Source organism: Pseudomonas fluorescens, assembly GCF_902498195.1.
Taxonomy (GTDB): Bacteria; Pseudomonadota; Gammaproteobacteria; order Pseudomonadales; family Pseudomonadaceae; genus Aquipseudomonas; species Aquipseudomonas fluorescens_BU.
The window spans coordinates 570,694-627,743 of the sequence record NZ_CABVIY010000002.1; the positions used below are offsets into that span (position 1 = coordinate 570,694).

A 57,050-nucleotide genomic window follows, 5' to 3' on the forward strand; every position below is an offset into this window, starting at 1 on the left:
GAGCAGGACATCGCTGCCGGGTTGAAGCCGTGGCAGGCGATCATCGAGGCCACGGTGCGCCGGTTCAGGCCGATTGTGTTGACGGCACTGGCGGCGGTGCTGGCGATGATTCCGTTGTCGCGCAGCGTGTTCTTCGGGCCGATGGCGGTGGCGATCATGGGCGGGTTGATCGTGGCCACGGCGTTGACGCTGTTGTTCTTGCCGGCGTTGTATGCGGCCTGGTTCAGGGTCAAGAAAGAACCCGCATGACCTTGGCGGCTTGCCCGCGATGACGATGGCACATTCAGCATTAACGTTGACTGCCCCGACGCTTTCGCGAGCAAGCCCGCTCCCACAAGAGTCCGGTGGCGAAGCTGAAGTTTGAGACAACCCCCAGCTCCCACAGGTTTCTTGTTGATGCTTAGAGTGTGCCGAAGACCTTCTTCGCCAAACTGGTCGCTGCCGCCGCCGGGTTCTGGCGGATGGTTTCTTCCTGTTTGCCGATCATCTCGAACAAGCCGTTCAGCGCCTGTTCGGTGACGTAGCTTTCGATGTTGGCGTTCTTGGTATCGATCACGCCCATGGTCGCCGCTTGGCCGGCGAACGAGTTGTACTGCTGGGCCAGGCCCACCTGGTCGGTGGCTTGCTTGACGATGGGCAGGAACTTGGCGCGGATCTGTTCGCGGCTGGTTTTGTTCAGGTATTGGGTGGCAGAGTCGTTGCCGCCGCTGAGGATGCCCTTGGCATCATCTACCGTCATTTTTTTCACGGCATCCACGAGGATTGGCTGGGCCTGGACGACAGCGGTTTCCGCCGCCTTGTTCATGCTGGTTTCCAGTTGATCGACCTGATCGCCCATGCCGAACTGTTTCATTTTGCTGGCGACCTTGCCCAGTTTGCCTGGCAGTTCGATTTTCACGTCCGGGTTGTTGCTGAAGCCGCCCGGGGTGCCGAGTTGTTTCACGGCCAGTTGCGCACCTTGTGTGAGGGCGTCCTTGAGGCCGCCGGTGGCGTCTTTTTGTGACAGGTCGGAGAGGGACAGCGCCATGGCGCTGGCGCAGATCATCAGGCCGGCGCACAGGCCGGTCAATCGGAGGGTAGGGCGGAGCATGGCTGCTTCCTTGTTCAGAAGAGGATTAACGGACGGCGTCGACGCGGATTTTCAGCGGCTGCGGATCCCTGCCATCAAGCTTCACGGCATGGTGTTCGGTGGTGATGAACAGCAGTTTACCGTTGACTTCGATGCGTGCGCTGACGGAGTAACGATGGCCGGGCATCACCTGTGCAGGGTCGTAGCTCAGGTGAAACGGCAAAGGCACCTGGCCTTTGACCGGACCTTTCTGTTCACCAAGGATGACGGCCGGCGCATCGGCCAGCGAAACGTCCTGCAAGCTGACGGTCAAGGTTGCGGAGGGTGGCAGGGCGATTCGTTGCAGATAAAAGACTTCGCCGTCGAGGCTGGCCTTGGGCTCCGGCTGCACTGTCTGGCAGGCACCCAGTAGAAGCGTAAGCCCAAGGATGGAGAGTTTTTTCATGTGGCGGATCCTTGTCATTGGCGCCCGAAGAAGACTGGCGTCAATGACAATTTAGCGGATTGCGCCGGCAATATCGCCCGGAAATTTGCGGCGAGGACACGACTTGAGCTGCACGCCGGGCAGCTCAGGCGATAGTTGAATGAGCGTTGTGATCAGTGATTGACAGGGCTGACCAGCACTTCCTGGCCTTTAACGTAGTCGACGCCCAGTTCCACCGCGTGATGTTGAGTCGTGGTGAAAATCAGTTTGTCGTTGGTTTTGATGCTTGCCCAGATTGCATAGGTGTGGCCGGGCAGGACATCTGCCAGGTTATACGTGAGGTTGAAGTTCAATCCTGTGGTTTCTGCGTGTGGGGTAACTTGACAGGCAAGCTCTTTGGCCGGCGCATCTGCCAGCGAGACATCCCGCAGGCTGACATAAAGGGTCGAGTTTGGCGGCAATGCACTCTTTTGGAGATAACGCACGATACCGCCGATGGTTTTTACCGATTCGTTGCTCATATTGATTTCCTTATCAATGGGATCGTCGTAAATGACGAACGCTGAGCCTATCGTCAATGCAACTGAAACTGATGTAGGAGCACACGTCGGTGCCGGTGCGAATGCGTGACCGTCGACATCAGAAGCATCCTTGCCCCTGACGATGTCTGGCGCGTTCAGGTGCGCTCGACAAGATCCGCAGCATCCTCACTGCGATGCAACGCCACCTGCCGGATCGACAGGCGTATCTCTGCCGGCAACACCCGCTTGGCCGCGCCCTCGGCCAGTTCGCCGAGCAGTTCGTGATAGCCCAGCTTGCCGGCTTCGTCGCGCTTGAGCACGTCGAGATCCAGCAGGGTCTGGATGAAGTGGCGAAACAGGCTCTTGTCGAAGAATTCCGGTGCGTTCAGGCCGTGCAGGATCGACAGGCGCTGGGCCATGACGGTACACAGGTCTTCCAGTTCTTCGGCGCTGATGCTGTTCTGGCCGCTGTTGAGCAGCAGGGACACGGTCATGTAGAAGCGCTGCAAGGTCTGGGCGATGCTTTTCGACAGCAGTGTCAGCAGCACGAAATGCCGCGAACTCGGCGCCGGGCGCAGGTAGACGTCGTTTTCGAAGCGCAACAGGCCCTGCTCGACGAACGCCTCCAGCCATTGATCGATCACCCCATCCAGTTCGTCCAGCGACCAGCGAATGAACAGCTCGGCTTGCAGGTACGGGTACAGCGCGCGGGTGTAGCGCAGGATCTGTTCGCGGCTCATGCGCGACGCGCTCTGGAAGAAACTCGCCAGCAACGCCGGCAGCGCGAAGATGTGCAGCACGTTGTTGCGGTAGTAGGTCATCAGGACGGCGTTCTGCTCGTCCAGATAGAGAATCTTGCCCAGCGCATCGCTCTGCTCGGACAACAGGTCCATGTCCTTCACATGCTCGATCAGCGCGCGGCCGTCGCCCTCTGGCAGCGTGGTGTGCTTTGAGTACGGCACTTTGCGCAACAGCGCCAGGTACAGGTCGAGCACCCGCGCCATGGCACGATCGTCCAGCGCCAGGCGGCTGGTGGACAGTAGCGCCAATGCCACCAGGTTGACCGGATTGATGGCCGCCGCTTCGTTCAGATGCTGTGCGACTTTCTCGCCCAGGCGGTTGGTGGTCTCGTTGAGCCAGGCCGGCTTGAATTGCGGGCCGAGTTCCTGTTTGCGCCAGTCCGGCTGTTCGCTGTCGAGAAACTCGGCGAGTTTGATCGGCTCACCGAAGTTAACCGCCACCTGGCCGAAACGCTGCTTGAGCGCGCCGATGACTTTGAAAATGTCGAAGATCGACTCTTTCTTCTTGCTCGCCCCGCGCAATTCTCCAAGGTAAGTGCGGCCCTCCAGCACGCGCTCGTAACCGATGTACACCGGTATGAACACGATCGGCGTGCGCGAGGAGCGCAGATAGCTGCGCAGGGTGATCGCCAGCATCCCGGTTTTCGGTTGCAGCATGCGCCCGGTGCGTGAACGGCCGCCCTCGACGAAGTACTCCACCGGGAAACCCTTGGTGAACAGGGTGTGCAGGTACTCGTTGAACACCGAGGTGTACAGCGGGTTGCCCTTGAAAGTTCGGCGCATGAAGAACGCACCGCCGCGACGCAGCAGGCCGCCGATCCCTGGCATGTTGAGGTTGATCCCGGCGGCGATGTGCGGCGGGGTCAGGCCGTTGCGAAACAGCAGATAGGACAGCAGCAGATAGTCGATGTGGCTGCGGTGGCAAGGTACGTAGATCACTTCGTAACCCGGTGCGACCTTCTGCACGCCCTCGATGTTGTTGACCTTGATGCCGTCGTAGATTTTGTTCCAGAACCAGCTCAGCACCACTTCCATGAAGCGGATCGCGGTGTAGGTGTAGTCCGAGGCGATTTCGTTGCCGTAGCGCAGGGCCTGGGCCTTGGCTTTTTCCGGGGCGATGTTTTCGCGTTCGGCTTCGTCGAGGATCGCCTGCTTGACCAGCGGCTGGTTGACCAGGCCCTTGACCAGATTGCGTCGGTGGGAAATGTCCGGGCCGATGACCGCCGCCTTGAGGTTGCGGAAGTGCACCCGCAGGATGCGTTGAGCCATGCGCACGGTGCGTTCATGACCCTTGTTGTGTTCGATCAGCTCGCGCAGGTGGATCGGCGCGGAGAACTGCACGCGGGTCTTGCGCCCCAGCACGATGATGCTGAGCAAGCGGCGCAGGCGCCCGGTGACCGCCCAGCTGTCGGCAAACAGCAGCTTCCACGGGCTCGATTCGCTGTCCGGCGACTGGCCCCAGAACACGCTGACCGGAATGATCTGCGCGTCTTCGGCGGCGTTCTGGCTGAGAGCGCTGACCAGGCGGGTCAGGGTCGGCGGTGCGCCGCGCTTGTCCTGGCGGCCGAGCCAGTCCGGGTCTGGCGTCAGGTAGAAGAACGCGGCCGGTTCCAGCAGGTTGCCCACCGACACCGGCAGCACCGGGCGCGGCAGGCCGGCCTTGCTGCATTCGGTGTCGACCACGGCAAGGTCGGTCAGCGAAGGGTTTTGCAGGACGTAGAACACCGGGCGACTGCGGTCGAGGTTGAGGGTGAACGACGACTGGTTGATCGTCTCCGAGCGAACCCAGAGGTACAGCAGTCGGCGCAGGGTGCCAAACACAAGACGGCGGAACGGGGAACGGGTCATACGGCATCTGCATGAGTGGATAAAACCGAGCAATTGCTCGGGCGGGCGTTAGTGTGCCGGATTCGCTGAAAATCGGCAAAAAAGCAGCCAGGTAAACTCCTGTTGAGAGTTTTGGTGCCTGTCATATACTCGGCGCTCTGTCGCCGCTGCCCTTCATGGGACGGCATGTGCAGGCTGACGTTCCCGAGGCTTTCCTGCGAAAAGCCCGATCAATAATAAAAAAGGAGTATGAACAGATGGCAACACGTGAAACCGGCAACGTGAAGTGGTTCAACGACGCCAAGGGCTACGGCTTCATTCAGCGCGAGGACGGGGTGGATGTGTTCGTGCACTACCGCGCGATTCGCGGCGAGGGGCACCGCTCGCTGACCGAAGGCCAGCAGGTCGAGTACGCGGTGGTGGAAGGGCAGAAGGGGTTGCAGGCTGAGGATGTGGTGGGGCTGTAAACCGAGTCTTCGCAACACCCAAAACCAATGTGGGAGCGGGCTTGCTCGCGAATGCGGTGTGTCAGTGAACGTCAATGTCTACTGGCATACCGCATTCGCGAGCAAGCCCGCTCCCACATTCGATCGGTGTATGGCTGTCAGGCGGTTTTCCAGGTGATTTCTTCTTCACCATCGGCGCTGATGCGCATCCAGCGATCTGCCGTCTCTTCGCCTTCTTCCTCGACCCAGGTGCCCGGTGCGCAACGCACTTCGACGTTCAGCGCGGCAAACGCGGCGCGGGCGCAGGCGATGTCGTCGTCCCACGGGGTCTGGTCGCTTTCCAGGTACAGGCTGTTCCATTTTCCGACGGCTTTGGGCAACCAGGTCACTGGCACATTGCCGGCCTTGCACTTGTAGGTCTGGCCTTTCTGCACCCAGTCGGTGCACGGCCCCAAGGCCGAGCCGAGCCAGGCGGAAATGGCCTTGTGGTCGACGTCGGCGTCTTTCAGGTAAATCTCGATATCGGGCTGGCGCATGGATGTCCTCACTGCGTGTCTGAAAAATCCATTCGCGGATTTAGCCGGTCTTGAGCCATTGCCCAAGACCCAAAAGAATCATGATTGAAGTACGAAATAATCGTAGCGCATCGAGACGGTGACCTCGAACGGCTCTACTTGCTCGATCACCGCTGCCCGGCGCTCGGCGCTGGCACGCCAGCCGTGAGGCGTCATGGCCAGCAGGTTCGCCCGGTCCTGGCCGCTGACCAGCGTCAGTTTGAACTCCAGGGTCTCGCTGTGTTGCAACGCCATGCCTTCGGGCACCAGGGCCAGATGCTTGTCGTCGGTGTATTCCCGCACTTCGTCGTACAGCCGCTCGCGCAATTCCATCAGGTGGCCGCTGGTCGGCCCGACTTTCATCAGGCCGCCACCAGGGCTGAGCAGGCGTTTGGCTTCCTCCCAGTCCAGCGGGCTGAAAACGCTGGCCAGGAACTGGCAACTGGCCGACGCCAGCGGCACCCGGGCCATGCTGGCGATCAACCAGGTCAGCTTGGGGTTGCGTTTGCAGGCGCGCTTGACCGCTTCCCGGGAAATGTCCAGGGCGTAGCCGTCAGCGTCCGGCAGGGCCTCGGCGATTTGCGCGGTGTAATAACCCTCGCCGCAACCAATGTCGACCCAGCGCTGCGGCGCGTAACCCGCCGCCAGTTCCGCCAGGCGTCTGGCCACCGGCGCATAGTGCCCGGCGTTGAGGAAGTCGCGACGGGCTTCGACCATCGCCTGGTTATCCCCAGGGTCACGGCTGTTCTTGTGCTGCACCGGCAACAGATTCAGGTAACCCTGGCGCGCACGGTCGAAGCGATGCCCGGCGGGGCAGGCCACGCCGTTGTCCACCGCGTTGAGCGGTTCGCTGCAGATCGGGCAAGCGAGCATCAGGCGAGCAACTTGACGAGAGTCTGGTAGTAGATTTCGGTCAGCACATCGAGGTCGGCCGCCAGCACGCGCTCGTTGACCTGGTGGATCGTCGCGTTGACCGGCCCCAGCTCGACCACTTGCGTGCCCATGGTCGCGATGAAACGCCCGTCGGACGTGCCGCCACTGGTGGAAGCCTTGGTTTCGCGGCCGGTGATGTCCTGGATGCTCGACGACACCGCGTCGAGCAGCGCGCCCGGTTCGGTGAGGAACGGCAGGCCGGACAGCGCCCAGTCGATGTGCCAGTCCAGGCCGTGCTTGTCGAGGATGTCGGCGACGCGCTTTTGCAGGCCTTCGACGGTGGATTCGGTGGAGAAACGGAAGTTGAACACCGCCACCAGGTCACCGGGGATCACGTTGGTCGCGCCGGTGCCGGAATTGACGTTGGAGATCTGGAAGCTGGTGGGCGGGAAGAAATCGTTGCCTTGATCCCAATGCTCGGCGGCCAGTTCTGCCAAAGCGGGGGCGGCGAGGTGGATCGGGTTCTTGGCCAGGTGCGGGTAGGCTACGTGCCCCTGCACACCGCGCACGGTCAGCTTGGCGCCGAGGGAACCGCGACGGCCGTTCTTGACCACGTCACCCACCAGGGTGGTGCTCGACGGTTCGCCGACGATGCACCAGTCCAGACGCTCCTTGCGGGCGACCAGGCGTTCGATCACCGCCTTGGTGCCGTGGTGCGCCGGGCCTTCTTCGTCACTGGTGATCAGGAAGGCGACCTTGCCCTTGTGGTCCGGGTAGTCGGCGACGAAACGCTCGGCCGCCACGGTCATGGACGCCAGGCTGCCTTTCATGTCCGCCGCGCCACGGCCGCAGAGCATGCCGTGTTCGTCGATCACCGCGTTGAACGGGTCGATCTGCCACGCGGTCACGGGACCGGTCGGCACCACGTCGGTGTGACCGGCGAAGCACAGCACCGGGCCGTCATGTTTGCCGTGGGTGGCCCAAAAGTTATCCACATCTTCGATGCGCATCGGTTCCAGCATGAAACCGGCATCGCCCAGGCGCTGCATCATCTGCTTCTGGCAATCGGCGTCGACCGGCGTCACGGACGGACGGCGGATCAGGTCGATGGCGAGTTGAAGGGTCGGCGAAAGGTCGGCGTGGGCCGTCATGGAAAACTCCGAAAACATGAAATGGGGCACCGGGCTTTAATGTGGGAGCGGGCTTGCTCGCGAATGCGGTGGGTCAGTCAACATAAACGTTGATTGTTACACCGCATTCGCGAGCAAGCCCGCTCCCACAGGAGATTGACCGTCAACAAGACCGTACATCACGCCAAGCCCCGCAAAATGGCGGTTATCTTAAAGCAAAACGGCGACCATTGGCCGCCGTTTAGTGCATCGGAGAAGATTTAGACCGCTGGCGCCGTCTCGGCTTCGGCCGCCGGTTTTGGCAGCGAAGACAGGAACGCCATGATCAGCGCCGCCAGGTACGGCAGCGACTGCACAAGCAACATGGTCACCCAGAAGCGCATGTCGTTGCTCGGCATGCCGTTCACCAGGTAAATCCCCAGCGCCGCGCCCCACAGCAACAACATGATGAACACCTCTTCCCGGGCTTCCGAAATCGCTACCCAGAAACCATGGTTATCGGCGTTCTTCGGCGTGCGGAAGAACGGAATGCTGCTGGTGAAGAAGCCGTACAGCACCGCTTTGGCAATGGTGTGCGACAACGCCAGCCCGGCCAGTGCCGCGCAGAACGCATCTTTCAGGTTCACGCCCACGGCGCGACGGTAAAGGAAGATGATCTTGCCGACCTTGAACACGAACAGCGCCAGTGGCGGGATCGCGAAAATCAACAGCGGCGGATCGACCCGTTGCGGCACGATGATCATTGCCGCCGACCACAACAGCGCGCCGACGGTGAAGAAAATGTTCATGCCGTCCGCCACCCACGGCAGCCAGCCCGCGAGGAAGTGGTAGCGCTGGCCACGGGTCAGCTCGGTGTCCTTGCCGCGCAACAGGCTGCGGGTGTGACGCTTGATGATCTGAATCGCGCCATAGGCCCAGCGGAAACGCTGTTTCTTGAAGTCGATAAAGGTATCGGGCATCAGGCCCTTGCCGTAGCTGTCGTGGTAATACGCCGCCGACAGGCCTTTTTCGAAGACCCGCAGGCCCAGTTCGGCGTCCTCGCAGATGCACCAGTCGGCCCAGCCCAGTTCTTCGAGCACCGAGCGACGGGTCATGGTCATGGTGCCGTGCTGGATGATCGCGTCTCGGTCGTTGCGGGTGACCATGCCGATGTGGAAGAAGCCTTTGTATTCGGCATAGCAAAGCTTCTTGAAGGTGCTTTCGTTCTGGTCGCGGTAGTCCTGCGGCGACTGCACCACGGCGATTTTCGGATCGGCGAAGTGCGGCACCATGTGCTTGAGCCAGTTGGGGTGTACGCAGTAATCGGAGTCGATCACGGCAATCACTTCGGCATCCTTGGCGGTGTGCGGAATCAGGTAATTCAGCGCGCCACCCTTGAAGCCGGCCAACGGCGCGACATGGAAGAACTTGAAGCGCGGGCCGAGGGTTTCGCAGTAATCGCGCACCGGCTCCCAGACCGCCGGGTCCTTGGTGTTGTTGTCGATGATCAGGACTTCGAAATCCGGATAGTCGAGGTTGGCCAGGGCGTTGAGGGTCTGTTTGACCATCTCCGGCGGCTCGTTGTAGCACGGGACGTGGATCGAGACTTTCGGTCGGTAGTTCGAATCACCGACCACCGGCAGGAATTCCCGGCGCCGCTTGTGAATCCACACCGCTTCGGCCAGTTCGTGAGCCTCGGTCAGCAACACGATGAACACCCCTAGGGCGCCGAGCGCCAGCAGGATACCCACCGTCAGGCTGAACCAGGTGCTGTATTGCAGGCTGTAGTCATAGCCGATCCACACCAGCACCGAACCGCAAAGGAATGCGATGAAGGTCAGGAAGGTGCGACCACGCTGGCGCAGGGCCGAACCGTCGATCATCAGCAGGGTCAGCGACAACAGCGCCAGCACCACTGAGCCGACCGCCAGCACCTTCCATTGCGGGATGGCGACGACCGGGCCTTCGAAGTTGAATTTCTGCTGGCGCGCGGCGTTGAACACACCCCAATAGGCGCCTACCGAGCCTTCATCACTGGCTTTCCACGGCTGGTCGAACGCTTCGATCACGAAGTAGTTGAAACCCTGGCGGTTGAGCTTGTTGACCAGGGTGCGCAAGTAGATCGCCTGGTCCGCCGGCGACGCATCGGCGCCACCACGCATGCGGCCGTTGCTCGGCCAGCCCACTTCGGACAGCAGCAGCGGTTTTTTCGGGAACAGTTTTTTCAGGTCGCGGGCGCGGTCGAGGACGAACTGACCGGCCTTGTCCATCGGGATGAATTCCCAATAAGGCAAGACGTGCGCGGCGATCAGGTCGACGTGCTTGGCCAGTTCCGGGTGTTCTTCCCAGACGTGCCACTGCTCGGACGTGGTCACCGGCACCTTCACGGCGGCGCGGACACGGTCCAGCAACACGCTGAGTTCCTGGGCGGTGATTTCCTTGCGAAAGATCGCTTCGTTCCCCACCACCACGCGAACCACACTGCGCGAGGAGTTGGCGATTTCGATGGCGCGGGTGATTTCCCGTTCGTTGCGTTCCTGGTCCGGGCTGATCCAGATCCCCAGCGTCACCCGCAAGCCGAACTCTTCCGCCAGCTTGGGGATGTTCTCCAGCGAACCGTCGACCGAGTAAGTCCGGATGTTGTCCGTCAACTTGCTCATGATCTCCAGGTCACGGCGCATCTGGTCGTCAGTCGGATACTGCTCTTTCTGTGGGAATTGGCCTTGCTGGAACGGCGAATACGAGAATCCGGAAATCTGTTCGGGCCAGTTGGGGGCGGTGACCGGGCGATTGATCAACGCCCAGAAGCCGGTAAACAAGGCAGCGATGGCAAGCACCACCACCAGGTTGAGTCCAAATTTACGCGATGACATGGTTATTTCGGGTTCCAAAGGCTGTGGAACGAGGGAACGGTCGGCGGCCGTAAAAGGGCGCGCATCCTACACCGGCAATTCGCTGAACGCACATCGGACAGGGAAATACCGGACATTGGGCAATCGGCTTTCACATAAGTTCTTACACTTGTAGTTCGAAACTTAATTCTCTTTGCCGGGAAGCCCTATAATGCGCGCCGGTTTTTGAGGTGTTGGTCATGAGTACAGAAGATCCACGGTTTGCCGGCATCGCCCGTTTGTATGGCATCGAAGGGCTCGAACGCTTGCGCGCGGCCCATGTGGCGATCGTCGGCGTCGGCGGCGTCGGTTCCTGGGCGGCGGAAGCCATGGCCCGCTGCGGCGTGGGCGAGATTTCGCTGTTCGACCTGGATGACGTCTGCGTCAGCAACGCCAACCGTCAGTTGCACGCCCTGGACAGCACCGTCGGCAAACCCAAGGTCGAGGTGATGGCTGAGCGCCTGCGCGGGATCAACCCTGACTGCACGGTGCACGCGGTGCCGGATTTCGTCACCCGCGAGACCATGGCCGAGTACATCACGCCCAATATTGACTGCGTGATCGATTGCATCGACAGCGTCAACGCCAAAGCGGCGCTGATCGCCTGGTGCAAGCGGCGCAAGATCCAGATCATCACCACCGGCGGCGCGGGCGGGCAAATCGACCCGACGCTGATCCAGGTCTGCGACCTCAACCGTACCTTCAATGACCCGTTGGCCTCGAAAGTACGCTCCACCCTGCGCCGCGACTACGGTTTTTCGCGCACCGTGACCCGTCATTACAGCGTGCCGTGCGTGTTCTCCACCGAACAACTGCGCTACCCGAAACCGGACGGCAGCATTTGTTTGCAGAAGAGTTTTGTCGGCGATGGCGTGAAGCTGGACTGTGCGGGGGGCTTTGGCGCGGTGATGATGGTGACGGCGACGTTTGGCATGGTCGCGGCGACCAAGGCGGTGGACAAGATTGTGTCGGGGGTGCGGCGGCCGGCGGAGCGGGTGAAGCCTCAGGTTTAATGGTCGTTGCCGAGGGCCTCTTCGCGAGCAAGCCCGCTCCCACAGGGACACGCATTCCAGTGTGGGAGCGGGCTTGCTCGCGAAGGCGATTATCCAGCCAACTCATTCATCCGCTGAAGTACCGCATTCAAACCATTGCTGCGCGACTGTGACAACTGGCGACCCAGCCCCAACTGATTGAACCAGTCCGCCAGATCCACCTGCTGCAACTCTGCCGCCGACAACCCATTGACCCGCGCCAGCAGCAGCGCCACCAACCCGCGAATCAAACGGGCATCACTGTACGCACGAAACTGCCAATGTCCGTCATGTAAATCACCCACCAGCCACACCTGGCTTTCACAGCCGTGCACGCGGTTTGCGTCGCACATTTGCACATCGCTCAATGCCGGCAGGCGTTCGCCCCACTGCATTAACAGACGGGCGCGTTGTTCCCAGCCAGCGGCATTTTGAAAGGTGTCCAGCGCCGTTACGGCCTCGGCAGGCAGGCTCATCGCAGCAACTCCAGCGCTTGATCCAGCGCTTCAAAAAACCGTTCCAGGTCCTCGGAATCGTTGTACAGCGCCAACGACACCCGTATCGCCCCGGCCAGTTCATAGCTTTTGAGCAACGGCATGGCGCAATGATGGCCGGCCCGCACCGCGATCCCTTGTTCGGTCAGCAGATGCGCCAGGTCCGAGTTATGCACACCCTCGACGGTGAAACTGGCCAGTGCCACCTGCGGTTTGCCCAGCAGGCGGATGCCGTTGCGTGATTCAAGGCCTTTGAGCAGGTAGTCGTGCAAGGCCGCTTCATGGGCGGACACGGCGTCCTGATCGAGCCCGGCGAGGTAGTCCAGGGTCGCGCCCAGGCCGATGACGCTGGAAATCGGTGGCGTGCCCGCCTCGAAACCCAGCGGTGCCGGGCGGAAACGTGCCTGGTGGTAGTTGGCGTCCAGCACCATCTCACCGCCGAACTGCCAGGGACGCAATTGGCCAAGTGCTTCATGACGTCCGTACAGCACACCCAGGCCATCGGGGCCGTAGAGTTTGTGACTGGAGAACACGTAGAAGTCGCAACCGAGCGCCTGCACGTCATGCCGGCCATGGACCACGCCCTGGGCGCCGTCGATCACCGTCAGTGCGTTGTGTGCCCGGGCCATCGCCAGCAGCGCGGGCAGGGGTTGCCAGGCGCCGATCACGTTGGACAGCTGGCTGACCGCCAGCAGGCGCGTGCGTGGACCGATCCGTTGTGCGGCGGCTTCGAGGTCGATCACGCCGTCGGCATCCAGTGGCAGGATCACCAGCTTCAGCTCGCGGCGGTGCGCCAGTTGCTGCCACGGCAGCAGGTTGGCGTGATGCTCCAGGGCGCTGATGACGATCTCGTCGCCTGGATTGAATAAGTGTTCCAGGCCATAGGCCAGGAGGTTCAGCGCAGACGTCGCGCCGTGGGTGAAGATGATCTGCCCGCGATCACCGGCATTGAGCCATTGCGCGGCTTTGTGGCGGCTGTCCTCGAATGCCTGGGTGGCGTGGGCGCCGGGCAAGTGTTGCGCCCGATGCACGTTGGCCGCGCCGTTGGCGTAGTAGTGCGCCAGGGCATCGAGCAGGGCTTGGGGTTTTTGCGTGGTGGCGGCGTTGTCCAGATAGGTCTGGCCTTGCCGTTGCAGCGCGGCGATGGCCGGGAAGTCGGCGCGCCAGGGGGAGGGAGTCATCATGATGTTGGGCCTTTACGCCTGACCTGCAGGAGCGAGCATGCTCGCTCCTGCAGGAATCGACTGACGCTTAGTTGTGAGCGTGCAGCGCTTCGTTCAGTTCGATGGCCGATTTGTGGGTTTTGCACTCCACGGCACCGGTTTCCGAATTGCGGCGGAACAGCAGGTCGGTCTGGCCGGCCAGTTCACGGGCCTTCACGACTTTGACCAGTTGGTTTTTCTCGTCCAGCAGCGCCACTTTGGTGCCGGCGGTGACATACAGGCCCGACTCTACAGTGTTGCGGTCGCCCAACGGGATACCGATACCGGCGTTGGCGCCGATCAGGCAGCCTTCGCCGACCTTGATCACGATGTTGCCGCCGCCCGACAGGGTGCCCATGGTCGAGCAACCGCCGCCCAGGTCCGAACCCTTGCCGACGAATACGCCCGCCGATACGCGGCCTTCGATCATGCCCGGGCCTTCGGTGCCGGCGTTGAAGTTGATGAAACCTTCGTGCATCACGGTGGTGCCTTCGCCGACGTAGGCGCCCAGGCGCAGACGGGCGGCGTCAGCGATACGCACGCCGGCCGGTACCACGTAGTCGGTCATTTTCGGGAACTTGTCCACCGAGAACACTTCCAGCAGCTCGCCGCGCAGGCGGGCTTCGAGTTGATGCTCGGCCAGTTCGGACAGGTCGATGGCGCCCTGGCTGGTCCAGGCCACGTTCGGCAGCAACGGGAAGATGCCGGCCAGGTTCAGGCCGTGTGGCTTGACCAGACGGTGGGACAGCAGATGCAGCTTGAGGTAAGCCTCAGGGGTCGACGACAGCTGGGCATCTTCAGCGAGCAGGGTGGCGACCAGCGGCTTGTGGCTCTCGGCCAGGCGGGTCAGCAGGGCAGCCTGGATTGCGTCGACGCCTTTGACGGCTTCCGCCAGTTGCGCAGCCTGGGCGGTGGTGAAGGCGATGGCCTGGTTGCCTTCGCTGTAGCCCAGGATTGGCGCGATGGCAGCGAGCAGTTCTGCCGACGGGTTGAGCAATGGCTGTGCGTAGAACACTTCCAGCCAGGCGCCTTGACGGTTTTGAGTGCCGACACCGAAGGCCAGGCTGAACAGGGTAGTGGACATGTTGATACCTCTAACAAATTGAAACGGGCTGCTTACTTGAGCGCGGCCGCGTAGATATCTGGCTTGAAGCCAATCAGGGTTCGGTCTCCGAGATCGAGCACCGGGCGCTTGATCATCGAAGGTTGTGCGAGCATCAGGTCGATGGCTTTCGACTGGTCGAGATCGGCTTTGCGTTCGTCGTCGAGCTTGCGAAAGGTCGTGCCGGCACGGTTCAACACCACTTCCCAGCCGTGCTCGTTGCACCATTGGGTCAGGTGTTCACGGTCGATGCCGACCGCTTTGTAATCATGAAAGTCATAGCTGACAGCGTGTTCATCGAGCCAGGTGCGCGCCTTTTTCATGGTGTCGCAGGCTTTGATGCCGAAAAGGTGCAACGTTTTGCTTGAAACGGTCAAGGAATCGCCCCCTTTACAGGTGCTGGAGAAAAAGGTGTCGGATTATGCCATGACCGGACGGTTTCGCGGCGGCTGTGGTCGGGTTTGTCATTGTGTCATGGCAATTCACAGGCCCGTGCGACGATGGTGCAACGGTCAGCGGGCAGTCTAAGCGGCTAATATGGCACTTCAATGCTGTCGATTGTCCGGGAACCACGCTTTATGCAAACCGCTTATACCGTCCTGATCCTGCTCATGCTGGTCGGCGTTTCGCGTCTGATCGGACGGGTGATTCCTCTGCCGTTACCGTTGGTGCAGATTGCCGCTGGCGCCTTGCTTGCCTGGCCGACGCTCGGCCTGCATGTGGCGCTTGACCCCGAGTTGTTTCTGTTTCTGTTCCTGCCGCCGCTGTTGTTTTCCGATGGCTGGCGCATGCCCAAGCGCGAATTCTGGCGCTTGCGCGGGCCGATACTGACGCTGGCGGTGGGGTTGGTGCTGTTCACGGTGGTGGGGGCCGGGTATTTCATTCACTGGTTATTGCCGAGTATCCCGCTGCCGGTCGCCTTTGCCCTGGCGGCGGTGCTGTCGCCCACGGACGCCGTGGCGGTGTCGGCGATCTCGCAGAACCGTTTGCCGACCCCCTTGATGCACATGCTGCAAGGCGAGGCGTTGATGAACGATGCCTCGGGCCTGGTGACGTTCAAGTTTGCCCTGGTAGCGGCGGTGACCGGTGTGTTTTCGCTGGCCAATGCCAGCGTGACATTTGTGCTGGTGGCGGTCGGCGGGCTGGCCATTGGCGTGGCCTTGAGCTGGCTGGTCGGGCGCATGCGGTCATGGATGATTGCCCGTGGCTGGGATGACCCGGCCACTCACGTGGTGTTCATGTTATTGCTGCCGTTTGCCGCCTACGTACTGGCCGAGCGCGTGGGCGCGTCAGGCATTCTGTCGGCGGTGGCAGCGGGAATGATGCAGAGCTGGCTCGATCTGCTGCCGCGCCAGACTAATACTCGCCTGCTCAATCGCAGCGTCTGGTCGCTGCTGGAATTCGCCTTCAACGGCTTGATCTTCCTGCTGTTGGGCTTGCAATTGCCGGACATCATCAAAGCCGTGGCCAGCCATGAAGACTCGTTGTGGCCGACGCTGCTTTACCGCTGTTTCGACGTGGCACTGATTTTCCTGGTGTTGCTGGTGCTGCGGTTTGTCTGGGTGCAAAGCATCTGGCGCCTGTCCATTTATGTACGGCGCTGGCGCGGCAAGGACGAAATAACCCGGGTGCCGAGCGCGCGCTCCTGCTGGCTGTTGACCGTCGGTGGCGTGCGAGGCGCGGTCACCCTGGCGGGTGTGATGTCGGTGCCGATGCTCATGGGCGCCAGCGCGTTTCCCGAGCGCGACCTGCTGATTTTCATCGCCGCCGGGGTGATCCTGCTGTCGTTGATTGCCGCGTGCATCGCCTTGCCCTTACTGCTGCGGGGCATCGAGAAAAGCCCCGACGACAAGCGCCGCAACGAAGTGCGCGACGCCTGGCGCAAGACCGCCGAGGCGGCCATTCATGCGCTGGAAACCGAGGAGGTCAGTCCGCAGGACGCCGCCGAGGCCGCGCTGGCAGCCGAACTCAAGGCGCGGATCATGTCCGAGTATCGGCATCAGCTGGAGGTGTTCAACGACTCCGCCGAAGCCCAGGCCCTGGCGTTCCAGATGGATTTGCTGGAGCGACGCTTGCGACTGAAGGCGCTGCGGGCGCAACGTCTGGAGCTGTACAGCCTCAGCCGTCAGCACCAGATTGGTGATGACGTGTTGCGCGAGGTGTTGGGGGAGCTGGATTTGAGCGAGGCCAAGCTAGGTCAGGTGAAATAACCCTGGTCCTTGTAGGAGCTGCCGCAGGCTGCGATCTTTTGCTCTTGCCCTTGAAAATCAAAAGATCGCAGCCTGCGGCAGCTCCTACGCAGAGCGGTTATTGGCGGCGCTGGATGAAATCGCGAATCCGCTCGGCGGCTTCAACGCACTCGGCCAGCGGTGCAACCAATGCCATGCGCACGCGCCCGGCGCCCGGGTTGACGCCATCGACATCACGCGACAGGTAGGAGCCCGGCACCACGGTCACGTGCTCCTGCTCGAACAGGTCGCGGCAGAAGGCCGCGTCATCACCGGCCACGTTCGGCCACAGGTAGAAGCTGCCATCCGGGCGCTGCACGTCCAGCACCGGGCTGAGAATTTCCAGAACCGCGTCGAATTTCTCGCGATACAGCGCCCGGTTGGCGCGCACGTGTACTTCGTCGTTCCACGCGGCCACGCTGGCCAGTTGCGTCTGAACCGGCATCGCACAGCCGTGATAAGTGCGGTACAGCAGGAAACCCTTGAGGATATCCGCATCACCGGCGACAAAGCCGGAGCGCAGGCCCGGCAGGTTGGAACGCTTGGACAGGCTGTGGAACACCACGCAACGCTTGAAGTCCTTGCGCCCCAGTTCCGCGCAGGCGCTAAGCAGGCCGGGCGGCGGGGTTTGTTCGTCGAAATACAGTTCGCTGTAGCACTCGTCCGCGGCAATCACGAAGTCATGTTCGTCAGCCAGGGCGATCAGCTTTTTCAGGGTCTCGGCCGGGATCAGCGCACCGGTCGGGTTGCCTGGCGAGCACAGGAACAGGATCTGGCAGCGTTTCCAGATGTCCGGCGACACCGCATCGAAATCCGGGTTGAAGCCGTTTTCATCCAGGCAGGGCAGGTAATGCGGCTTGGCGCCGGCGAGGAACGCCGCGCCTTCGTAGATCTGATAGAACGGATTCGGGCTGACCACCAAGGCGTCATCGCCCCGGTTGACCACGGTCTGGGTGAAGGCGAACAGCGCTTCGCGGGTGCCGTTGACCGGCAGCACGTTGCGCGCCGGGTCGATCCAGCCATTGGGCACACCGAAACGACGCTCACACCAGGCGGCAATGGCTTCACGCAGCGCCGGGATACCCAGGGTGGTCGGATAAACGGCCATCTGATCCAGATTGCTGGCCAGGGCTTCGGCGACGAAGCTCGGCGAACGGTGTTTCGGCTCGCCGATGGACAACGCGATAGGGCGCTTGTCCGGGTTCGGCGTGACGCTGCCGAGCAGGGCACGGAGTTTCTCGAACGGGTAGGGCTGGAGCTGGGACAGAGCGTTGTTCATGAGGGGTCTCGTTCAATGTAGGAGCGGCGGTGCGACGTTTCGACTTGCTCGCGAAAGCGGTGCGTCAGTTACGAATGTGTTGACTGACACACCGCTTTCGCGAGCAAGCCCGCTCCCACAGGGGGAATATGTTGATTCAGATACTGATGCGCGACAACTTGATATCGGGTTCCTGGTTAACGCTCAATTGCTGGACGATCGCATCCTGCAGGCGACTGCACAGCAGCGGGTCGGACAGCGGCTGGTTGTGGGCGTCGGTGATGAAGAACACGTCTTCCACGCGCTCGCCGAGGGTGGCGATCTTGGCGTTCTGCAGCGACAGGTCGAATTCCAGGAAAATCGTTCCGATCCGCGCCAGCAGGCCAGGGCGGTCGGGTGCCGTGAGCTCCAGCACGGTGACCGGACGCTGCGCGTCGTTGTGGATCGTCACCTGCGGTGCAAAGGCGAAATGCTTGAGCTGGCGCGGCACCCGGCGCTGGATGATCGTCGGGTAGTCGTCCGGATTGCGCAGGGCTTCGGTCAGGCCGTCGCGGATCTGCTTGACCCGTGCCGGGTTATCGCCGATCGAGTCGCCGTCGGTGTCGAGCACAATGTAGGTGTCGAGGGTGAACTGGCTGCTGGAGGTGATGACCCGGGCGTCATGGATGTTCAGGTTGAGCTGGTCCATCGCGGCCACGGTCACGGCGAAGAAGTCGTGCTGGTCCGGCGCATAGATGAAGATCTGCGTGCCACCCTCGAATTCCCGTTGCGTGGTTTCCTTGATCAGCACCAGCGGCCCGCCGTCGGCCGGTTGCTGGAGGATCGCGTCAGTGTGCCAGGCGACATCGCCGGCGGTGTGGCGCAGGAAATAATCATCGCCGAGCTGCGCCCACAATTGCTCGACATCGTCCGGATCGGTGCCACCGCGCACCAGGATGTCCAGGGCCGCGCTCTGGGTCTGGCGGATTTGCTCTTCGCGGTCCACCGGGTTTTCCAGGCCACGGCGCAGCGCGCGCTTGGTCTCGGTGTAGAGCTGGCGCAACAGGCTGGCGCGCCAGGAGTTCCACAGCGTCGGGTTGGTGGCGTTGATATCGGCGACCGTCAGTACGTACAGGTAGTCGAGGTGGGTTTCGTCACCGACGATCTGCGCGAAATCATGGATCACCTGCGGGTCGGACAGGTCCTTGCGCTGGGCGGTGGTCGACATCAACAGATGGTTCTGCACCAGCCAGACGATCAGGCGGCTGTCCCACGCGGGAAGCTGGTGGCGCTGGCAGAAAGCCTCGGCATCCACGGCACCGATTTCCGAATGATCGCCATGCCGGCCCTTGCCGATGTCGTGGTACAGGCCGGCCAGGTAGATCAACTCGGGTTTAGGCAGCTTGCCCATGAGCTTGCTGGCCAGCGGGAATTTTTCCGAGACCTGGGTGTACTGCAATTTGCGCAGGTGTTTGATCAGGTTCAGGGTGTGTGCATCGACCGTATAGATGTGGAACAGGTCGTGCTGCATCTGCCCGACAATAAACCCAAACTCCGGCAGGTAACGCCCGAGGATGCCGTAGCGGTTCATCCGGCGCAGGTTGCGGTGGATGCCGATCTTGCACTTGAACAGCTCGATAAACAGGCTGGTATTGCGGATGTCGTTGCGGAAATCATCGTCGATCAGGTGACGGTTTTCCCGCAGCAGGCGAATGGTGTCGGCGCGCACGCCTTTGATTTCCGGCTGCTGGGCCATCAGCACGAAGATTTCCAGCATGGCGAACGGGGTGCGGCGGAACACGTTGTCGTTGCGCGCCTCGATGTAACCGTCGTGCAGCTGGAATCGCGAGTTGATCGGCTGCGGCGCCGCCTCGTCTTCCGGGGCGAGGATGACTTCTTCGAAGTGCTGGATGATCAGGTCGCTGAGCTGGGCGATGCTCATGACGACCCGGTAATACTGCTGCATGAAATTTTCGACGGCTTGCTTGGCATCGTCGCCCTCGAACCCCAGCAGCTTGGCGATGGTGCGCTGGTGATCGAACAGCAGGCGGTCTTCGGAGCGTCCGGCGAGCATGTGCAGGGCGTAACGCACTTTCCACAGGAACTCCTGGGAAGACGCCAGCAGGGCGTTTTCGCTCTCCACCAGGAAGCCTTCGCCCGCCAATGCCCGCAGGTTCAGGGTGCCGTACTCGCGACGGGCCACCCAGAGAATCGTCTGGATGTCGCGCAGGCCTCCCGGCGAGCCCTTGACGTTGGGTTCCAGGTTGTATTCGGTGTCATTGTATTTGTGGTGCCGGGCCTTCTGCTCGGCGCGCTTGGCCAGGAAGAAGTCCTTGCTCGGCCACATGTGCGCCGTGCTGGTGACATCCAGCATGCGCTGGCGCAGGTGTTCCGGACCGGTAATGGTCCGGCTTTCCATCAGGTTGGTCACCACCGTCAGGTCGGCGCGGGCCTCGACGGCGCATTCGTCGACCGACCGTACGCTCTGGCCGACCTCCAGGCCGATGTCCCACAACAGCGTCAGGAAGCGCTCGATGGAATCGCGGAAGACTTCATGGTCGGCGCTGTCCAGGAGGATCAGCAGGTCGATGTCGGAATAAGGATGCAGCTCGCCGCGCCCGTAGCCACCGACCGCCACCAGCGCGATATCGGCGTCTTCACTCCAGTTGAACTGGTCCCAGGCCTTTTGCAGGATGTTATCGACGAACCAGGCACGATCCTCGATCAGCCGGCGAATGTCCCGGCCGTTGCGAAAGCGCGTATCAAGCACTTCGCGGGCCTGGCGGATCGCCTTCTTGAAGGCCGCGATAGGGCTTGCCTTCAGGGCCAGTTCAGCCTGGAACTGGCCGCGGTCGAAGAGTTCGGGATCCACCTGCGGCATCGATTGGCTTTCCTATCTATAAGGCTGTGAGCGGTGCGGTCGTCAGGCCGATACGCGCGCGATGGTGTCGTCGCTGCGCAAGGTGAAGATCTCGTATCCGGTCTCGGTGACCAGCAGGGTATGTTCCCACTGCGCCGACAGCTTGCGGTCCTTGGTGATCGCGGTCCAGCCGTCGCCCAGCACCTTGGTGTCGGCACGGCCCTGGTTGATCATCGGTTCGATGGTGAAGGTCATGCCGGCCTTCAGTTCCATGCCGGTGCCAGCGCGGCCGTAGTGCAGGATCTGCGGCTCTTCGTGGAAGACTTTGCCGATGCCGTGGCCGCAGAATTCGCGAACCACCGAGAAACCGTTCTTCTCGGCATGCTTCTGGATGATTTCACCGATGTCGCCGAGGCGGCAGCCAGGCTTGACGATTTCGATCGCCTTGTACATGCATTCCTGGGTCACTTGCGACAGGCGCTCGGCCCAGACCGGCACGGTACCGACGTGGAACATGCGGCTGGTATCGCCGTGGTAACCGTCCTTGATGACGGTGACGTCGATGTTCAGGGTGTCGCCATCCTTCAGCGGCTTATCGTTCGGGATGCCGTGGCAGACCACGTGGTTGATCGAGGTGCAGATCGACTTCGGGTAGCCCTTGTAGTTGAGCGGGGCAGGGATGGCTTTCTGCTCGTTGACGATATAGTCGTGGCAGATCTGGTTCAGTTGATCAGTGGTGACGCCCGGTTTGACATGTTCGGCAATCATTTCCAGCACATCGGCGGCCAGTTTGCCGGCGATGCGCATTTTTGCGATGTCCTCGGGGGTTTTGAGGGTGACGGTCATACAGGCTCTCTCTGCGCTCGACGGCGCTTCACAAAACGGAATGGGCATTGCGCACACGAACTGCGCAGCCCTTAAAATCGCGATTCTAACAGACGATCAGCGCAAATCCGCGCCTCTGTGCATCGCTTCTCTCTATAGGATGGTGCATTCTGGGCGGATTCCAAGGGCTGGCAGGCCACACATGTCAGGATTTCAGATTCCGGGTTCCGTTTTGCCCGACCCTGTGGTATAAAATGCGCCGCTTTCCGGGGATGCCCCGTAAAGCCTAAATCCACACACGTGTCGACACGATGACCTGGGTGCCTTCAGCTGATGCTGCTGGTTGGTCATTGGGATACGTGGAGGCCAAACCCGACTTATTAAGGAACTATCATGTCCCAAGTCAACATGCGCGATATGCTGAAGGCCGGTGTGCACTTCGGTCACCAGACCCGTTACTGGAACCCGAAAATGGGTAAATACATTTTCGGCGCGCGTAACAAGATCCACATCATCAACCTTGAAAAAACCCTGCCAATGTTCAACGAAGCTCTGACTTTCGTAGAGCGTCTGGCCCAGGGCAAAAACAAGATTCTGTTCGTCGGCACCAAGCGTTCCGCTGGCAAGATCGTTGCTGAAGAAGCAGCACGTTGCGGTTCGCCGTACGTCGATCACCGCTGGTTGGGCGGCATGCTGACCAACTTCAAGACCATCCGTGCTTCCATCAAGCGTCTGCGTGACCTTGAAGTACAAGCCGAAGACGGTACTTTCGCCAAGCTGACCAAGAAAGAAGCGCTGATGCGCTCCCGTGACCTGGAAAAGCTGGATCGTTCGCTGGGTGGTATCAAGGACATGGGCGGTCTGCCAGACGCTCTGTTCGTTATCGACGTTGATCACGAGCGCATCGCGATCACCGAAGCCAACAAGCTGGGCATCCCGGTTATCGGCGTAGTCGATACCAATAGCAGCCCGGAAGGCGTTGACTACATCATCCCAGGCAACGATGACGCAATCCGCGCTATCCAGCTGTACATGGGTTCGATGGCTGACGCTGTTATCCGTGGTCGCAACAACGTTTCCGGCGGCACCGAAGTTTTCGTTGAAGAAGCTCCGGCAGCTGCAGCTGAGTAATTAACGCCCTGGCGTTGACTCAGTAAGCAAAAAGGGGGCTTGGCCCCCTTTTTGCCACCTCGAAAACCATTTGTCGGCGCCCACTGCCTTATCTGTAACGTGCGGCAGCTAACAAAGGTGGTTCGGGAAGAATTGAACGCCCGTTCGATCGGGTGGAATGGTTGATAACCTATCCAAGAGGAATTTTGAAATGGCAGAGATTACTGCAGCGTTGGTCAAAGAACTGCGCGAGCGTACCGGCGAAGGCATGATGGACTGCAAAAAGGCCTTGACCAAGGCTGGCGGCGACATCGAGAAAGCCATTGATGACATGCGCGCTTCGGGCGCCATCAAGGCTGCCAAGAAAGCCGGCAACGTTGCCGCTGAAGGCGCAATCGCCATCAAGGCCGACGACAAGTCCGCCGTCCTGCTGGAAGTGAACTCGCAGACCGACTTCCTGGCTCTGCAAGACGACTTCAAGAACTTCGTTGCTGAAAGCGTTGAGCAAGCCTTCGCCGAGAAGCTGACTGACGCAGCTCCGCTGATCGCTTCTCGCGAATCGGCTCGTGAAGCCCTGGTGGCCAAAGTTGGCGAAAACGTCAACATCCGTCGCCTGGTTCGCGTTGAAGGCGACGTGGTTGGCACTTACCTGCACGGTAACAAGATCGGTGTTGCTGTTGTCCTGAAGGGCGGCGACGTCCAACTGGCCAAGGAAATCGCCATGCACGTGGCGGCAAGCAACCCTGAGTTCCTGCTGCCATCGCAGGTTTCGCCAGAAGCCATCGAGCGCGAGAAGGGCGTCTTCCTGACGCTTAACGAAGACAAGATGAAAGGCAAGCCAGCAGAAATCGTCGAGAAGATGATTGCTGGTCGTATCACCAAGTTCCTGGCCGAAGCCAGCCTGGTTGAGCAAGCTTTCGTGATGAACCCGGAAATCACCGTTGGTGCCCTGGCCAAGAAAGCCGGCGCTGAAATCGTTTCCTTCACCTACTTCAAGGTTGGCGAAGGCATCGAGAAGCCAGTTGACAACTTCGCTGAAGAAGTTGCTGCACAACTGGCCGCTGCCAAGCAATAAGACGGTTTTTTAACTGTCGCCCTGAAGAGGCTGCCCGCTCACGCGCGCAGCCTCTTTTCAGATGGGTTACCAATTTTTAATTGGTTTCCGTTTGGAACTGGCTTACAAAGCCATGTTCCGATGGCGCTGAAGCAGCGCCAAGCTAGAGTGAACGCCAGCTGAAAACAGCTCGCAAAGATTTTTTAAAATACGCCGCAGGAGAGATTCGCAATGGCTCAGCAGGGCAGTGGTTATCAGGCTCGCTATAAACGCATTCTACTCAAACTTAGCGGCGAGGCCCTGATGGGCTCGGAAGAGTTCGGGATCGATCCGAAGGTTCTGGATCGCATGGCACTGGAAGTCGGCCAGCTGGTCGGCATTGGTGTCCAGGTCGGCCTGGTGATCGGTGGCGGTAACCTGTTCCGCGGCGAGGCACTGAGCAAGGCCGGCATGGATCGGGTCACTGGCGACCACATGGGCATGCTGGCCACTGTGATGAACGCCCTGGCCATGCGCGATGCGCTGGAACGTGCCAATATCTCCGCCATCGTGATGTCGGCCATTTCCATGGTGGGTGTGACCGATCACTACGATCGCCGCAAGGCCATGCGCCACCTGAACTCCAAGGACGTGGTGATTTTCGCCGCCGGTACGGGCAACCCGTTCTTCACCACGGACTCGGCTGCCTGCCTGCGTGCAATTGAAATCGACGCTGATGTCGTGCTCAAGGCAACCAAGGTCGATGGTGTCTACACCGCTGACCCGTTCAAAGACCCGCATGCCGAGAAGTTCGATCATCTGACCTACGATGAAGTGCTGGATCGCAAGCTGGGTGTGATGGACCTGACCGCTATTTGCCTGTGCCGCGACCATAAAATGCCGCTGCGCGTATTTAACATGAACAAGCCCGGCGCCCTGCTGAACATCGTGCATGGCGGCGCTGAAGGGACCCTGATCGAGGAAGGCCAACAATGATCAACGAAATCAAGAAAGACGCTCAAGAGCGCATGCAGAAATCCGTGGAATCGCTGGCGCACAACTTCGGCCGCATTCGTACCGGCCAGGCGCACCCAAGCATTCTGGAAGGCGTGATGGTGCCGTACTACGGCTCCGACACCCCGATCAAGCAAGTGGCGAACATCACCGTCAAGGACGCCCGTACCCTGCAAGTCGTTGCTTTCGAACGCAACATGCTGGGCGCCGTCGACAAGGCCATCGGCAGTGCCGGCCTGAACCTCAACCCGACGAACCTGGGCGAGTTGCTGCTGATCTCCATGCCGGCCCTGACCGAAGAAACCCGCAAGGGCTTCACCAAGCAGGCACGCGATGTGGCTGAAGACGCTCGTGTTGCGGTGCGCAACATCCGTCGTGATGCCAACAGCCAGCTCAAGGATCTGGTCAAGGAGAAGGAAATCAGCGAAGACGAAGAGCGTCGTGCTACTGGCGAAATCGATGATTTGACCAAAAAGTTCGTGGCTAAAATCGACGCGGACCTGGCGCAGAAAGAAAAAGACCTGATGGCCGTATAAGGGTCACGTGTTAATGGACAAGACCAAGCAGACTGCGCCGTCCGCGGTGCCGCGCCATGTCGCGATCATCATGGATGGCAATAATCGCTGGGCGAAAAAACGCTTTATGCCGGGTGTCGCCGGGCATAAAGCGGGTGTGGATGCAGTTCGTGCGGTCATCGAGGTGTGTGCCGAGTCCGGGGTCGAGGTATTGACCCTGTTCGCGTTCTCCAGTGAAAACTGGCAACGCCCGGCCGATGAGGTCAGTGCCTTGATGGACCTGTTCTTCAAGGCATTGCGTCGCGAGGCCAAGCGCCTGAACGACAACAACATCTGTTTGCGCATCATTGGCGATCGTTCGCGTTTTCACCCGGAGCTTCAGGCTGCCATGCGCGAAGCCGAGGCCATGACCGCCGGCGCCAATCGCTTCGTCCTGCAGATCGCCGCCAACTACGGCGGTCAGTGGGATATCGCGCAAGCCGCCCAGCGGCTGGCGCGGGAAGTCCAGGCCGGGCATCTGCGTCCGGAGGACATCACGCCGGACCTGCTGCAAACCTGCCTGGCCACCGGCGATCTGCCGCTGCCGGACCTGTGCATCCGTACCGGTGGCGAGCATCGCATCAGCAACTTCCTGCTCTGGCAGCTCGCGTATGCCGAGTTGTACTTCTCCGACCTGTTCTGGCCGGACTTCAAACACGACGCCATGCGCAACGCGCTGGCCGATTTCGCATCTCGCCAGCGCCGCTTCGGTAAAACGAGCGAGCAGGTCGAGGCTGGAGCCCGGGTTTAATGCTTAAACAACGAATCATCACCGCGCTGATCCTGCTGCCGATTGCCCTGTGCGGGTTTTTCCTGCTCGAGGGTTCGGGCTTTGCACTGTTCATCGGGCTGGTTGTGACACTGGGTGCCTGGGAGTGGGCGCGTCTGGCGGGCTTCACGTCCCAGTCGATGCGCGTGGGCTATGCCGCTGTCGTCGCGTTGATGCTGTTTGTCATGCACATCCTGCCCGGCCTTGCGCCTTGGGTGTTGGGGGCTTCCGTGCTCTGGTGGGGCATTGCGACCTACCTGGTGCTGACGTATCCACGCTCCAGCGAGCACTGGGCGAGTGCCGCCTGCAAGCTGGTGATCGGCCTGTTGATCCTGTTGCCTGCCTGGCAAGGCCTGGTGCAGATCAAGCAATACCCGCTCGGCAACTGGTTGATCATGGCGGTGATGGTGCTTGTATGGGGCGCCGATATTGGCGCGTATTTCTCCGGCCGGGCCTTCGGCAAGCGCAAGCTGGCGCCGCAGGTCAGTCCCGGCAAGAGCTGGGAAGGGGTCTACGGTGGCCTGGTCCTGAGCCTGGTCATCACCGTCATCGTCGGGTTTGTCCGTGACTGGACCGTTGCCGAGTTGTTCAAGGGGTTGATCGGTGCGGCCGTGATCGTGTTCATCTCGGTCGTGGGCGACCTCACCGAAAGCATGTTCAAGCGTCAGTCGGGGATCAAGGACAGCAGCAATCTGCTGCCGGGTCACGGCGGTGTGCTGGACCGTATCGACAGCCTGACCGCGGCGATTCCCGTATTTGCCGTTCTCCTGTGGATGGCTGCACCATGAGCCGCCCACAACAGATCACCGTGCTGGGGGCGACCGGTTCGATCGGTCTGAGCACCCTCGACGTCATCGCGCGCCATCCCGAGCGTTACCAGGTCTTCGCCTTGAGCGGTTTCACCCGTTTAAGTGAATTGCTGGCGCTCTGCATCAAGCACGCCCCACGCTTTGCCGTCGTGCCCGAAGTCGGCGCCGCCCGTAATTTGCAGGATGATCTGCATGCCGCCGGCCTGTCGACCCGCGTGCTGGTGGGGGAGGAGGGCCTGTGCCAGGTCGCCGCCGATCCGGAAGTCGATGCGGTCATGGCGGCCATCGTGGGCGCGGCGGGTTTGCGTCCGACCCTGGCGGCCGTGGAGGCAGGCAAGAAAATCCTCCTGGCCAATAAAGAAGCGCTGGTCATGTCCGGCGCATTATTCATGCAAGCCGTGCGCAAGAGCGGCTCGGTGTTGCTGCCGATCGACAGTGAGCACAACGCGATTTTCCAGTGCATGCCACGGGATTTTGCCCGCGGGCTTGGCGCGGTCGGTGTGCGCCGGATTTTGCTGACGGCTTCTGGCGGTCCGTTCCGGCAGACGCCCATGGCGGAACTGGCCCATGTATCGCCGGAGCAGGCCTGTGCTCACCCGAACTGGTCCATGGGGCGCAAGATTTCGGTGGATTCGGCCAGCATGATGAACAAAGGGCTTGAGTTGATCGAGGCCTGCTGGCTGTTTGATGCCAAGCCGTCCCAGGTCGAAGTGGTGATTCATCCGCAAAGTGTGATTCATTCGCTGGTCGACTACATCGATGGCTCGGTTTTGGCTCAATTGGGTAACCCGGACATGCGCACGCCCATCGCCAACGCACTGGCATGGCCAGAGCGAATTGATTCGGGTGTGCCGCCACTGGATCTGTTCGCCGTCGCGCGCCTGGACTTCCAGGCACCGGATGAAGAGCGTTTTCCGTGCCTGCGTCTTGCGCGGCAGGCTGCCGAGGCGGGTAACAGTGCCCCGGCCATGCTGAACGCGGCGAATGAGGTCGCTGTTGCGGCGTTTCTCGACGGACGGGTTCGTTACCCGGAAATCGCGAGTATCATCGAAGAAACATTGAATCTTGAGCCCGTGGTGGCAGTGGATGATCTCGAGGCGGTGTTCACGGCGGACGCGAAAGCGCGTGTGCTGGCCGAACAATGGTTGAGTCGTCACGGGCGGTAAAGTGCTGCAATGCGTTGGCCCATGCGGCACCGGACAGGTATGCGGAGAAAGTAGATGAGCGCCCTCTATATGATTGTCGGCACCCTGGTGGCTTTGGGCGTGCTGGTTACCTTCCACGAGTTCGGCCACTTCTGGGTCGCGCGTCGCTGTGGGGTCAAGGTGCTGCGTTTCTCCGTAGGCTTTGGCATGCCGCTGCTGCGCTGGCACGACAAGCAGGGCACTGAGTTCGTCGTGGCTGCCATTCCGCTGGGTGGCTACGTGAAGATGCTCGATGAGCGTGAAGGCGAAGTACCGCTTGATCAGCTCGATCAATCCTTCAATCGCAAGTCGGTTCGTCAGCGCATCGCCATCGTGGCCGCCGGGCCGATTGCCAACTTTCTATTAGCGCTGGGGTTTTTCTGGGTGTTGGCCATGCTCGGCAGCGAGCAGGTGCGCCCGGTCATCGGTGCCGTAGAGTCCGGCAGCATTGCCGCCAAAGCGGGTCTGGGCGCGGGTCAGGAAATTATCTCGATCGACGGCGAACCAACTTCCGGCTGGGCGGCGGTAAATCTGCAGCTGGTGCGTCGCCTGGGTGAGAGCGGTTCGCTGCAGGTGTCGGTCCGCGAGCAAGGCTCCACCATCGATTCGCCCCGCGAGCTGGCGCTGGACAAGTGGCTCAAGGGGGCCGACGAGCCGGATCCGATTCGCTCGCTGGGTATTCGCCCTTGGCGTCCGGCGCTGCCACCGGTGTTGGCCGAGCTGGATCCCAAAGGACCGGCGCAGGCAGCCGGGCTGAAGATGGGGGACCGTCTGCTGGCTCTCGACGGCAAGTCGCTGGATGACTGGCAGCAAGTGGTCGATACCGTTCGTATGCGCCCTGATACCAAAATCATGCTGCGGGTCGAGCGCGACGGTGCTCAAATCGACGTCCCTGTCACGCTGGCGGCACGCGGCGAGAAAAAGGCGCCGAGTGGCTACCTGGGGGCTGGGGTGAAGGCGGTCGATTGGCCGCCGGAGATGATTCGCGAGGTCAGCTACGGTCCTTTGGCTGCAATTGGAGAGGGGGCTCGACGTACCTGGACCATGAGCGTGCTGACCCTCGATTCACTGAAGAAAATGTTGTTCGGCGAGCTCTCGGTAAAAAACTTGAGTGGACCGATAACCATTGCTAAAGTGGCGGGCGCTTCGGCCCAGTCGGGTGTCGCTGATTTCCTGAATTTCCTTGCTTATCTGAGTATTAGCCTGGGGGTTCTGAATTTGTTGCCCATTCCTGTGCTGGATGGGGGGCATTTGTTGTTTTATCTGATCGAGTGGGCGCGTGGTCGTCCCTTGTCGGATCGGGTGCAAGGTTGGGGGATACAGATCGGTATCAGTTTGGTGGTCGGAGTGATGTTGCTCGCTCTGGTCAATGATCTAGGCCGTCTGTAACGTCGCTGAATTGCGAATCTGCCGCATTTTGCGGCAGTTTGTTTATTGCCAGTTGGAATAAGAAAGGACTTCATGAAACGTCTGCTGCTAACTGCGGTTCTCACCGTATTGATGATCGCCGAAGTTCACGCCGAGTCCTTCACTATCTCTGATATTCGCGTCAATGGCCTCCAGCGGGTCTCCGCGGGTAGCGTCTTTGGTGCTTTGCCGTTGAACGTCGGTGAACAGGCGGATGATCGTCGCCTGGTGGAATCCACTCGTGCGCTGTTCAAAACCGGTTTCTTTCAAGATATCCAGCTGGGCCGCGATGGCAACGTCCTTGTCATCACGGTGGTCGAGCGTCCGTCGGTTGCAAGTATCGAGATCGAGGGTAACAAGGCGATCTCCACTGAAGACCTGATGAAAGGCCTCAAGCAATCCGGTCTGGCCGAAGGCGAGATCTTCCAGCGTGCCACCCTCGAAGGCGTACGTAACGAGCTGCAACGCCAGTACGTTGCCCAGGGCCGCTACTCGGCAACCGTCGACACCGAAGTGGTGCCGCAGCCGCGCAACCGCGTCGGCTTGAAGGTCAACATCAACGAAGGCACCGTTGCGGCTATCCAGCACATCAACGTGGTGGGCAACACGGTCTTCCCCGATGAAGACCTGATCGACCTGTTCGAGCTCAAGACGACCAACTGGCTGTCGTTCTTCAAGAACGATGACAAATATGCACGTGAAAAACTCTCCGGTGACCTGGAGCGTCTGCGTTCCTACTACCTGGACCGTGGCTATATCAACATGGATATCGCTTCGACCCAGGTGTCCATCACCCCGGACAAGAAGCACGTCTACATCACCGTCAACATCAACGAAGGCGACAAGTACACCGTTCGTGACGTCAAGCTGAGCGGTGACCTGAAAGTCCCTGAAGACCAGGTCAAGTCCCTGTTGCTGGTGCAGAAAGGCCAGGTGTTCTCGCGCAAGCTGATGACCACCACGTCCGAGCTGATCACCCGTCGCCTGGGCAACGAGGGTTACACCTTTGCCAACGTCAACGGCGTGCCACAGCCCCATGACGAAGATCACACCGTAGACATCACTTTCGCGGTCGATCCGGGCAAGCGTGCCTACGTGAACCGCATCAACTTCCGTGGCAACACCAAGTCGGAAGACGAAGTGCTGCGTCGTGAAATGCGTCAGATGGAAGGTGGCTGGGCTTCGACCTACCTGATCGACCAGTCCAAGACCCGTCTTGAACGCCTGGGCTTCTTCAAGGAGGTCAACGTCGAGACCCCGGCCGTACCGGGTGTCGACGACCAGGTCGATGTGAACTACAGCGTGGAAGAACAAGCGTCCGGCTCGATTACCGCCAGCGTCGGTTTCGCCCAGAGCGCCGGTCTGATCCTCGGTGGTTCGATCACCCAGAACAACTTCCTCGGTACCGGTAACAAGGTCAGCATCGGTTTGACCCGCAGCGAATACCAGAGTCGTTACAACTTCGGTTATGTCGACCCCTACTGGACCGCTGATGGCGTGAGCCTGGGATACAACGCGTTCTATCGCACCACCGACTACGATGACCTCGATGTCGACGTGGCCAGCTACTCCGTAGACAGCCTGGGTGCGGGTGCAAGCGTTGGTTACCCGATCAGCGAGACTTCGCGCCTGACCTTCGGCCTGACGGTTCAGCAGGACGAGATCAAGACCGGTGTCTATACCGTTGACGAGATTTTCGACTTCGTGAACAAGGAAGGCGACAAGTACCTGAACTTCAAGGCTTCGGCCGGCTGGTCCGAGTCCACCCTGAACAAGGGCGTGCTCGCGACGCGTGGTCATTCCCAGAGCCTCGTGCTGGAAACCACGACGCCGGGCAGCGACCTGTCGTTCTTCAAGCTTGATTACCGTGGCCAGTTGTTCCAGCCGCTGAGCGACAACTACACCATGCGCCTGCACACCGAACTGGGTTATGGCGATGGCTACGGTTCGACCGATGGCTTGCCATTCTACGAAAACTACTATGCTGGTGGTTTCAACTCGGTTCGTGGCTTCAAGGACAGCACTTTGGGTCCTCGCAGTACGCCAAGTACCGGTAAAAACCCAGGCACTGCGGTGGACCCCGACCAGGATCCACTGCCGTTCGGTGGTAACGTCCTGATCCAGGGTGGTGTAGAGGTTCTGTTCCCTCTGCCGTTCGTCAAGGATCAGCGTTCCCTGCGCACGTCGGTATTCTGGGATGTGGGTAACGTGTTCGACTCCTCGTGCTCGGACACTACAAACGCCGATGGCACGAAGTCCAACACCAAGTGCAACGACATCAGCTTGAGCAACATGGCAAGTTCCGTCGGTGTGGGTGTGACCTGGGTCACCGCACTGGGTCCTCTGAGTTTTGCGTTGGCCATGCCGATCAAGAAACCGGATGACGCTGAAACTCAAGTGTTCCAATTTTCCCTCGGCCAGACGTTCTAAGCGTCTGACCCAAGATAACGACAATGGATTTTGTAGGAGTGCATCGTGCGTAAGTTGACTCAATTGGTTCTGCTGGCTTCCGTACTGGTAGCAGGCCCGGCATTTGCCGACATGAAAATTGCCGTTCTGAACTATCAGATGGCCCTGCTGGAATCCGATGCGGCCAAGAAATACGCCGTGGATGCCGAGAAAAAGTTCGGTCCTCAACTGACCAAGCTCAAGACGCTGGAAAGCAGCGCCAAGGGTATTCAGGATCGCCTTATGGCCGGTGGCGACAAGATGCAGCAAGGCGAGCGTGAGCGCCTGGAGCTTGAATTCAAGCAAAAGGCGCGTGATTTCCAGTTCCAGTCCAAGGAACTGAACGAAGCCAAAGCCGTTGCCGACCGTGAAATGCTGAAGCAGCTCAAGCCAAAACTGGACAGCGCTGTGGAAGAAGTCATCAAGAAAGGTGCTTTTGACCTGGTCTTCGAGCGTGGCGCAGTGATTGATGTCAAGCCTCAATACGACATCACTCGCCAGGTTATCGAGCGCATGAATCAGCTGAAGTAATCCATGACAGCGACCATTAAGCTCGGCCAATTGGCCGAGTTCCTCGGGGCCACCCTGCGTGGTGACCCGGAGAAAGTAATCACTGGGCTAGCCACCTTGCAGGAGGCTGGCCCAGTTCAGTTGAGCTTTCTCGCAAACCCCCAATACCGAAAGTACCTGGCCGGCAGCCAGGCGGCAGCCTTGTTGCTCAAAGCCGCTGACGCCGAAGCTTTTGCCGGAAACGTACTGGTGGTGCCTGATCCGTATGCGGCCTACGCCCGTGTTTCCCACCTGTTCGATCCCAAGCCCAAGGCGGCCGTCGGTATCCATCCAACCGCAGTGATTGCGGCGGACGCGGTGGTTGACCCTGCGGCGAGCATCGGTGCCTTTGTGGTCATCGAAAGCGGGGCGCGAGTGGATGCCGGCACGACCATTGGCGCGCATTGCTTCATCGGCGCCCGCAGCATGATTGGCGAAGGTGGCTGGCTTGCACCGCGCGTCACCCTGTATCACGACGTGCGCGTCGGCAAGCGGGTGGTGATTCAATCCGGTGCCGTGCTCGGTGGCGAAGGCTTCGGATTCGCCAACGAGAAGGGCATCTGGCAGAAAATTGCCCAGATCGGCGGTGTGCTGGTCGGCGACGACGTTGAAATCGGTGTGAACACGGCCATCGACCGTGGTGCGCTGGCCGATACCATCATTGGCAATGGCGTGAAGCTCGACAACCAGATTCAGATCGCCCATAACGTTCAGGTGGGTGATCACACGGCCATGGCGGCCTGCGTGGGCATTTCCGGCAGCACCAAGATCGGCAAGCATTGCATGCTCGCCGGTGGCGTAGGGCTGGTGGGGCATATCGACATTTGCGACAACGTTTTCATCACCGGGATGACCATGGTGACCCACTCGATCACCGAGCCGGGCGCCTATTCTTCCGGTACGGCGATGCAGCCGGCAGCCGAGTGGCGCAAAAGCGCGGCACGTATCCGTCAGCTCGATGACATCGCGCGACGTTTGCGACAGCTTGAAAAGCAGGTAGGGGACGTGACCCCTGGCGGTAATGCTTCATCAGATGGCTGATACCATTTCCATATCAAGTGTGCACAGCCGCTAGACTGCGTCCTTGATTTGCTAGAGGGGTGCGCGTCAATCGCGCACTCCCAATCTTTACATAGGCTTCCCCCCGAAATGATGGACATCAACGAGATTCGCGAATACCTGCCTCACCGTTACCCGTTCCTGCTGGTGGACCGGGTCGTGGATCTGGATGTGGAAGGCAAGCGCATTCGCGCCTACAAGAATGTCAGCATCAACGAACCGTTCTTCAATGGTCACTTTCCCGCGCATCCAATCATGCCGGGCGTGCTGATCATCGAAGCGATGGCTCAGGCTGCCGGGATCCTGGGTTTCAAGATGCTCGACGTGAAACCGGCCGACGGCACCCTTTACTACTTCGTCGGTTCCGACAAGCTGCGCTTCCGCCAGCCCGTGTTGCCGGGCGACCAGCTGATCCTCGAAGCCAAGTTCCTGAGCTGCAAGCGCCAGATCTGGAAGTTCGAGTGCCAGGCGTCGGTCGATGGCAAGCCGGTCTGCTCTGCTGAAATCATCTGCGCGGAACGCAAACTATGAGTTTGATTGACCCTCGCGCAATCATCGATCCGGCAGCCGTCCTGGCTGACGGTGTCGAGGTCGGCCCGTGGTCGATCGTCGGCGCAGGTGTGGAAATCGGCGAGGGAACGGTCATCGGGCCGCACGTGATTCTCAAAGGCCCGACCCGAATCGGTAAGTACAACCGCATCTACCAGTTTTCCTCGGTAGGCGAGGACACGCCGGATCTGAAATACAAGGGCGAGGAAACACGCCTGGTGATCGGTGACCACAACGTCATCCGCGAAGGCGTGACGATTCACCGTGGGACGGTCCAGGACCGTTCGGAAACGACCCTGGGCGATCACAACCTGATCATGGCCTATGCGCACATCGGTCACGACAGCGTCATCGGCAACCACTGCATCCTGGTCAACAACACGGCGCTTGCCGGCCATGTGCACGTGGAAGACTGGGCCATCCTGTCCGGTTTTACCCTGGTTCACCAGTATTGCCACATTGGTGCCCACAGCTTTTCCGGCATGGGGACTGCAATAGGCAAGGACGTTCCTGCCTACGTCACGGTGTTCGGTAACCCGGCCGAAGCCCGCAGCATGAACTTCGAGGGCATGCGCCGTCGTGGTTTCAGCGAAGACGCCATCCACGCCCTGCGTCGCGCCTACAAGGTGGTCTACCGCCAGGGCCTGACGGTTGAGCAGGCGCTCGCCGAACTGGCCGAATCTTCGGCGCAGTTTCCGGAAGTGGCGGTCTTCCGTGATTCCATCCAGTCTTCGACCCGTGGCATCACCCGATAATCATGGCCAATCTGCGTATTGCGCTGGTGGCGGGTGAGGCTTCCGGCGACATTCTCGGCGCGGGCCTCATGCGCGCGCTCAAGGCCCGTCATCCGGCGATCGAGTTCATCGGTGTCGGCGGTCCGTTGATGCAGGCTGAAGGCCTGACGTCCTACTTTCCGATGGAGCGTCTGTCGGTCATGGGCCTGGTCGAAGTGCTGGGCCGGCTGCGCGAGTTGCTGGCACGCCGCAAGAAGCTGGTGGCCGACCTGATTGCCGCGAAGCCGGATGTGTTCATCGGTATCGATGCACCGGACTTCAATCTCAACATCGAACTCAAGCTGCGTCAGGCCGGGATCAAGACCGTGCATTACGTCAGCCCGTCGGTCTGGGCCTGGCGGCAGAAGCGGGTGCTGAAGATTCGCGAAGGTTGCGACCTGATGCTCACGCTGTTTCCGTTCGAAGCGAAATTCTACGAAGAGAAGGGCGTACCGGTGCGGTTTGTCGGGCATTCCCTGGCCGATGCGATTCCGCTCGAAGCCGATCGCGCCGCCGCACGCGCCGAGCTTGGCTTGCCTGACGGGCCCCTCGTCGCGTTGATGCCGGGCAGTCGCGGCGGCGAAGTCGGACGCCTCGGTGCGCTGTTCCTCGATACCGCGCAACGCCTGCGGGCCATGCGCCCCGGCGTACGGTTCGTCATGCCATGCGCCAGTCCCGAGCGCCGTGTGCAGCTTGAAGAAATGCTCGCCGGTCGTGATCTGCCGCTGACCCTGCTCGATGGCAAATCCCATTTGGCCCTGGCCGCCTGCGACGCCGTGTTGATTGCCTCCGGAACCGCAACGCTGGAAGCCCTGCTGTACAAGCGGCCCATGGTGGTCGCTTATCGCCTGGCACCGCTGACGTTCTGGATCCTCAAGCGCATGGTGAAAAGCCCGTACGTGTCCTTGCCGAACCTGCTGGCCCAGCGCTTGCTGGTGCCTGAGCTGCTACAGGACGACGCGACCGTCGAGGCGCTGGCCCAGACCTTGTCGCCGCTGATCGAGGATGGCCAGGAACAGACCCGCGGTTTCGACGAAATCCACCGTACCTTGCGTCTGGATGCCTCCAACCAGGCGGCGGATGCGGTACTGAACCTGATCGGCCAAGTACAATGAGTAAAAAAAGCATGCAGATGGGGCTGGATTTCACCTTGGTCGCTGAAGTCGAAGAGTTGGTTGCCGGTGTTGATGAAGTCGGTCGCGGCCCGCTCTGTGGCGCCGTCGTGACCGCCGCGGTGATCCTGGATCCGAATCGCCCGATCCTTGGCCTGAACGATTCGAAGAAGCTCACCGAAGCCCGCCGTGAAAAGCTCTACGACGAAATCTGTGAAAAAGCCCTGAGCTGGTGCATTGCCCGCGCGGAAGTCGAAGAAATCGACGAGCTGAATATCCTGCATGCCACCATGCTGGCCATGCAGCGCGCCGTGGCCGGACTGCACATCCAGCCCAAGCTGGCGATGATCGACGGTAACCGCTGCCCGAAACTGCCGATGCGTGCTGAAGCCGTGGTTAAAGGCGACAGCAAGGTCCCCGCCATCGCGGCCGCGTCGATTCTGGCAAAGGTCAGCCGTGATCGTGAAATGTCTGCTTTCGAATTGATCTATCCGGGTTACGGCATCGGCGGCCACAAAGGCTACCCGACCCCCGTTCATCTGGAAGCCCTCGCCCGTCTTGGCCCAACGCCTATTCACCGGCGCTCGTTTGCCCCGGTACGCCTCGCTTACGAGGCGCGGGAAGGCTTGATCGAGAGTTAGTCGCGAGGCTGATTTTTTTTACCAAGGCCCGGTACAATCCGGGCCTCTTTGTCTCCATGTTTACAGACAGGATCAATATGCCGGCTTCATTCGTTCACCTACGCCTGCACACTGAATACTCCCTGGTCGATGGTCTGGTGCGGATCAAGCCGCTGGTCAAGACCCTGGTTGGCATGAACATGCCTGCCGTCGCGGTCACCGACCAGAACAACATGTGTTCCCTGGTCAAGTTCTATAAAAATGCCATGGGCGCGGGGATCAAGCCGATCTGCGGCGCTGACCTGTGGCTGTCGAACAAGGATCCGGATAACGCGTTGAGCCGGATCAGTCTGCTGGTGATGAATGCCGAAGGCTATCGCAATCTCACCGAATTGATTTCTCGCGGTTTCATCGACGGCCAGCGCAATGGCGCGATCATCATCGAGCGTGAATGGGTGGCCGAAGCCAACAACGGCTTGATCATGCTGTCGGCTGCGAAAGAGGGTGAGATCGGCCAGGCCATGCTCAGCGGCAACCCGGACGAAGCCGAAGCCCTGGCGCGCGAATGGATGGCGGTGTTCCCCGACCGTTTCTATCTGGAAATCCAGCGCACCAACCGTCCCAACGATGAAGAGCAACTGCACGGCGCCGTGGCCCTGGCCGACAAGATCGGCGCGCCGCTGGTCGCGACCAACGATGTGCGTTTCATCAAGCAGGAAGATTTCGCCGCCCACGAAACCCGCGTGTGCATCGGTGAGGGCCGCGCCCTCGACGATCCGCGGCGCTCTAAGAATTACAGCGATCAGCAATACCTCAAAAGCGCCGAGGAAATGGCCGAGCTGTTCAGCGACATCCCCGAAGCGCTGGAAAATACCGTCGAGATTGCCAAGCGCTGCAACATCGAAGTGAAGCTGGGCACGCACTTCCTGCCCAACTTCCCGATTCCCGATGGCATGACCATTGATGAGTATTTCCGCAAGGTGTCGTTCGAAGGGCTTGAGGAGCGTCTTAGCGTTCTGTTGCCCAAGGACACCACCGAAGACTACGAAGCCAAGCGTCAGGTCTACGTCGATCGGCTGAATTTCGAGCTGGATATCATCATCCAGATGGGCTTCCCCGGTTACTTCCTGATCGTGATGGACTTTATCCAGTGGGCCAAGAACAACGGCGTGCCGGTAGGCCCGGGCCGTGGGTCGGGTGCCGGTTCGCTGGTGGCCTATGTGCAGAAGATCACCGATCTCGACCCCCTGGAATACGACCTGCTGTTCGAGCGTTTCCTTAACCCGGAACGGGTCTCCATGCCCGACTTCGACGTCGACTTCTGCATGGACGGTCGCGACCGGGTGATCGACTACGTGGCCGAGAAATACGGCCGCAATGCGGTAAGCCAAATCATCACCTTCGGTTCCATGGCGGCCAAGGCTGTGGTCCGGGACGTGGCGCGGGTGCAGGGCAAGTCCTACGGCCTGGCGGATCGTCTGTCGAAGATGATTCCGTTCGAAGTCGGCATGACCCTGGAAAAGGCCTACGAGCAGGAAGAGATCCTGCGCGACTTCATCAAGGTCGATGAAGAGGCTGCGGAAATCTGGGAAATGGCCCGCAAGCTCGAAGGCGTTGTGCGTAACGTCGGTAAGCACGCCGGTGGTGTAGTTATCGCGCCGACCAAGCTCACCGACTTCTCGCCGATCTATTGCGACGAAGCGGGCGATGGCCTGGTAACCCAGTTCGACAAGGACGACGTTGAAGCGGCCGGCCTGGTGAAGTTCGACTTCCTCGGTCTGCGGACCCTGACGATCATCGACTGGGCGCTGAAAACCATTAACCGCGATCGCGCCAAGGTCAACGAGCCACCGCTCGACATCGCGTTCATCCCGCTGGACGACAAGCCGACTTACACACTGCTGCAAAAAGCCGAAACCACAGCGGTGTTCCAGCTCGAATCCCGCGGCATGAAGGAGCTGATCAAAAAGCTCAAGCCCGACTGCCTGGAAGACTTGATCGCACTGGTGGCACTGTTCCGTCCCGGCCCGCTGCAATCGGGCATGGTGGACGACTTCATCAACCGTAAGCACGGTCGCGCCGAACTGGCGTACCCGCACTCGGACTACCAGTACGAAGGCCTCAAACCGGTATTGGCACCGACTTACGGCATCATCCTGTATCAGGAACAGGTGATGCAGATCGCCCAGGTCATGGCCGGCTACACCCTCGGCGGCGCGGACATGCTGCGTCGAGCCATGGGTAAGAAAAAACCCGAGGAAATGGCCAAGCAGCGCGGCGGTTTCATTGAAGGTTGCGCCACCAACAACATCGACGCGGACCTGGCCGGTAACATTTTCGACCTGGTGGAAAAATTCGCCGGTTACGGCTTCAACAAATCCCACTCCGCCGCCTATGGCCTGGTGTCGTACCAGACCGCGTGGCTCAAGGCGCACTACCCGGCGCCGTTTATGGCGGCGGTACTCTCGGCGGATATGCACAACACCGACAAGGTCGTGACCTTGATCGAAGAAGTGCGCACCATGAAGTTGCGTCTCGACGCGCCGGACGTGAACACCTCGGAGTTCAAGTTCACGGTGAACGACGAAGGCCGGATCATTTACGGCCTCGGCGCGATCAAAGGCGTGGGTGAGGGGCCGGTCGAGGCGATCACCGAGGCGCGCCTGGACGGTCCGTTCAAGGATCTGTTCGACTTCTGCGCCCGTGTCGACCTCAAGCGCATCAACAAGCGGACCCTCGACGGCTTGATCCGCAGCGGTGCGCTGGATCGCCTGGGGCCGTACTTCCACGACGAGCCGAAAGCCTATCAGGCCAATATCGACCGCAACCGCGCGGTCTTGCTGACGGCAATGGAAGAGGCGATCAAGGCGGCCGAGCAGACCGCCCGGACCCACGACAGTGGTCACGCCGACCTGTTTGGCGGTCTGTTCGTCGAAGCGGATGCCGACGTCTACGCCAATCACCGCAAGGCCAAGGAGCTGACCCTCAAGGAGCGGCTCAAGGGCGAAAAAGACACCCTGGGCCTGTACCTCACCGGGCATCCGATCGACGAATACGAAGGTGAAATCCGCCGTTTCGCCCGCCAGCGCATCATCGACCTGAAACCGGCGCGTGATACCCAGACCGTGGCCGGCATGATCATCGCCCTGCGGGTGATGAAGAACAAAAAGGGCGACAAGATGGGGTTTATCACCCTTGACGACCGCTCGGGCCGGATCGAAGCGTCGCTGTTTGCCGATGCGTTCCATTCCGCCCAGTCGCTGTTGCAGACCGATGCGATGGTGGTGGTCGAAGGCGAAGTCAGCAACGACGACTTCTCCGGTGGCCTGCGGTTGCGGGTCAAGCGGGTGATGAGCATGGAGGACGCACGCACCAACCTGGCCGAAAGCCTGCGCCTGAAGGTCCAGACCCAGGATCTCAAGGGCGATCAGCTACGCTGGTTGGGCGACTTGTTCAAGCGTCATCGCGGTGCGTGCCCGATCACCATGGAGTACACCAGCCCCGATGCGAAGGCCTTGCTGCAGTTCGGCGAAGGCTGGCGAATCGATCCGGCGGATGCGTTGATTCAAGCCCTGCGTGACCAGTTCGGGCGAGACAACGTCTTCCTCCAATACCGTTGACGGTGAGGTGGCATTAGGCTTCCTTCTCCGCGACCCAAATTTTTAATCTCGACCTGAACGCGCCTCTCCCTTAAGGTAGGGCGCGAATAGACAACCGGCCGGCCCAAGCTCTCTTGGACGTCGACCCAAGACGGACGCCTATGAACCCGAATTTTCTTGATTTCGAACAGCCGATCGCCGACCTGCAAGCCAAGATCGAAGAGTTGCGCTTGGTCGGTAATGACAATTCGCTGAATATCGGCGATGAGATCTCCCGCCTGCAGGACAAAAGCAGCACGCTGACCGAGGACATCTTCGGCAAGCTGACCAGCTGGCAGATCGCGCGTCTGGCGCGTCACCCGAAACGTCCCTACACCCTGGACTATATCGAGCACATCTTCACCGAGTTCGATGAGTTGCACGGTGACCGTCACTTCTCCGACGACGCCGCCATCGTCGGTGGTATCGCGCGCCTGGACGACCAACCCGTCATGGTCATCGGTCACCAGAAAGGCCGTGAAGTGCGCGAAAAGGTTCGCCGCAACTTCGGCATGCCGCGCCCGGAAGGCTACCGCAAGGCCTGCCGCCTGATGGAGATGGCCGAACGTTTCAAGATGCCGATTCTGACCTTCATCGACACCCCGGGCGCCTACCCTGGGATCGACGCTGAAGAGCGCAACCAGAGCGAAGCGATCGCCTGGAACCTGCGCGTCATGTCGCGCCTGAAAACCCCAATCATCGCCACCGTGATCGGTGAAGGTGGTTCCGGTGGTGCGCTGGCAATTGGTGTTTGCGATCAGCTGAACATGCTGCAGTACTCGACCTACGCGGTGATCTCGCCGGAAGGCTGCGCTTCGATCCTGTGGAAAACCGCCGAGAAAGCGCCGGACGCCGCTGAGGCCATGGGCATCACCGCCGAGCGCCTCAAGGGCCTGGGTATCGTGGACAAGGTGATCGGCGAGCCGTTGGGCGGTGCACACCGTGATCCGGCCGCTGCGGCTGCCTCGATCCGTGCCGAGCTGAGTTCGCAATTGGCGATGCTCAAGAAGCTCGATCACAAGGCGCTGCTGGACCGTCGTTACGAGCGCCTGATGAGCTACGGTCTCTGATCTGACCTCGCTGTACCCATGTGGGAGCGGGCTTGCTCGCGAAAGCGGTATAACAGTCGACTGATACGTTGAATGTTGAACCGCTTTCGCGAGCAAGCCCGCTCCCACATTTGATTTGTGCAAAGTGATCAATATGAGCCAGCCCACGATTGATTTGTCTGTCAGGCTCCTGATGAACCTGAAGCCCTGGCGCAACGCCACAAACTGGCGCATCGCCTTTTCCGGCGGTCTCGATTCCACCGTCCTGCTGCACCTTCTCGCACGCCTTGCAAAAAATCACACCCTGCCGGCGCTGAGCGCCATCCACGTCCATCACGGCCTTCAGGCTGCGGCCGATGCGTGGCCCGAACATTGTCAGTCGGTGTGTCAGGTGCTGGGGGTGCCGCTGGAGGTCATCCATGTGCAGGTCGGATCGGGTGCCAGCCTTGAGCGTGCAGCCCGGGATGCCCGCTATGCCGCGTTCAGTGAAATCACTCAAGTCAATGAAGTACTGCTGACTGGCCAGCACCGTGACGATCAGGCGGAAACCCTGCTGTTTCGCCTGTTGCGCGGGACCGGGGTGAGAGGTTTGTCAGGAATGCCACGGCAGCGTCGGCTGGGTCAGGGGCATCTGCTTCGGCCGTTGCTCGACATCACTCGTGCCGAGCTTGAGGCTTACGCCAGCGAACATCAGTTGAGCTGGGTCGAAGACCCTTCCAACCAGGATCGACATTTTGCGCGCAATTACCTGCGTCATGAGGTGTTCCCGGTAATGTCCGCGCGGTGGCCGCAAGCGATGGCGACCATGGCGCGCAGCGCTGGGCACTTGAGTGAGGCGCAGGGGTTGCTTGATGACTTGGCACAGATCGATTTGAGCCTGGCGCGTACCGTCAGCGAATTCGACTGGCTGGGTGTGCCATCGCTGGAGCTGGCGTCACTGGCAAAACTCTCCGCCGCGCGACAGCGCAATGCCCTCAGCCACTGGCTTGAGCCACTGACACGGCTGCCCGATAGCGACCATTGGTCGGGTTGGGAGAATTTGCGCGATGCCAGCGGCGATGCGCGGCCGATCTGGCGGCTGGCGGATGGCGAGCTACAACGCGCGGGGGGACGGATCTGGTGGCTGTCTGGCGATTGGCTGCGCAGTCCTCTCCCTGCTGGCGCATGGGTCGAGCCCGCGCTGCCGTTGAACTTGCCCGACAACGGCAGGCTCGCGATCACCGGGAAAATCCCTGAAGGCCCTTTGCAGATCCGCTATCGTGAAGGGGGAGAGGTGATGCTTTTACCCGATCGCGGGCATCGCGATCTGAAGCGTCTACTCAACGAAAGCAGGATCCCGCCGTTCGTGCGCGGCAGATTGCCGCTGCTGTTCAAAGACGGGCAATTGTTGGCGGTGGCCAACCTGCAAGGGCTTGACGGCGATACGGCAGGTGGCTGGAATTTGCATTGGCAGCCGTCGGTCGAAGATCAAGGTTTGAGCTGAAAGGGGCTTTCCGGTAGACTACGCTCCCTTCTTGATACAACTTCTGTGGATTCGCCTGAATTGCAGGAGTTGCCGATTACCAAGCAGTCTTTGCTGGGCGATTCCAAAAAATGTGTAGCGAGCAACGTACCGGTGTTTCATCTTCCGGTCTGTCCCAACGCGGCGGTTTTTTTGAAAGGTGCACTGTGATTAATGCAGGTGATCGGGGGCTTCGGCCTTCCTTCGCTTTCCCCGGCGGCTCGGACCGCTTTAACGCAGACTTCTAGGGTTTTTCATGACGCGCTACATATTCGTCACGGGCGGTGTTGTTTCTTCATTGGGGAAAGGCATTGCATCGGCATCATTGGCGGCCATCCTGGAGGCGCGGGGACTTAAGGTCACCATGCTGAAGCTGGACCCGTACATCAACGTCGACCCGGGCACCATGAGCCCGTTCCAGCACGGTGAAGTGTTCGTCACGCACGACGGCGCCGAGACCGACCTGGACCTGGGGCACTACGAGCGGTTCATCCGCACGACCATGACCCAGAACAACAACTTCACCACTGGCCGTGTCTACGAACACGTACTGCGCAAAGAGCGCCGTGGTGATTACCTGGGCGCCACCATCCAGGTGATCCCGCACATCACCGACGAAATCAAGCGCCGCATCATCAAGGGCGCCGGCGATGCCGACGTGGCGATGGTCGAGATCGGCGGCACCGTGGGTGACATCGAATCCCAACCGTTCCTCGAGGCCATCCGCCAGTTGCGTTTCGAAGTCGGTGCCAAGCGCGCGATGCTGATGCACCTCACGTTGGTTCCGTACATCGCCACCGCCGGCGAAACCAAGACCAAGCCAACCCAGCACTCGGTCAAGGAACTGCGTTCCATCGGCCTGCAGCCAGACGTGCTGGTGTGCCGCTCCGATCACCCGATCGATGTGTCTTCGCGCCGCAAGATCGCACAATTCACCAACGTTGAAGAACGTGCGGTGATCGCGCTGGAAGATGCCGACACCATCTACAAGATCCCGGGCATCCTGCACTCCCAGGGCCTGGACGATTTCGTCGTCGAGCGTTTCGGCCTGCAATGCGGCGGCGCCGATCTGTCCGAGTGGGAAGCCGTGGTCGACGCCAAGCTCAACCCTGAGCATGAAGTCACCATCGCCATGGTCGGCAAGTACATGGAGCTGCTGGACGCCTACAAGTCGCTGATCGAAGCGATGAGTCACGCCGGCATCAGCAACCGCACCAAGGTCAACCTGCGCTACATCGATTCCGAAGACATCGAAAACCAGGGCACCGCGCTGCTCGAAGGCGTCGACGCGATCCTGGTCCCTGGCGGCTTCGGTCTGCGTGGCGTGGAAGGCAAGATCACCGCCGTTCAATACGCTCGCGAAAACAAGGTGCCTTACCTGGGTATCTGCCTGGGCATGCAAGTGGCGGTCATCGAGTTCGCTCGTAACGTCATGGGCTGGAAAGACGCCAACTCCACCGAGTTCGATCGTGCCAGCGGTCATCCGGTCGTGGGCCTGATCACCGAGTGGGAAGACGCCACCGGCGCCGTCGAAACCCGTACCGAAACCTCCGACCTGGGCGGCACCATGCGCCTTGGCGCGCAGGATTGCCTGCTGGAGCCGGGTTCCCTGGTTCACGGTTGCTACGGCAAGGACGTGATCGTCGAGCGTCACCGTCACCGCTACGAAGTGAACAACAACCTGCTGCCGCAAATCATGGAAGCCGGTCTGAAAATCTCCGGTCGTTCCGGTGATGGCGCGCTGGTCGAAGTGGTGGAAGCACCGGATCATCCTTGGTTCGTCGCTTGCCAGTTCCACCCGGAGTTCACTTCGACGCCACGCGACGGTCACCCGTTGTTCAGCGGTTTCGTTAAAGCTGCTTTGGCTCAACACCAGAAGAAGGCGTAAACCTGATGGCGCAGAAGATCATCCGCGTAGGCGAAATCGAGATTGCCAACGACAAGCCCATGGTGCTTTTCGGTGGCATGAACGTGCTGGAAAGCCGCGACATGGCGATGCAAGTCTGCGAAGAGTACGTAAAGGTCACCCAGAAACTGGGTATCCCTTACGTGTTCAAGGCCAGCTTCGACAAGGCCAACCGCTCCTCCGTGACCTCTTACCGTGGCCCCGGCCTGGAAGAGGGCATGCGGATTTTCCAGGACATCAAGCAAGCCTTCGGGGTGCCGATCATCACCGACGTCCACGAGCCTGAGCAGGCCGCGGTCGTCGCTGAAGTCTGCGACATCATCCAGTTGCCGGCCTTCCTGTCGCGCCAGACCGACCTGGTGGTCGCGATGGCCAAGACCGGTGCGGTGATCAACATCAAGAAAGCCCAGTTCCTCGCGCCTCAGGAAATGAAACATATCCTGAACAAGTGCGTGGAAGCGGGTAACGATCAGTTGATCCTCTGCGAGCGCGGTTCGAGCTTCGGCTACAACAACCTGGTCGTCGACATGCTCGGCTTCGGCATCATGAAGCAGTTCGAATACCCGGTGTTCTTCGACGTGACCCACGCCCTGCAAATGCCAGGCGGTCGCGCGGATTCCGCCGGCGGTCGTCGCGCCCAGGTCCTCGACCTGGCGAAAGCCGGGATCAGCCAGTCGCTGGCCGGCCTGTTCCTCGAAGCCCACCCGGACCCGGACAACGCCAAATGCGACGGCCCCTGCGCCTTGCGTCTGGACAAACTGGAGCCATTCCTGGCCCAGCTCAAAGCTCTGGACGAGCTGGTGAAGAGTTTTCCGACGGTAGAAACCGCGTAATCCTCATTTCTCCGGTAAAGTACCGCACGATTTAACGCTCAGGCCCTCGGGCCTGGGCCTTATCGTCTGCAAGTCTGCCCGCTGCACATCGCTTGCCGACGGTAAAAGATTTCCTCTAGCTGCGTCGTTTTCGTCAACTTTGGAGTGTTTACAACAATGGCTAAAATCGTCGACATCAAAGGTCGTGAAGTTCTCGACTCCCGTGGCAATCCCACCGTGGAAGCGGACGTGCTTCTCGATAACGGCATCATCGGCAGTGCCTGCGCGCCGTCCGGTGCTTCCACTGGCTCGCGTGAAGCGCTCGAGCTGCGTGATGGCGACAAGAGCCGTTACCTGGGCAAGGGCGTACTCAAAGCCGTAGCCAACATCAACGGTCCGATCCGCGACCTGTTGAAAGGTACTGACCCAAGCGATCAGAAAGCGCTCGATCTGGCGATGATCAAGCTGGACGGCACCGAAAACAAAGGTTCCCTGGGCGCCAACGCAATCCTCGCCGTTTCCCTGGCCGCGGCCAAGGCAGCAGCCCAGGACCAGGACCTGCCGCTGTACGCGCACATCGCCAACCTGAACGGCACCCCGGGTGTCTACTCGATGCCGGTGCCGATGATGAACATCATCAACGGTGGCGAGCACGCCGATAACAACGTCGACATCCAGGAATTCATGGTTCAGCCGGTTGGCGCCAAGTCTTTCTCGGAAGGCCTGCGCATGGGCACCGAGATTTTCCATCACCTCAAAGCCGTGCTGAAGGCCCGTGGCCTGAGCACTGCCGTGGGTGACGAAGGTGGTTTCGCACCGAACCTGGCTTCCAACGAAGACGCTTTGAAAGTGATCTCCGAAGCCGTGGCCAACGCCGGTTACAAGCTGGGCACCGACGTGACCCTGGCACTGGACTGCGCAGCCAGCGAATTCTACGAAGACGGCAAGTACAATCTGTCCGGCGAAGGCCAGGTGTTCACCGCTGAAGGTTTCGCCGATTACCTGAAAGGTCTGACCGAGCGTTACCCGATCATCTCCATCGAAGATGGCCTGGACGAGTCCGACTGGGCTGGCTGGAAAATCCTCACCGACAAGATCGGCGAGAAGACCCAGCTGGTAGGCGACGACCTGTTCGTGACGAACACCAAGATCCTGAAAGAAGGCATCGATAAAAAGATCGCCAACTCGATCCTGATCAAGTTCAACCAGATCGGCACCCTGACCGAAACCCTGGAAGCCATCCAGATGGCCAAGGCCGCCGGTTACACCGCCGTGATCTCGCACCGCTCGGGCGAAACCGAAGACTCGACCATTGCCGACCTGGCCGTGGGCACTTCGGCTGGCCAGATCAAGACCGGTTCGCTGTGCCGTTCCGATCGCGTTTCCAAGTACAACCAACTGCTGCGTATCGAAGAGCAGCTGAACGGCAAGGCCAAGTACAACGGTCGCAGCGAATTCCGCGGTTGATCGTCAGCTGATAAAAAAGACACCGGATTGTGTCGGAAAAGTCGCTACAGCGGCGTTTTTGCCACTAATCTGATGCCTTGTAAGCACAAGCCTGGTTCTTCCAGGCTTCGTGCTATCAGTTGCTTCATGTTTTGGCATGGCTGTCTTTTTTCACTGGATACCTGATATTCGATGCGCAGTCCCAATTGGTTGTTCCTCGTCTTGCTCCTGCTGCTGGCTGGCCTGCAGTACCGCCTGTGGGTGGGTAATGGCAGCCTGGCCCAAGTGGCCGAGCTGACTCAGCAGATCGCGGATCAACAGGCCGAGAACCAGACCTTGCTGGAGCGCAATCGGGTGATGGACGCTGAAGTCAGCGAGTTGAAAAAGGGTATGGAAACCGTTGAAGAACGGGCTCGCCATGAGTTGGGCATGGTCAAGGACGGTGAAACCCTTTACCAGTTGGCACAATGAACCTGCCTCTGCCGGCCTTCTGGGCCGTGATTCCTGCCGCGGGCGTCGGAGCCCGTATGGCCGCGGACCGTCCCAAGCAATACTTGCAACTGGGCGGGCGCACTATTCTCGAACACAGCCTTGGCTGTTTCCTTGATCATCCTGGCCTCAAGGGCGTGGTGGTCAGTCTTGCTGTCGATGATCCTTACTGGCCAAACCTGGCCTGTGCCAATCACCCGCGTGTTGCCCGGGTCGAGGGCGGTGCCGAGCGTTCCGGTTCGGTGCTCAATGCGTTGCTGCATTTGCACGCGCAAGGTGCTGGCGATGAAGATTGGGTGCTGGTCCACGATGCCGCACGGCCAAACCTGAGCCGTAACGATCTGGACAAACTGCTGGCAGAGCTGGCTGACGATCCTGTCGGAGGACTGCTGGCGGTTCCGGCGCGGGATACGCTCAAGCGGGTAGATAAACACGGTCGTGTCGTTGAGACAGTGGATCGCAGTGTTATCTGGCAGGCGTATACACCGCAGATGTTTCGCCTCGGTGCGTTGCATCGGGCGTTGGCCGATAGCTTGGTGGCTGATGCCGTTATCACTGACGAAGCTTCGGCCATGGAGTGGGCAGGGCTGGCACCGCGCTTGATAGAAGGTCGAGCTGACAACCTCAAGGTCACTCGCCCCGAAGACCTCGAGTGGTTGAGACAGCGTTGGGCTAACCGCCGCTAAAAGATCGATATTCTGGCCGCTCTGCCAGCCCTTCCTTCAAGTAATCCACCAATTTGCGCACCTTCGGCGACAGATGCCGTTGCTGTGGATACAGCGCCCAAACCGCGGTATTCGGCGGTTGATGCGCTTCCAGCAGCGAAATCAACGCGCCGCTCTTGAGATGTTCCAGCACGTAATAGTCCGGCAGCTGACACAACCCCACGCCCTGAAGCGCTGCATCCAGCACCGCTTGCCCACTGTTGCAGCGCCAGTTTCCTTGCACCCGCTGCGAAAATTCCCGCCCGTTCTGTTCCAGTTGCCAGAGATCCGAGCTGCCGATGAGGCAATTGTGCCGGCTCAGTTCCGACAGGCTGTGTGGGCGACCATACCGTTCCACGTAGGACGGTGAGGCGCAGAGGAACATGCGCCTCGGTGCCAGGCGCGTGGCGACCAGTCGTGAATCCTGCAAGCGCCCCAACCGGATTGCCAGGTCCAGGCCTTCATGCACCAGGTCAAGTTGGCGATTGCTCAATTCAATGTCGATGCGCAGTTGTGGATACAGCCCCATGAAACGTGTCACCAGCGGCACGATGAAGCGTTCGCCATAGGCCACGGCGCAGGTCATGCGCAGCATGCCCTTGGGTTCGCTGGTCAAGTCGCCGACCGCGCGCAAGGCTTCTTCGCGACCATCCTGCAAGCGTTGGCAATGTTGCAGAAATGTTTGCCCGGCCTCGGTCAGGGTGACGCGGCGGGTACTGCGGTAGAGCAAGCGGGTTTGCAAACGTTCTTCTAGGCGTACGATTTGTCGACTGATGTGGGAGGACGAAACTCCCAGGCGCTCGGCGGCCGCGGTGAACTGGCTGCATTCGGCAACGGCCACGAATTCGTCGATACCTTCCCAGCGATTGTCGGACATCAAGGATTATCCCTGTGTAGCAATAATGTTTTGCTTTTGGCTGGATTATTCACCGTAACGCGCTGTATTACACTCGATGTCTCGTTTTTATTCACTGGAGAATCACCATGATCAAGTCGCGCGCCGCCGTTGCCTTCGAGGCCAAGAAACCGCTGGAGATCGTTGAAGTCGATGTCGCCATGCCCAAGGCCGGTGAAGTGTTGCTGCGCGTGGTGGCCTCCGGTGTCTGCCATACCGACGCCTACACCCTGTCGGGCGCCGACCCGGAAGGCATCTTTCCATCGATCCTCGGCCACGAAGGCGGGGCGATTGTCGAAGCGATTGGTGAGGGCGTGACCTCGGTCGCGGTGGGCGATCACGTGATTCCGCTGTACACCCCGGAATGCCGCCAGTGCAAATTCTGCCTGTCGGGCAAGACCAACCTGTGCCAGGCGATTCGTGCCACCCAGGGCAAGGGTTTGATGCCGGACGGTACTTCACGTTTTTCCTACAAGGGCCAGTCGATTTTCCACTACATGGGGACCTCGACCTTCTCCGAGTACACCGTGCTCCCGGAAATTTCCGTGGCCAAGATCGCCAAGGAAGCGCCGCTGGCAAAAGTCTGCCTGCTGGGCTGCGGTGTCACCACCGGTATCGGTGCCGTACTCAATACCGCCAAGGTAAAACCAGGTGACACCGTGGCCATTTTCGGCCTGGGCGGCATCGGTCTGTCGGCCGTCATCGGCGCCGTCAAAGCCAAGGCTGCCCGCATCATCGCCATCGACATCAACCCGGCCAAATTCGAAATCGCCCGGCAGCTGGGTGCAACCGATTGTGTCAACCCGAAAGACTTCGATCGCCCGATCCAGGAAGTCATCGTCGACATGACCGACGGTGGCGTCGACTTTTCCTTCGAGTGCATCGGCAACGTGCAATTGATGCGTGCCGCGCTTGAGTGCTGCCACAAGGGTTGGGGTGAGTCGGTCATCATCGGCGTGGCCGGTGCCGGCCAGGAGATTGCTACCCGTCCGTTCCAGTTGGTCACCGGTCGCGTCTGGCGCGGTTCGGCGTTCGGTGGCGTGCGCGGGCGTACCGAGTTGCCGAGCTACGTGGAAATGGCTGAAACCGGCGAAATCCCGCTGGATACGTTCATCACCCACACCATGGGCCTGGAAGATATCAATAAGGCGTTCGACCTGATGCATGAAGGCAAAAGCATCCGCTCCGTCATTCATTTCTGAGGTCCGCCATGAGCCTGGAAAACATCTCCTGCCAGAAAAGCTTTGGCGGCTGGCACAAGCGCTATCGACACCGCTCCGACGTGCTGGGCTGCGACATGGTGTTCGCCGTGTATCTGCCGCCGCAAGCCGAGCAGGGTGGCAAACTGCCGGTGCTGTACTGGTTGTCCGGCCTGACCTGCACCGACGAGAACTTCATGCAGAAAGCCGGCGCCATGCGCATGGCCGCCGAACTGGGGTTGATCATTGTCGCGCCGGACACCAGCCCTCGCGGTCCCGACGTGCCGGGCGATCCGGACGGCGCCTGGGACTTCGGTCTGGGCGCCGGTTTTTACCTGAATGCCACCCAGGAACCCTGGTCGCGTCACTACCGGATGCACGACTATGTCGTGCAGGAATTGCCGGCATTGGTCGAAGCCCATTTCCCGGCGGCGGACAAGCGCGGCATCAGCGGTCACTCGATGGGTGGCCACGGTGCGCTGGTCTGTGCGTTGCGCAATCCGGGGCGTTATCTGTCGGTGTCGGCGTTCTCGCCGATCAACAATCCGATGGATTGTCCGTGGGGGCAAAAAGCCTTTTCCCGTTATCTGGGCGAGGACCGTTCGAAATGGCGCGAGTGGGATGCCTGTGTGTTGATTGCCGAGGCCGATGAGAAGCTGCCGCTACTGGTCGATCAGGGCGACCGCGATGATTTCCTGGCCACCCAGCTCAAGCCTGAAGCCTTGCAACAGGCGAGCAAACTGGCCGGTCACCCGCTGACGTTGCGCCTGCAACCTGGCTACGACCACAGCTATTTCTTCATTGCCAGTTTCATCGAAGATCACTTGCGGCATCACGCGCATGCTCTAGTTGCCCAATAGCAGGTAGAATCACGCCCTGATAAATTCGGGGCGTTTTTTTATGCGTATTGGCCACGGCTATGATGTGCACCGTTTCGCTGAAGGCGATTTCATTACTCTGGGCGGCGTGCGTATCGCACACGGCTTCGGGCTGCTCGCTCATTCCGACGGTGACGTCCTGCTGCACGCCTTGAGCGATGCCTTGCTCGGGGCTGCCGCGCTGGGTGATATCGGCAAGCACTTCCCGGACACCGACCCGCAGTTCAAGGGCGCCGACAGCCGAGTGCTGTTGCGTCATGTCGTCGCACTGATCCACGCCAAAGGCTGGAAGGTCGGCAACGTCGATAACACCATCGTCGCCCAGGCGCCGAAAATGGCCCCGCATATCGAATCGATGCGCGCGCTGATTGCCGCGGATCTTCAAGTTGAGTTGGATCAAGTGAACGTGAAAGCTACCACCACCGAAAAGCTCGGCTTTGTCGGTCGCGAAGAAGGCATTGCCGTGCATTCCGTTGCCTTGTTGCTGCGCGCATGAACGAACTGCAATTGCTAGGCCCGCGGGCTTATGGTGAGGCCCTCGGCACGGCGGTATTGAAAGCCATCGCGGAAGATTTCCAGGTCGACGAAGTCCTCGACATTCCCTTGAGCGGCGACGGCGAACACCTGTGGATCTGGGTGGAAAAACGCGGCCTGAATACCGAAGAAGCGGCGCGGCGAATCGCCAAGGCCGCCGGCGTCCCATTGCGCACTGTCAGCTACGCCGGGCTCAAGGATCGTCAGGCGCTGACGCGTCAGTGGTTCAGCGTGCAGCTGCCGGGCAAGGCCGATCCGGACCTGTCGGCGGCGGAAAACGACACGCTGAAAATCCTCAAGACCAGCCGGCACAAACGCAAGTTGCAGCGCGGTGCGCATTCGGCCAACGGCTTCACCTTGCGACTAACCCAGTTCGCTGGCGACAAGGCGGGGATCGAAGATCGCCTGCAGGTGATCGCCAAACAGGGCATCCCCAACTATTTCGGCGCCCAGCGCTTCGGGCATGACGGCGGCAACGTGGTCGATGCCCGTGCCTGGGCCGCGCGCAAGGCCTTGCCGGAACAGCGTAACGTTCGATCGCGCCTGCTCTCCACCGCGCGCAGTTTCCTGTTCAATCAGGTGCTGGCCGCGCGTGTCGCCGACGGCACCTGGCAGCGCGCCCAGGTCGGCGATCTGCTGGCGTTCACCGACAGCCGCAGCTTTTTTCCGGCCGGCGAGGCCGAATGCAGCGATCCGCGCCTGGCGATTCTCGATCTGCACCCGACGGGTCCGCAGTGGGGCGAAGGTGACTCGCCGGCCACGGGCGCTGTCCATGAACTGGAGCAGGCAATCGCCGCGCGCGAAGCGGACCTTCGCGATTGGTTGATTAACGCCGGAATGAGCCACGAACGTCGAATCCTGCGGCTGCCTATTGCCGGGTTGACGTGGCATTATCCCGAGCCTGACATTCTGCAACTGGAATTCGTCCTGCCGGCCGGATGTTTCGCCACCGTATTGGTGCGCGAGCTTGTCGATCTGGTGCCGGTGGGGCAGACGGACAGCCCATGCGTATTCTGATTTCTAACGACGATGGGGTAACCGCACCCGGTCTCGCCGCGCTTTATGCTGCGCTGGCGGATTACACCGAGTGCGTGGTTATCGCCCCGGACCAGGACAAAAGTGGCGCCAGCAGCTCGTTGACGCTCGACCGTCCGTTGCACCCGCAGACGCTGGCCAACGGCTTTATCAGCCTCAACGGCACGCCGACCGATTGCGTGCACCTGGGCCTCAACGGCTTGCTGGAGCGTGAGGCGGACATGGTGGTTTCCGGGATTAACCTGGGCGCTAACCTTGGCGATGACGTCCTGTATTCCGGCACCGTGGCGGCGGCGCTCGAAGGGCGTTTCCTGACGCGTCCTGCATTTGCCTTCTCTTTGGCTTCGCGCCAGGTCGAGAACCTTCCCACGGCCGCTTACTTTGCGCGCAAACTGGTCGAGGCCCATGCCGACCTTGACCTGCCACCGCGCACGGTACTGAACGTGAATATTCCCAATCTGCCGCTGGACCACATCCGCGGGATCCAGTTGACCCGCCTGGGCCATCGCGCCCGCGCGGCGGCTCCAATAAAGGTGGTCGACCCGCGCGGCAAGGCCGGGTACTGGATCGCCGCAGCGGGGGACGCCGAGGATGGCGGCCCGGGCACTGATTTTCATGCCGTGATGCAGGGCTATGTATCCATTACGCCGTTGCAACTGGATCGCACCTTCAATGACGCCTTCAAAAGCCTCGATGGCTGGCTGGAGGGGCTGCGCTAATGTCTCGTGAGCAAGACGATATGCTGCGTCGCGGCATCGGCATGACCTCGCAACGGACCCGCGAACGCCTCATTCAGCGGCTATACGAAGAGGGCGTGTCCAATGCCAAGGTGCTGGAAGTCATCCGTCGTACACCGCGTCACCTGTTCGTCGATGAAGCGCTGGCGCACCGTGCCTACGAAGACACCGCGCTACCGATCGGACATAACCAGACCATCTCCCAGCCTTACATGGTGGCCCGCATGAGCGAGCTGCTGCTGGAGGATGGCCCGCTGGACAAGGTGATGGAAATCGGGACGGGATCCGGCTACCAGACGGCGGTGCTGTCGCAACTGGTCGAGCGTGTCTTCTCCGTCGAGCGCATCAAGGTGTTGCAGGATCGGGCCAAGGAACGCCTGGTCGAGTTGAACCTGCGCAACGTGGTGTTTCGCTGGGGCGATGGCTGGGAAGGTTGGCCGGCGCTGGCACCCTATAACGGCATTATCGTGACGGCGGTGGCCACTGACGTACCCCAGGCCTTGCTTGATCAATTGGCGCCCGGGGGGCGTCTGGTGATCCCGGTCGGGTCCGGTGAGGTTCAACAATTGATGCTGATCATTCGCGAGGAGCAGGGTTTTTCCAGGCGTGTCCTGGGGGCTGTACGCTTCGTCCCGTTGCTCAACGGACCGTTGGCCTGAGCATTTATTTCAGCGCGCTGAATTCTCTTCGATGGCCTTTGTCTTACATCGGCATCGATGGGTTAAACGGGGTGTTTTGTCTGGCAGCAAACGTGTGCGTGAAGCCTTTTCGCTTCATTAAGGGTAAAGCGTGCACGGCCCGTTATACTGGCGACATTTCGTGCCGGAACACGGCAAATCATATTTTCAGCCACCACAAAGGGAGCGGCGGGTGAGTCTCACAGTCATTGCGCAGCGTATGGGTAAAACGAGCTTTCAGCGCCTGGTGACTGGCCTTGTCATGAGCACCTTGCTGGTCGGTTGTTCCAGCAACAAATCCAGCGATGTACGGGTTGTCGATCGCAACAACAATGCGGTTGCCCAGCGCCCGGCGGTCACGACAGGGCAGTACGTTGTCCGGCCGAAAGATACGTTGTTCTCGATCGCCTTCCGCTACGGTTGGGACTACAAGGCGCTCGCAGCACGCAACAACATTCCCGAGCCCTACACGATCCGTCCGGGTCAGACGATTCGCTTCGATGGTCGCACCGGTTCAACACCGACAACGGTGGTCAGTTCGTCCAATTCCACACCTTCGTCATCGAGTAAAACCACGGTTATTCGTCGTCCGGTCGACGGTGCCACTACGACCACGCCGGTGGTTGTACCGTCCGTCGCCAACAAGCCGGCACCCGCTCCATTGCCTCCTGCAGGTCCGGCCCCGACCGGCTGGGGATGGCCTTCTAATGGCATTTTGATTGGAAAATTCTCTTCAAACGGTAGTTTGAATAAAGGAATTGATATCGCCGGAGATTTGGGACAGCCTGTTTTAGCTGCGTCTGATGGGACGGTGGTATACGCCGGGAGTGGCTTAAGGGGCTACGGCGAATTAGTCATCATCAAACACAGCGAAACCTACGTCAGTGCCTACGGACATAACCGCAGGCTGTTGGTTCGGGAGGGGCAGCAGGTCAAGGTCGGACAGACAATTGCCGAAATGGGGTCAACGGGTACAGACCGGGTGAAACTGCATTTTGAGATTCGCCGCCAAGGTAAACCTGTAGATCCGCTGCAATTCCTGCCACGTCGTTGATCGCTACCAGCCTGTTCCATCACGTAGAGGGGACAGGCTCCAGCGTTGCCAAGGATAAAGGCGCCGCTTGAGCTTGAGGTCGAACTCACCAAAGGACTATAACAATGGCTCTCAGTAAAGAAGTGCCGGAGTTTGACATCGACGATGAGGTTCTCCTGATGGAGACCGGCATCGATACGGATTCGATGTCGAATGATGAAGGGGCGGCTCCACCTTCCGTTCGTGCCAAATCCAAACACTCCGCGTCGTTGAAGCAACACAAGTACATTGACTACACGCGGGCGCTCGATGCCACGCAGTTGTATCTCAATGAGATCGGCTTTTCCCCCCTGTTGTCCCCCGAAGAAGAAGTTCATTTTGCGCGCCTGTCGCAAAGTGGCGATCCGGCCGGGCGCAAACGCATGATTGAAAGCAACCTGCGGCTGGTGGTGAAAATCGCCCGGCGCTACGTCAATCGTGGCTTGTCGCTGCTTGATCTGATCGAAGAGGGCAACCTCGGCCTGATTCGGGCGGTGGAGAAGTTCGACCCTGAGCGCGGCTTCCGCTTTTCGACCTACGCGACCTGGTGGATTCGTCAAACCATCGAGCGCGCGATCATGAATCAGACCCGGACCATCCGGTTGCCGATCCATGTGGTCAAGGAGCTCAACGTGTACCTTCGGGCTGCACGTGAGCTGACGCAGAAGCTCGACCATGAACCCTCACCCGAAGAAATCGCCAACCTGCTGGAAAAACCGGTGGGCGAGGTCAAGCGCATGCTCGGCTTGAATGAGCGGGTTTCTTCGGTCGACGTCTCGCTGGGTCCGGATTCGGATAAAACCCTGCTGGACACCCTGACCGATGATCGCCCAACCGATCCGTGCGAGCTGTTGCAGGATGACGACCTGTCGCAGAGCATCGATCAATGGCTGTCCGAGTTGACCGACAAGCAGCGCGAGGTGGTTGTTCGCCGCTTCGGCCTGCGCGGCCACGAGAGCAGCACCCTGGAAGACGTAGGCCTGGAAATTGGCCTGACCCGGGAACGGGTCAGACAGATTCAGGTTGAAGGCCTGAAGCGTCTTCGGGAGATCCTGGAGAAGAATGGCTTGTCGAGCGAGTCGCTGTTTCAATAACAGGCTCGTATAGATGGCAACAAAAAGCCCCGACTGGTTCGGGGCTTTTTGTTGGCTGGAGGATTCAATTTCGATGGAGCGGGTTGAATGTCGGTTTCTTCGCTAGCGGCGACCTGCGGTTAGGCCTGCAGCACCATGAGGGCAGGGGATCAGGTTTTTCGACATACGTTGTAAGTCTTCACTTACTCTTTCGTAAGTGTTCGATATTTTTACAGTGTGGCGGTCGGCCGTTGCCTATCACGCACAGTGTTATCTCTCTGAAAGTTAAGTCATTTTTTAAAGATTATGAGCATATGACAGCCTGTTCAGGCCCAGGAGGGCGGTTGCTCTCACTGGGGATCCCATTAGTATCCGGGTTGTGTCAACGGACAGACACACCCTTCACGGATGAAGGGGATGGACATCGCAGGAAGCGATTCATCAGGACGATGAAAAGGAATACAGGGAATAGGGAAAAAATGTGGGCGGGTCAAACCGCCCCTTTTTTTCGCCCGTAGAAAAGCAAAAAGGCCCTTGTGGGGCCTTTTTCGCGAACGCGGGGGTGATCAGCGTTCGAGGTGTTCGATCTTGCCTGGTTTGCCATCCCATTCAGCGGAATCGGGCAGTGGATCTTTCCGCTCGGTAATGTTCGGCCAAACCTCGGCCAACTCCAGGTTCAAGGCAAGGAAGTTTTCCATACCCGCCGGGACTTCATCTTCGGAGAAGATGGCTACGGCAGGGCATTCAGGTTCGCACAGTGCGCAGTCGATGCACTCATCCGGGTGAATCACCAGGAAATTCGGGCCTTCGTAAAAGCAGTCCACCGGACAGACTTCTACGCAGTCGGTGTACTTGCACTTGATGCAGTTGTCGGTGACGACGAAGGTCATTTCTAATTTTCTCCTCAGGCGCGGCTTGCTGC

At 60.2% G+C, this 57,050-nt stretch carries 52 protein-coding genes (1 of these 52 running past the window's edge); 35 read left to right on the forward strand and 17 right to left on the reverse strand.

Annotated features, from left to right (window positions below):
• Positions 1 to 249, forward strand: partial view of an efflux RND transporter permease subunit gene (locus tag F8N66_RS08015; protein ID WP_150769673.1) — the 3' portion only. Its footprint begins 2,817 nt before the window's first position; the window shows 249 of its 3,066 coding nt (coding positions 2,818-3,066); its start codon lies beyond the left edge, outside the window; it ends in the stop codon at positions 247 to 249.
• Positions 250 to 400: 151 nt separating this feature from the next.
• Here F8N66_RS08015 and F8N66_RS08020 read toward each other — a convergent pair whose 3' ends face one another.
• From F8N66_RS08020 to plsB, 4 genes are all read right to left on the reverse strand, one after another.
• Positions 401 to 1,090: a DUF4197 domain-containing protein gene (locus F8N66_RS08020; RefSeq protein ID WP_150769674.1), complete on the reverse strand. Its 690-nt coding sequence runs from the start codon at positions 1,088 to 1,090 to the stop codon at positions 401 to 403.
• Between the two features lie 25 nt (positions 1,091 to 1,115).
• Entirely contained in the window at positions 1,116 to 1,514 is a 399-nt protein-coding gene (locus F8N66_RS08025) for a YbaY family lipoprotein (protein ID WP_150769675.1), read from the reverse strand.
• Between the two features lie 152 nt (positions 1,515 to 1,666).
• On the reverse strand, positions 1,667 to 2,014 hold the full coding sequence (locus F8N66_RS08030) for a YbaY family lipoprotein (protein WP_150769676.1): 348 nt from the start codon (positions 2,012 to 2,014) through the stop codon (positions 1,667 to 1,669).
• Positions 2,015 to 2,169: 155 nt separating this feature from the next.
• On the reverse strand, positions 2,170 to 4,662 hold the full coding sequence (gene plsB, locus F8N66_RS08035) for a glycerol-3-phosphate 1-O-acyltransferase PlsB (protein WP_150769677.1): 2,493 nt from the start codon (positions 4,660 to 4,662) through the stop codon (positions 2,170 to 2,172).
• 236 nt (positions 4,663 to 4,898) lie between these two features.
• On the opposite strand from plsB, the gene F8N66_RS08040 reads away from it, so the two are divergent.
• A complete protein-coding gene (locus F8N66_RS08040; RefSeq protein ID WP_007954750.1) occupies positions 4,899 to 5,108 on the forward strand; it encodes a cold shock domain-containing protein in 210 nt (69 codons plus the stop codon).
• A 137-nt stretch (positions 5,109 to 5,245) separates the two neighbouring features.
• On the opposite strand, the gene F8N66_RS08045 is transcribed toward F8N66_RS08040, so the two are convergent.
• From F8N66_RS08045 to F8N66_RS08060, 4 genes are all read right to left on the reverse strand, one after another.
• A complete protein-coding gene (locus F8N66_RS08045) occupies positions 5,246 to 5,623 on the reverse strand; it encodes a hypothetical protein (protein WP_150769678.1) in 378 nt (125 codons plus the stop codon).
• A 78-nt stretch (positions 5,624 to 5,701) separates the two neighbouring features.
• On the reverse strand, positions 5,702 to 6,514 hold the full coding sequence (locus F8N66_RS08050) for a putative RNA methyltransferase (protein WP_150769679.1): 813 nt from the start codon (positions 6,512 to 6,514) through the stop codon (positions 5,702 to 5,704).
• The gene (gene dapE / locus F8N66_RS08055; protein ID WP_150769680.1) at positions 6,514 to 7,665 is read right to left on the reverse strand and encodes a succinyl-diaminopimelate desuccinylase; all 1,152 of its coding nucleotides are present in this window, start codon (positions 7,663 to 7,665) and stop codon (positions 6,514 to 6,516) included. The genes F8N66_RS08050 and dapE overlap by 1 nt, the downstream gene beginning before the upstream one ends.
• A 239-nt stretch (positions 7,666 to 7,904) precedes the next feature.
• Positions 7,905 to 10,496: a glycosyltransferase gene (locus F8N66_RS08060; RefSeq protein WP_150769681.1), complete on the reverse strand. Its 2,592-nt coding sequence runs from the start codon at positions 10,494 to 10,496 to the stop codon at positions 7,905 to 7,907.
• 218 nt (positions 10,497 to 10,714) lie between these two features.
• Here F8N66_RS08060 and tcdA point away from each other — a divergent pair, with 218 nt between their 5' ends.
• Positions 10,715 to 11,527, forward strand: coding sequence for a tRNA cyclic N6-threonylcarbamoyladenosine(37) synthase TcdA (gene tcdA / locus F8N66_RS08065; protein WP_412070721.1), 813 nt, complete (start codon positions 10,715 to 10,717; stop codon positions 11,525 to 11,527).
• Between the two features lie 89 nt (positions 11,528 to 11,616).
• Here the strand turns inward: tcdA and F8N66_RS08070 are convergent, their stop codons facing one another.
• From F8N66_RS08070 to F8N66_RS08085, 4 genes are all read right to left on the reverse strand, one after another.
• Positions 11,617 to 12,021 carry a SufE family protein gene (locus tag F8N66_RS08070; RefSeq protein ID WP_150769682.1) on the reverse strand — a complete coding sequence of 135 codons (405 nt, stop codon included), beginning with the start codon at positions 12,019 to 12,021 and terminating at the stop codon, positions 11,617 to 11,619.
• Positions 12,018 to 13,223, reverse strand: coding sequence for an aminotransferase class V-fold PLP-dependent enzyme (locus F8N66_RS08075; protein WP_150769683.1), 1,206 nt, complete (start codon positions 13,221 to 13,223; stop codon positions 12,018 to 12,020). Before F8N66_RS08075 ends, F8N66_RS08070 begins: the two co-directional genes overlap by 4 nt.
• 67 nt (positions 13,224 to 13,290) lie before the next feature.
• A complete protein-coding gene (gene dapD, locus F8N66_RS08080; protein ID WP_150769684.1) occupies positions 13,291 to 14,325 on the reverse strand; it encodes a 2,3,4,5-tetrahydropyridine-2,6-dicarboxylate N-succinyltransferase in 1,035 nt (344 codons plus the stop codon).
• Positions 14,326 to 14,357: 32 nt separating this feature from the next.
• Positions 14,358 to 14,666, reverse strand: coding sequence for an arsenate reductase (locus F8N66_RS08085; protein ID WP_412070730.1), 309 nt, complete (start codon positions 14,664 to 14,666; stop codon positions 14,358 to 14,360).
• A gap of 255 nt (positions 14,667 to 14,921) precedes the next feature.
• Between F8N66_RS08085 and F8N66_RS08090 the strand changes: the two genes are divergently transcribed.
• The gene (locus F8N66_RS08090; protein ID WP_150769686.1) at positions 14,922 to 16,553 is read left to right on the forward strand and encodes a Na+/H+ antiporter; all 1,632 of its coding nucleotides are present in this window, start codon (positions 14,922 to 14,924) and stop codon (positions 16,551 to 16,553) included.
• 97 nt (positions 16,554 to 16,650) lie between these two features.
• Here F8N66_RS08090 and dapC read toward each other — a convergent pair whose 3' ends face one another.
• From dapC to map, 3 genes are all read right to left on the reverse strand, one after another.
• Positions 16,651 to 17,850 (reverse strand): succinyldiaminopimelate transaminase, encoded by a 1,200-nt coding sequence (gene dapC, locus F8N66_RS08095; RefSeq protein WP_150769687.1) that lies wholly within the window; start codon positions 17,848 to 17,850, stop codon positions 16,651 to 16,653.
• 136 nt (positions 17,851 to 17,986) lie between these two features.
• Positions 17,987 to 20,689 carry a [protein-PII] uridylyltransferase gene (locus F8N66_RS08100; RefSeq protein ID WP_150769688.1) on the reverse strand — a complete coding sequence of 901 codons (2,703 nt, stop codon included), beginning with the start codon at positions 20,687 to 20,689 and terminating at the stop codon, positions 17,987 to 17,989.
• A 42-nt stretch (positions 20,690 to 20,731) separates the two neighbouring features.
• The gene (gene map / locus F8N66_RS08105; protein WP_077044296.1) at positions 20,732 to 21,514 is read right to left on the reverse strand and encodes a type I methionyl aminopeptidase; all 783 of its coding nucleotides are present in this window, start codon (positions 21,512 to 21,514) and stop codon (positions 20,732 to 20,734) included.
• A 372-nt stretch (positions 21,515 to 21,886) separates the two neighbouring features.
• On the opposite strand from map, the gene rpsB reads away from it, so the two are divergent.
• The 23 genes from rpsB to ispD all read left to right on the forward strand — a co-directional run bounded on the left by rpsB (position 21,887) and on the right by ispD (position 48,010).
• The gene (gene rpsB, locus F8N66_RS08110; RefSeq protein ID WP_060541028.1) at positions 21,887 to 22,624 is read left to right on the forward strand and encodes a 30S ribosomal protein S2; all 738 of its coding nucleotides are present in this window, start codon (positions 21,887 to 21,889) and stop codon (positions 22,622 to 22,624) included.
• Positions 22,625 to 22,814: 190 nt separating this feature from the next.
• Positions 22,815 to 23,678, forward strand: a complete 864-nt coding sequence (gene tsf / locus F8N66_RS08115; RefSeq protein ID WP_150769689.1) for a translation elongation factor Ts — start codon at positions 22,815 to 22,817, stop codon at positions 23,676 to 23,678.
• A gap of 210 nt (positions 23,679 to 23,888) precedes the next feature.
• Entirely contained in the window at positions 23,889 to 24,632 is a 744-nt protein-coding gene (gene pyrH / locus F8N66_RS08120) for a UMP kinase (RefSeq protein WP_003222124.1), read from the forward strand.
• On the forward strand, positions 24,629 to 25,186 hold the full coding sequence (gene frr, locus F8N66_RS08125; protein ID WP_008000041.1) for a ribosome recycling factor: 558 nt from the start codon (positions 24,629 to 24,631) through the stop codon (positions 25,184 to 25,186). Before pyrH ends, frr begins: the two co-directional genes overlap by 4 nt.
• A gap of 13 nt (positions 25,187 to 25,199) precedes the next feature.
• Positions 25,200 to 25,955: a polyprenyl diphosphate synthase gene (gene uppS, locus F8N66_RS08130; protein WP_150769690.1), complete on the forward strand. Its 756-nt coding sequence runs from the start codon at positions 25,200 to 25,202 to the stop codon at positions 25,953 to 25,955.
• The gene (locus tag F8N66_RS08135; RefSeq protein WP_150769691.1) at positions 25,955 to 26,761 is read left to right on the forward strand and encodes a phosphatidate cytidylyltransferase; all 807 of its coding nucleotides are present in this window, start codon (positions 25,955 to 25,957) and stop codon (positions 26,759 to 26,761) included. Before uppS ends, F8N66_RS08135 begins: the two co-directional genes overlap by 1 nt.
• Positions 26,758 to 27,948 carry a 1-deoxy-D-xylulose-5-phosphate reductoisomerase gene (gene ispC, locus F8N66_RS08140; protein ID WP_150769692.1) on the forward strand — a complete coding sequence of 397 codons (1,191 nt, stop codon included), beginning with the start codon at positions 26,758 to 26,760 and terminating at the stop codon, positions 27,946 to 27,948. The genes F8N66_RS08135 and ispC overlap by 4 nt, the downstream gene beginning before the upstream one ends.
• A gap of 54 nt (positions 27,949 to 28,002) precedes the next feature.
• Positions 28,003 to 29,355, forward strand: a complete 1,353-nt coding sequence (gene rseP, locus F8N66_RS08145) for a sigma E protease regulator RseP (RefSeq protein WP_150769693.1) — start codon at positions 28,003 to 28,005, stop codon at positions 29,353 to 29,355.
• Between the two features lie 72 nt (positions 29,356 to 29,427).
• Complete coding sequence (bamA, locus tag F8N66_RS08150) at positions 29,428 to 31,803, forward strand: outer membrane protein assembly factor BamA (RefSeq protein ID WP_150769694.1); 2,376 nt, start codon at positions 29,428 to 29,430, stop codon at positions 31,801 to 31,803.
• A 45-nt stretch (positions 31,804 to 31,848) separates the two neighbouring features.
• The gene (locus F8N66_RS08155) at positions 31,849 to 32,352 is read left to right on the forward strand and encodes an OmpH family outer membrane protein (RefSeq protein ID WP_007990260.1); all 504 of its coding nucleotides are present in this window, start codon (positions 31,849 to 31,851) and stop codon (positions 32,350 to 32,352) included.
• A gap of 3 nt (positions 32,353 to 32,355) precedes the next feature.
• Complete coding sequence (lpxD, locus tag F8N66_RS08160) at positions 32,356 to 33,411, forward strand: UDP-3-O-(3-hydroxymyristoyl)glucosamine N-acyltransferase (protein WP_150769695.1); 1,056 nt, start codon at positions 32,356 to 32,358, stop codon at positions 33,409 to 33,411.
• A 108-nt stretch (positions 33,412 to 33,519) separates the two neighbouring features.
• A complete protein-coding gene (gene fabZ, locus F8N66_RS08165) occupies positions 33,520 to 33,960 on the forward strand; it encodes a 3-hydroxyacyl-ACP dehydratase FabZ (RefSeq protein WP_007907157.1) in 441 nt (146 codons plus the stop codon).
• The gene (gene lpxA, locus F8N66_RS08170; RefSeq protein ID WP_150769696.1) at positions 33,957 to 34,733 is read left to right on the forward strand and encodes an acyl-ACP--UDP-N-acetylglucosamine O-acyltransferase; all 777 of its coding nucleotides are present in this window, start codon (positions 33,957 to 33,959) and stop codon (positions 34,731 to 34,733) included. Before fabZ ends, lpxA begins: the two co-directional genes overlap by 4 nt.
• 2 nt (positions 34,734 to 34,735) lie before the next feature.
• A complete protein-coding gene (gene lpxB / locus F8N66_RS08175; protein ID WP_150769697.1) occupies positions 34,736 to 35,866 on the forward strand; it encodes a lipid-A-disaccharide synthase in 1,131 nt (376 codons plus the stop codon).
• Between the two features lie 11 nt (positions 35,867 to 35,877).
• On the forward strand, positions 35,878 to 36,504 hold the full coding sequence (gene rnhB / locus F8N66_RS08180) for a ribonuclease HII (RefSeq protein WP_150770155.1): 627 nt from the start codon (positions 35,878 to 35,880) through the stop codon (positions 36,502 to 36,504).
• Between the two features lie 77 nt (positions 36,505 to 36,581).
• Positions 36,582 to 40,103, forward strand: coding sequence for a DNA polymerase III subunit alpha (gene dnaE, locus F8N66_RS08185; protein ID WP_150769698.1), 3,522 nt, complete (start codon positions 36,582 to 36,584; stop codon positions 40,101 to 40,103).
• Positions 40,104 to 40,243: 140 nt separating this feature from the next.
• A complete protein-coding gene (locus F8N66_RS08190; RefSeq protein WP_150769699.1) occupies positions 40,244 to 41,191 on the forward strand; it encodes an acetyl-CoA carboxylase carboxyltransferase subunit alpha in 948 nt (315 codons plus the stop codon).
• Between the two features lie 133 nt (positions 41,192 to 41,324).
• Positions 41,325 to 42,653, forward strand: a complete 1,329-nt coding sequence (tilS, locus tag F8N66_RS08195) for a tRNA lysidine(34) synthetase TilS (protein ID WP_150769700.1) — start codon at positions 41,325 to 41,327, stop codon at positions 42,651 to 42,653.
• Between the two features lie 274 nt (positions 42,654 to 42,927).
• Complete coding sequence (locus F8N66_RS08200) at positions 42,928 to 44,559, forward strand: CTP synthase (RefSeq protein ID WP_057716161.1); 1,632 nt, start codon at positions 42,928 to 42,930, stop codon at positions 44,557 to 44,559.
• Positions 44,560 to 44,564: 5 nt separating this feature from the next.
• On the forward strand, positions 44,565 to 45,410 hold the full coding sequence (gene kdsA / locus F8N66_RS08205; protein WP_150769701.1) for a 3-deoxy-8-phosphooctulonate synthase: 846 nt from the start codon (positions 44,565 to 44,567) through the stop codon (positions 45,408 to 45,410).
• Positions 45,411 to 45,566: 156 nt separating this feature from the next.
• A complete protein-coding gene (gene eno / locus F8N66_RS08210) occupies positions 45,567 to 46,856 on the forward strand; it encodes a phosphopyruvate hydratase (RefSeq protein WP_053159569.1) in 1,290 nt (429 codons plus the stop codon).
• A 171-nt stretch (positions 46,857 to 47,027) separates the two neighbouring features.
• Positions 47,028 to 47,306, forward strand: coding sequence for a cell division protein FtsB (gene ftsB, locus F8N66_RS08215; protein ID WP_008057335.1), 279 nt, complete (start codon positions 47,028 to 47,030; stop codon positions 47,304 to 47,306).
• Positions 47,303 to 48,010, forward strand: coding sequence for a 2-C-methyl-D-erythritol 4-phosphate cytidylyltransferase (gene ispD, locus F8N66_RS08220; protein ID WP_150769702.1), 708 nt, complete (start codon positions 47,303 to 47,305; stop codon positions 48,008 to 48,010). Before ftsB ends, ispD begins: the two co-directional genes overlap by 4 nt.
• Here the strand turns inward: ispD and F8N66_RS08225 are convergent.
• Positions 47,997 to 48,905, reverse strand: a complete 909-nt coding sequence (locus F8N66_RS08225) for a LysR substrate-binding domain-containing protein (RefSeq protein WP_150769703.1) — start codon at positions 48,903 to 48,905, stop codon at positions 47,997 to 47,999. The two genes, ispD and F8N66_RS08225, sit on opposite strands and share 14 nt — an antisense overlap.
• 107 nt (positions 48,906 to 49,012) lie before the next feature.
• Here F8N66_RS08225 and F8N66_RS08230 point away from each other — a divergent pair, with 107 nt between their 5' ends.
• The 8 genes from F8N66_RS08230 to rpoS all read left to right on the forward strand — a co-directional run bounded on the left by F8N66_RS08230 (position 49,013) and on the right by rpoS (position 56,149).
• Positions 49,013 to 50,125 carry an S-(hydroxymethyl)glutathione dehydrogenase/class III alcohol dehydrogenase gene (locus tag F8N66_RS08230; protein WP_150769704.1) on the forward strand — a complete coding sequence of 371 codons (1,113 nt, stop codon included), beginning with the start codon at positions 49,013 to 49,015 and terminating at the stop codon, positions 50,123 to 50,125.
• Positions 50,126 to 50,133: 8 nt separating this feature from the next.
• Entirely contained in the window at positions 50,134 to 50,982 is an 849-nt protein-coding gene (gene fghA / locus F8N66_RS08235; protein ID WP_150769705.1) for an S-formylglutathione hydrolase, read from the forward strand.
• A 40-nt stretch (positions 50,983 to 51,022) separates the two neighbouring features.
• Positions 51,023 to 51,496 carry a 2-C-methyl-D-erythritol 2,4-cyclodiphosphate synthase gene (gene ispF, locus F8N66_RS08240; protein WP_007907189.1) on the forward strand — a complete coding sequence of 158 codons (474 nt, stop codon included), beginning with the start codon at positions 51,023 to 51,025 and terminating at the stop codon, positions 51,494 to 51,496.
• Positions 51,493 to 52,551: a tRNA pseudouridine(13) synthase TruD gene (truD, locus tag F8N66_RS08245; RefSeq protein ID WP_150769706.1), complete on the forward strand. Its 1,059-nt coding sequence runs from the start codon at positions 51,493 to 51,495 to the stop codon at positions 52,549 to 52,551. Before ispF ends, truD begins: the two co-directional genes overlap by 4 nt.
• Positions 52,539 to 53,288 (forward strand): 5'/3'-nucleotidase SurE, encoded by a 750-nt coding sequence (surE, locus tag F8N66_RS08250; RefSeq protein ID WP_150769707.1) that lies wholly within the window; start codon positions 52,539 to 52,541, stop codon positions 53,286 to 53,288. The genes truD and surE overlap by 13 nt, the downstream gene beginning before the upstream one ends.
• Before the next feature lie 41 nt (positions 53,289 to 53,329).
• The gene (locus tag F8N66_RS08255) at positions 53,330 to 53,965 is read left to right on the forward strand and encodes a protein-L-isoaspartate(D-aspartate) O-methyltransferase (RefSeq protein WP_191622964.1); all 636 of its coding nucleotides are present in this window, start codon (positions 53,330 to 53,332) and stop codon (positions 53,963 to 53,965) included.
• A gap of 211 nt (positions 53,966 to 54,176) precedes the next feature.
• Positions 54,177 to 55,037: a peptidoglycan DD-metalloendopeptidase family protein gene (locus F8N66_RS08260; RefSeq protein ID WP_150769709.1), complete on the forward strand. Its 861-nt coding sequence runs from the start codon at positions 54,177 to 54,179 to the stop codon at positions 55,035 to 55,037.
• 104 nt (positions 55,038 to 55,141) lie between these two features.
• Positions 55,142 to 56,149, forward strand: coding sequence for an RNA polymerase sigma factor RpoS (rpoS, locus tag F8N66_RS08265; RefSeq protein ID WP_077044318.1), 1,008 nt, complete (start codon positions 55,142 to 55,144; stop codon positions 56,147 to 56,149).
• A gap of 545 nt (positions 56,150 to 56,694) precedes the next feature.
• Here the strand turns inward: rpoS and fdxA are convergent.
• Positions 56,695 to 57,018, reverse strand: a complete 324-nt coding sequence (gene fdxA / locus F8N66_RS08275) for a ferredoxin FdxA (protein ID WP_150769711.1) — start codon at positions 57,016 to 57,018, stop codon at positions 56,695 to 56,697.
• Between the last annotated feature and the right edge of the window lie 32 nt (positions 57,019 to 57,050).

Coding starts and splice junctions, on each gene's coding strand:
- F8N66_RS08020 (WP_150769674.1), bottom strand. CDS start 1,090: ATGCTCCGCCCTACCCTCCGATTGACCGGCCTGTGCGCCGGCCTGATG.
- F8N66_RS08025 (WP_150769675.1), bottom strand. CDS start 1,514: ATGAAAAAACTCTCCATCCTTGGGCTTACGCTTCTACTGGGTGCCTGC.
- F8N66_RS08030 (WP_150769676.1), bottom strand. CDS start 2,014: ATGAGCAACGAATCGGTAAAAACCATCGGCGGTATCGTGCGTTATCTC.
- plsB (WP_150769677.1), bottom strand. CDS start 4,662: ATGACCCGTTCCCCGTTCCGCCGTCTTGTGTTTGGCACCCTGCGCCGA.
- F8N66_RS08040 (WP_007954750.1), top strand. CDS start 4,899: ATGGCAACACGTGAAACCGGCAACGTGAAGTGGTTCAACGACGCCAAG.
- F8N66_RS08045 (WP_150769678.1), bottom strand. CDS start 5,623: ATGCGCCAGCCCGATATCGAGATTTACCTGAAAGACGCCGACGTCGAC.
- F8N66_RS08050 (WP_150769679.1), bottom strand. CDS start 6,514: ATGCTCGCTTGCCCGATCTGCAGCGAACCGCTCAACGCGGTGGACAAC.
- dapE (WP_150769680.1), bottom strand. CDS start 7,665: ATGACGGCCCACGCCGACCTTTCGCCGACCCTTCAACTCGCCATCGAC.
- F8N66_RS08060 (WP_150769681.1), bottom strand. CDS start 10,496: ATGTCATCGCGTAAATTTGGACTCAACCTGGTGGTGGTGCTTGCCATC.
- tcdA (WP_412070721.1), top strand. CDS start 10,715: ATGAGTACAGAAGATCCACGGTTTGCCGGCATCGCCCGTTTGTATGGC.
- F8N66_RS08070 (WP_150769682.1), bottom strand. CDS start 12,021: ATGAGCCTGCCTGCCGAGGCCGTAACGGCGCTGGACACCTTTCAAAAT.
- F8N66_RS08075 (WP_150769683.1), bottom strand. CDS start 13,223: ATGATGACTCCCTCCCCCTGGCGCGCCGACTTCCCGGCCATCGCCGCG.
- dapD (WP_150769684.1), bottom strand. CDS start 14,325: ATGTCCACTACCCTGTTCAGCCTGGCCTTCGGTGTCGGCACTCAAAAC.
- F8N66_RS08085 (WP_412070730.1), bottom strand. CDS start 14,666: ATGAAAAAGGCGCGCACCTGGCTCGATGAACACGCTGTCAGCTATGAC.
- F8N66_RS08090 (WP_150769686.1), top strand. CDS start 14,922: ATGCAAACCGCTTATACCGTCCTGATCCTGCTCATGCTGGTCGGCGTT.
- dapC (WP_150769687.1), bottom strand. CDS start 17,850: ATGAACAACGCTCTGTCCCAGCTCCAGCCCTACCCGTTCGAGAAACTC.
- F8N66_RS08100 (WP_150769688.1), bottom strand. CDS start 20,689: ATGCCGCAGGTGGATCCCGAACTCTTCGACCGCGGCCAGTTCCAGGCT.
- map (WP_077044296.1), bottom strand. CDS start 21,514: ATGACCGTCACCCTCAAAACCCCCGAGGACATCGCAAAAATGCGCATC.
- rpsB (WP_060541028.1), top strand. CDS start 21,887: ATGTCCCAAGTCAACATGCGCGATATGCTGAAGGCCGGTGTGCACTTC.
- tsf (WP_150769689.1), top strand. CDS start 22,815: ATGGCAGAGATTACTGCAGCGTTGGTCAAAGAACTGCGCGAGCGTACC.
- pyrH (WP_003222124.1), top strand. CDS start 23,889: ATGGCTCAGCAGGGCAGTGGTTATCAGGCTCGCTATAAACGCATTCTA.
- frr (WP_008000041.1), top strand. CDS start 24,629: ATGATCAACGAAATCAAGAAAGACGCTCAAGAGCGCATGCAGAAATCC.
- uppS (WP_150769690.1), top strand. CDS start 25,200: ATGGACAAGACCAAGCAGACTGCGCCGTCCGCGGTGCCGCGCCATGTC.
- F8N66_RS08135 (WP_150769691.1), top strand. CDS start 25,955: ATGCTTAAACAACGAATCATCACCGCGCTGATCCTGCTGCCGATTGCC.
- ispC (WP_150769692.1), top strand. CDS start 26,758: ATGAGCCGCCCACAACAGATCACCGTGCTGGGGGCGACCGGTTCGATC.
- rseP (WP_150769693.1), top strand. CDS start 28,003: ATGAGCGCCCTCTATATGATTGTCGGCACCCTGGTGGCTTTGGGCGTG.
- bamA (WP_150769694.1), top strand. CDS start 29,428: ATGAAACGTCTGCTGCTAACTGCGGTTCTCACCGTATTGATGATCGCC.
- lpxD (WP_150769695.1), top strand. CDS start 32,356: ATGACAGCGACCATTAAGCTCGGCCAATTGGCCGAGTTCCTCGGGGCC.
- fabZ (WP_007907157.1), top strand. CDS start 33,520: ATGATGGACATCAACGAGATTCGCGAATACCTGCCTCACCGTTACCCG.
- lpxA (WP_150769696.1), top strand. CDS start 33,957: ATGAGTTTGATTGACCCTCGCGCAATCATCGATCCGGCAGCCGTCCTG.
- lpxB (WP_150769697.1), top strand. CDS start 34,736: ATGGCCAATCTGCGTATTGCGCTGGTGGCGGGTGAGGCTTCCGGCGAC.
- rnhB (WP_150770155.1), top strand. CDS start 35,878: ATGCAGATGGGGCTGGATTTCACCTTGGTCGCTGAAGTCGAAGAGTTG.
- dnaE (WP_150769698.1), top strand. CDS start 36,582: ATGCCGGCTTCATTCGTTCACCTACGCCTGCACACTGAATACTCCCTG.
- F8N66_RS08190 (WP_150769699.1), top strand. CDS start 40,244: ATGAACCCGAATTTTCTTGATTTCGAACAGCCGATCGCCGACCTGCAA.
- tilS (WP_150769700.1), top strand. CDS start 41,325: ATGAGCCAGCCCACGATTGATTTGTCTGTCAGGCTCCTGATGAACCTG.
- F8N66_RS08200 (WP_057716161.1), top strand. CDS start 42,928: ATGACGCGCTACATATTCGTCACGGGCGGTGTTGTTTCTTCATTGGGG.
- kdsA (WP_150769701.1), top strand. CDS start 44,565: ATGGCGCAGAAGATCATCCGCGTAGGCGAAATCGAGATTGCCAACGAC.
- eno (WP_053159569.1), top strand. CDS start 45,567: ATGGCTAAAATCGTCGACATCAAAGGTCGTGAAGTTCTCGACTCCCGT.
- ftsB (WP_008057335.1), top strand. CDS start 47,028: ATGCGCAGTCCCAATTGGTTGTTCCTCGTCTTGCTCCTGCTGCTGGCT.
- ispD (WP_150769702.1), top strand. CDS start 47,303: ATGAACCTGCCTCTGCCGGCCTTCTGGGCCGTGATTCCTGCCGCGGGC.
- F8N66_RS08225 (WP_150769703.1), bottom strand. CDS start 48,905: ATGTCCGACAATCGCTGGGAAGGTATCGACGAATTCGTGGCCGTTGCC.
- F8N66_RS08230 (WP_150769704.1), top strand. CDS start 49,013: ATGATCAAGTCGCGCGCCGCCGTTGCCTTCGAGGCCAAGAAACCGCTG.
- fghA (WP_150769705.1), top strand. CDS start 50,134: ATGAGCCTGGAAAACATCTCCTGCCAGAAAAGCTTTGGCGGCTGGCAC.
- ispF (WP_007907189.1), top strand. CDS start 51,023: ATGCGTATTGGCCACGGCTATGATGTGCACCGTTTCGCTGAAGGCGAT.
- truD (WP_150769706.1), top strand. CDS start 51,493: ATGAACGAACTGCAATTGCTAGGCCCGCGGGCTTATGGTGAGGCCCTC.
- surE (WP_150769707.1), top strand. CDS start 52,539: ATGCGTATTCTGATTTCTAACGACGATGGGGTAACCGCACCCGGTCTC.
- F8N66_RS08255 (WP_191622964.1), top strand. CDS start 53,330: ATGACCTCGCAACGGACCCGCGAACGCCTCATTCAGCGGCTATACGAA.
- rpoS (WP_077044318.1), top strand. CDS start 55,142: ATGGCTCTCAGTAAAGAAGTGCCGGAGTTTGACATCGACGATGAGGTT.
- fdxA (WP_150769711.1), bottom strand. CDS start 57,018: ATGACCTTCGTCGTCACCGACAACTGCATCAAGTGCAAGTACACCGAC.